The organism is Arthrobacter senegalensis, from assembly GCF_059091765.1.
In genome coordinates this window covers 790,139-847,809 of the sequence record NZ_JBNHGZ010000002.1, presented here as the reverse complement: position 1 = coordinate 847,809, position 57,671 = coordinate 790,139, and the positions used below count along the sequence as shown (strand labels likewise).

Here is a 57,671-nt window from a genome sequence, read left to right as displayed (position 1 = left end):
GTCGAACGATCCGCCCAGCGTGGTGATCCAGCGCGGAATGACTTCGCCGGAGACGACCCACGGTTTCTGCCGGATGGTGCCGAAGGCGACGATGGCGACTTCGCCCGGGTTGATGATCGGGGTGCCGATGTCGATTCCCAGCGCCCCGATGTTGGTGATGGAGAGGGTGCCGTTCTGCATGTCGGCGGGCTTGGTCTTGCCAGCGCGGGCCGTGGTGGCCAGGTCGTTGAGGGCTACCGCGAGCTCTTTGAGCGAGAGGTCCTGGGCGTCCTTGATGTTCGGAACCAGCAGGCCGCGCGGGGTGGCGGCGGCAATGCCCAGGTTCATGAAGTGCTTGACGTGGATCTCGTCGCCTGACTCCGTCTCCACCCAGCTGGCGTTGACGTTCGGGTTGCGCGCGGCGGCCCAGATGACGGCCTTGGCCAGGATGAGCAGCGGCGAGACCCTGACGCCTTCGAAGTCGCGGGACTTCTTCAGCCGCTGGACGAACTCCATGGTCCGCGAGGCATCCACATCCACGAAGATGCTCACGTGCGGGGCGCTGAAGGCCGACTCAACCATGGCCTTGGCGGTCGCCTTGCGCACGCCCTTGACCGGGACCCGCTCGATCCGGTTGTCCAGCCCCTTGCGCGGGGCCCAGAACGTCGGGGCAGCTGCCTGCTCGGCCTCGCGCTGGGCCTGGTAGCTGAGCAGATCCTGCTTGGTGACCTCGCCGCCCTTGCCCGTGGGGGTGATGTCCGCCAGGTTGATGCCCAAATCCTTGGCGGCCTTGCGCACCGGCGGCTTGGCGAGCACCCGGGTCAGCAGCCTGGTGACGGCGGCCTGGACGGCTTCGCCCCGGGCGTGCCCGGCACCGGCGGCGGGAGCCGCCCCGGGAACGGCGGAGTCGTCGTCGGCGGGAACCGGCGGCACGTGCTGGGCCTGGCCGTGCGGCTCGGGCAGATGGATTTCCGCGGCGGGTGCGTCGCCGCCGCCGGAGCCGGCCGCGGAAGGGCGGGCCGCCGTCGTCGTTGTGGGACGGGAAGCCGGGGCACTGCCGCGGCGCGGGCGCCGCCTCACCGGATCGGCCTTGGGGCCGGAGCCGACCAACGGCCCGCCCTCGGCGGTGGCCTCGGGCACGGGCTGTTCCGGAACGGGGGCCGCGGGGCGCGCCGGAGCGGCGGGCTGCTCGGAGCCTGCGGGCTGCCGTGCGGCGCCTTCGGCGGCGACCGCGAAGATCGGGGTGCCGACCTCTACGGTCTGCCCCTCCGGCACCAGCAGTTCCGATACCACGCCCGCGTAGGGGCTGGGGAGCTCGACCAGCGACTTGGCCGTCTCGATCTCCACGATGACGTCGTTGACCGCCACGGTGTCCCCCGGCTTGACCTTCCAGGACACGATTTCGGCCTCGACCAGTCCCTCGCCGACATCCGGGAGGTTGAAAATCTGCGTGTTCGACATGGAAACTCCGATATCAGTAGGCGAGCGAACGGTCGAGGGCCTCGAGCAGGCGGTCGATGTCCGGCAGGTACTGTTCCTCCACCTTCGCCACCGGGTAAGGCATATGGAAGCCGCCGACGCGCAGCACCGGCGCCTCCAGGCTCAGGAAGGCGCGTTCGCCGACGCGCGCGGCGATCTCCCCGCCGATGCCGCCGAAGGTCGGGGCTTCGTGGGTGACGATCAGCCGCCCGGTCTTCTCCGCGGATGCGGTGATGGTGTCGAAATCGATCGGGGAGATGGAGCGCAGGTCGATGACCTCAACGCTGTTGCCGTCCTCTTCCGCCGCCTTCGCCGCGGCCAAGGCGACCGGTACCAGCGGCCCGTAGGCGACGATCGTCGCGTCGGTGCCTTCGCGGACGATCTGGGCGCTGAAGGCGTCGCGGCCGGCAGACCCGGTGTCCACCTCGCCCTTGAGCCAGTAGCGGCGCTTGGGCTCGAAGATGATGACCGGATCCTGGCTGGCCACCGCCTGCTGGGTCATCCAGTAGGCATCGTGCGCGTTCGAGGGGGTGATGATGCGCAGGCCGGGCGTGTGCGCGAAGAGGGCCTCCGGGGACTCCGAGTGGTGCTCGATGGATCCGATGCCGCCGCCGTAGGGGATGCGGACGACGACGGGGGCCGACAGGAGCCCGGAGCTGCGGCTCCGGATCTTGGCCAGCTGGGTGGTGATCTGGTTGAATGCCGGGAAGACGAAGCCGTCGAACTGGATCTCGCAGATGGGCCGGTAGCCGCGGAAGCACAGCCCGATGGCGGTCCCGAGGATGCCGGACTCGGCCAGCGGCGTGTCGACCACCCGGTCGGCGCCGAACTCGGCCAGCAGCCCTTCGGTGACCCGGTAGACCCCGCCGAGCTTGCCGATGTCCTCGCCCATGATCAGCGTCTTCGGATCATTGGCGAGGGCCTCGCGCAGCCCGCTGGTGATGGCCTTCGCGATCGTCATGGTGGTCATCGGCGCGCCTCCCCGGCAGCGTTGTCGTCGGTGTCGGAATCGGCGAAGCCGGCCTGGTACTGCCGGTGCCATTCCAGCTCCTCGCGGACCAACGGGTGCGGATCGGCGTAGACGTTGGCGAAGTGGTCCTCGAAGTCCGGGGCCTCCATGGCCAGGACGTCGGCGCGGGTGGTTGCCGCGAGCTTGTCGGCTTCGGCCGAAACCTCGTCGAAGAACCCGTCGCCGGCCGTGTTGGTGCTGCGCAGGTACCGTTTCAACCGCAGCAGCGGATCGCGTTCCCGCCAGCCCTCTTCCTCGGCAGCCTCACGGTATTTGGTCGGGTCGTCGGCGGTGGTGTGGGCACTCATCCGGTAGGTGAACGCCTCGATGAGCACGGGCCCGTTGCCCGAGCGGGCGTGTTCCACGGCCCACCGGGTGACCGCGTGAACGGCGACGACGTCGTTGCCGTCCACCCGGATGCCCGGGAACCCGTAGCCGGTGGCACGCATGGACAGCGGAACGCGGGACTGGACCGCCGTCGGCACGGAGATGGCCCAATGGTTGTTCTGGCAGAAGAACACCACCGGGGACTGGTTGGAGGCGGCGAACACCATCGACTCGTGGACGTCCCCTTCCGAGCTGGCGCCGTCACCGAAGTAGGCGACGGCCACTCCGTCGTCGCCGTCGCGCTGAATGCCCATGGCGTAGCCGACCGCATGCAGCGACTGGGCGGCAAGCACCAACGTGTAAAGGTGGAAGTTCGTCTCCCGCGGGTCCCAGCCGCCCTGGCTGATACCACGGAAAAGCTTGAGCATGTTGGAGAGGTCCAGGCCGCGGGTGAGGGCGACGCCGTGCTCGCGGTACGTGGGAAACACATAGTCCTGCGGCTCCAGCGCGCGGCCGGAGCCGATCTGCGCCGCTTCCTGCCCGAGCAGGGGAGGCCAGAGCAGCAGTTGGCCCTGCCGCTGCAGGGCGGTGGCTTCCTGGTCGAAGCGGCGGACCAATGCCATGTCGCGGTACATCCCGCGCAGCGCCTCGCCGTCGAGGTGGGCTGCGTAGGGGCTGTACTTCGCATCGTCGCGGACGGTCCCGTCGGGGGCCATCAGCTGCACCAGCGCGGGCGCGTCCGAGGGGTCGCTGGACACCAGCGACTGTTCCAACTCTTCGATGTCGAATTCCGAGGCGGGCAGGTGCTCAGCGCCCATACGAACTCCTCGCCGATCCGCTGCCTAAGCGGCAGAGATCTTCGCTGTTCATATATGCCGGGCCGGGAATACATTCCAGGCCCGGCATATATCTGTCGTTTATCTCGTCCTAGCCTAATGGCAGGTGCCGTGCGGGCCGGTCACATTACCGTCAGGAAACGCCCGGACCGTTTGTATAGTTCTCACAGAGCGCCAGGAAGCGGCTGTTGGCTTCCACTTCACCGATACTGACCCGCACGCCCTCCCCGGCGAAGGCCCGCACGGACAGCGCCTGCCGGCCGGCCAGCTCTGCGAACTCCTGCGCCCGGTCGCCCAGCGGCAGCCAGACGAAGTTGCCCTGCGTCTCCGGGATCTTCCAGCCGAGCAGGTTCAGTCCGGCGACCACGCGGTCCCGTTCGTCGACGAGGCTTTGTACCCTTTCTACAACTTCGTCGTAGTGGCGCAGCGAGGTGATGGCCGCATGCTCGGCCAGGCTCGACACCGCGAAGGGGGTGGCCGCCACGCGCAGGTGCCGGGTGATCTCCGGCTGCGAAATCGAATAGCCCACCCGCAGGCCGGCCAGCCCGTGGGCCTTCGAGAACGTCCGGAGCACCACTACGTTGGGGTACTTCTGGTACATGGCCACGCCGTCCACCACCTCGGGATCGCGGACGAATTCCGTGTAGGCCTCGTCGATGACCACGATGATGTCGTCGCGCACGCTGCGGACGAACCCTTCCACTTCCGCCGCCGTCAGCGCCGGGCCTGTGGGGTTGTTCGGCGTGCACAGCAGGATGACCTTGGTCCGGTCGGTCACGGCGTCCAGCATCGCGTCCAGGTCATGCGAGCCGTCGGACCGGTTCGGAACCTGCACGCTGCGGGCACCGGAGAGGCCGACCATGATCGGGTAAGCCTCGAAGGACCGCCACGCGTAGATCACCTCGTCTTCGGTGCCGTCCTCGTGCTGTCCGGCAAACGTCTGCAGGATCTGCACCAGGGCGCCCAGGCTTCCGGCGCCGGTGACCACGTCGTCGGCCGGGACATCCAGGAACCGGCCGAGTTCGGTCCGCAGCGCGGTGCACAACGGATCGGGGTAGCGCATGATGCCCGCCGTCTGCGCGTTCATGGCTTCCAGCACGGCGGGCAACGGGGGCAGCGGGTTTTCGTTGGAGGACAATTTGTAGGACTGCAGTCCCTGGATTGCGGCCGGCGGTTTGCCGGCCGCATATTTGGGCAGCCTGTCGAGCACCGGCCGGGGGTGGATTCGGCCCGACGCACCTGCTGCCGGAACCGCAGCTTCCTTGATGGGGTTCTCAGGAGGAGTCATGCCTTAAAGGATACGTGCGCCGATGACCGGGTTTTCCGCGCTCCGGCGGCCCGGATGTGGCAGCATACACGCATGGGAAAGTTCATTGTGCGGGTCGTCGTCAACGCGCTGGCGCTGTGGGTGGCGAGCTGGATCCTGCCCGGCCTGGCCATCGAGGCATCGGCAGCGGCCGACGTCGCCGGCAACGAGTCCCTGGGCACGGTGCTGGCCTACCTTTTCATCGGCCTGATCTTCGGCCTGGTCAACGCCATTGTCCGGCCCATCATTTCCTTCCTCTCGCTTCCCGTCACCATCCTGACGCTGGGCCTTTTCACCATCGTGATCAATGCGCTGATGCTGGTGCTGACGGCCTGGCTGTCCAGTTTCACGCCGGTCGAGTTTGTCGTCGACTCCTTCTTCTGGACGGCCATCCTCGGCTCGCTGATCATCAGCCTGGTCTCGCTGGTAGTGGGCACCCTGACCCGCACCCGCTGATTCCGGGGCGGCTACCCGGGCCCGCCCCGGCCTGCCGGCGGCGGTCGCTTTCGGACGGGCGGGAGGCCGGCGCGGGACGGCTTTGATCCGTCGGGCTGCGTCCGGCGCAGGGTGAACAGATGCTGCTTGGCCGTGCCGCCGGCGAGCGCAGCGCCCAGGAATGCTGTCGCGTCGCGCACCGAGGGGTCCGGGCTCGCGTCGATGTTCCGGGCCGCCCGCACGTAGTTCCCGAGGTCATGCCCAAGTCCCAGCCCGGCGCCCTCGCCGGCAGGGGTGGCCGCGGGATCGGTCAGGGTCACGGTGACCTGTTCGCGCCGGTCCGGATTCGGCCTGGCGTCGGTGCCCGGCACCCAGTCCTGGGCGTGCTCCAGGTGAACGCTCCGGACGCCCGGGCCGGGGTTGATGCCGGCCACCGGCGAGCCGGCCGTGAGGACGAAGCCCACGTTGTGGCCGGCCAGGAAGGCCGGATCGGCGGCAAGGTTCATGGCGTGGATGCCGCCCTGGCTGTATCCGACCAGCATCACCAAGTCCTCCGCGCCGGCGCCGGCTTCCCCGAGGGCCTGCGACACGGCGGCCGAGACGAACGTGCTGCCGCCGGAGACCGCTTCGGCGATCCCGGTCTCGTCGAACGGGTTGCCGGTTGCCTCGGCCGAGCCCGCGGCCTGCGTGCCCGGCAAAGCGACGACCCACCGCTTTTGGCCCCCGGGGGCGGACACTTCGAGCACCTCTACGGTGCCGTCACCGGCGCGGTCCGCGCTGGCCGTCCGGTGGAGCAGCCCGGCCAGGGAAGCCGGCGCGGGATCGATCTTTTCGGCCGCCGCGGCCACGCGTTCAACCTCGATGTTTCCGGCCCGGAGCAGCCCCGCCTGCCGTGCCGCGGCCACCAGCAGCGGGGCCACGTGTTCGGTGGCCGGCTTGTTCCACGGGCCACCCTGCCGGCCATCCCGCAGCAGCATCCCCGCCGCCGGGCCGCCCAGCGCTCCTGCGACCGCCGCCGGGAACCGGCCGAGCAGCCGTTCGCCGCCCGCCCGGGTCGGCCGCCCCTCGTTGGCGGCCATGCCGAGCGGAACCGTCGCCCACCAGGTGGCCGAGTCGAACGCCTGCAGCGCTGCGGAGACGGCCTGCTCGGTCGCCAGGTAGGTTCCGTGTGCCAACCGCACCCTGCCGGCCAGGGCACCGGCGCCCTCCGCAAGGGCCGCCAACGATCCCGCAGCGGTTGAGACGGCCGCTTCGGCCGCCCACCGCTCCGGCAGCAGTGTCCAGCGCGGATCGGCCAGCAGCATGTGCACCGACAGGAGCTGGCGCCACAGGTCGCCGATGGTAGCGGCAGCCGACTCCAATCGGATTGCTGCGGACGTCAGCTCCTCCCACTCAAACGCGACGCCGCCAATGCCGCCGCCAACCCGGTAGCCGGCGTACCGGCGGTGCCCGGTACCGCCTTCCCACCACCGGGCTCCTTCGGGCAGCCAGTCGGCGTCAGCCACCGGGCGTCACCAGCACAGGGCGTCCGGGTCCCGGACCTCACGGCCGGGGGCCGCACATAGCGGCGGCCGCCGCTTTTGCCGCGCCGGCAGCCGCTTCAGCCGCACTGACCGCGGCCGCCGCGAGCCTCAGCAGTTCTGCCGCCTCCGCCATCCCGGCGCGGTACTCGTACAGCCGCTCCCTGAAGGCCCTGCCGGCCGGCGAGATCCAGGCTTCAGCTGCGCCGGCCAGATCCGCCCGCACGGCCAGCAGTTCCTGCTCGCAGGACAACAGGCGGGCCGGGGCCGGCCCCCATCCCGGGTCCGCCGGGCCGCCCGGCCCGGCCTCCGCCGTCGCCGTTTGCCAAAACATCACCCTGGCCTCCTTCGCGCCTCGACTTCCTCCGAGGCTAGGGCCGGCGTCGCCCGCGGTGCTGGCGCAGGCCGGCCATGTGCATGAGCGAGCGCGCGGCGCCGCTGTGCAGGCGAAGTCACGCGGAAAGCGGCGGCATGGGACATGGAAGAATAGGGGTCATGGCTGAAACTTCCCGTGTCCCCTTGGCAGAAGTCACCCCCGCGATCGCACTCGGTCCCTTGGACGGGCGGTATCACCGGGCGGTTGCGCCGCTCGTTGATTACCTCTCCGAAGCCGCGCTGAACCGCGACCGCGTGCATGTGGAGGTGGAGTGGCTGATCCATCTGGCCGGCCAGTCCGTCCTGCCCGGGGCGGGTCCGCTGACCGGGGAGCAGCAGTCGGCGCTGCGCAAGATCGTCACCGACTTCGACGGCAATGCCGTGCGCGAACTGGCCGAGATCGAAGCCGTCACGGTCCACGACGTGAAGGCCGTGGAGTACTTCATTGGCCGCCGGCTCGGCCAGCTGGGCATCGAGCACCTCACCGCCATGGTGCACTTCGGCTGCACGTCGGAGGACATCAACAACCTTTCCTACGCGGTGGGCGTCAAGGGGGCGGTGGAACAGGTCTGGCTGCCGGCCGCCCGCGCCCTGATCGAGCAGTTCGCGGCCATGGCGCGCGAGCACCGCGACGTGCCGATGCTCTCGCGCACCCACGGACAGCCCGCCACCCCCACCACGCTCGGCAAGGAGCTGGCGGTCATCGCCCATCGACTCACCCGCCAGCTGGACCGGATCGCCCGCACCGAGTACCTGGGCAAGATCAACGGGGCCACCGGCACGTATGCGGCGCATTACGCTTCGGTTCCTTCGGCGGACTGGCAGGCCGTTTCGCAGACCTTCGTCGAGGGCCTGGGCCTGACCTGGAACCCGCTGACCACCCAGATCGAGTCGCACGACTGGCAGGCCGAGCTCTACTCCGACATCGCCCGCTTCAACCGGATCCTGCACAACGCCTGCACGGACATCTGGAGCTACATCTCCATCGGCTATTTCGCGCAGATCCCCGTCGAAGGAGCCACCGGCTCGTCCACGATGCCGCACAAGGTCAACCCGATCCGCTTCGAAAATGCCGAAGCGAACCTGGAGATCTCCAACGGCCTGCTGGACACCCTCGCGGCCACGCTGGTCACCTCCCGCTGGCAGCGCGACCTGACCGACTCGTCCTCGCAGCGGAACATCGGCGTCGCCTTCGGGCACTCCCTGCTGGCCATCTCCAACGTTGCCAAGGGCTTGGACCGGCTCAGCGTGCCGGCCGAGGTGCTGGCAGCTGACCTGGACCAGAACTGGGAGGTACTCGGCGAGGCCATCCAAATGGTCATGCGCGCCGAGGCCATCGCGGGGGTCGAAGGCATGGAGAATCCGTACGAGCGGTTGAAGGAGCTCACCCGCGGGCACCGCGTGGACGCCGAGCGCATGAAGGAGTTCGTCTCCGGCCTCGGCCTGTCCCCGGACGCCGAGAACCGCCTGCTCGCGCTCACCCCGGCCAATTACCACGGCATCGCCGGCAAGCTGGTGGACCACCTGCGCTGAGCCCTCCCCTGGTTCTGCCGACGAGGGCGGCGGCCACCTTCCGCGGGGAAGGCGACCGCCGCCGTCGTCGTCGGCAGGACCATGGCTGATGGTCCGGATCAGTGACCCCACTCACCAAATTCGTCGTTTGGCCATGGGTGGGTCTAGAGTCATTACTACGCCGCGGGGTGGAGCAGTTCGGTAGCTCGCCGGGCTCATAACCCGGAGGTCGTAGGTTCAAATCCTACCCCCGCAACGAATGAAGGCCCTCTGACCAGGAATTGTTCCGGTCGGAGGGCCTTTCTTATTGGTTGGATACCATTCGCCTCCGTTCTAGACTCCGGTCTAGGTTCGAGTGCCCCGGCAAGGCTTTGATGTCCGTGCTGCAGGCCGCAGGGCTCCCGGGACTCTGGAGCCCGGGCGCTTGCGGCGTTGTTCGCATTGGAGGTGCTGGCTATGGCAGCTGCCCGTCCGAGCAGCGCCGGTTGCACGGTCGAACTAGACAATTCGAGTCCCAACGTCAGCGCAAAACGAAGGCTCCTATGCCTACAGAAAGACAGGGGTTAACCTGGGCTTGCCTCTTGGTTAGCGATCGTCTTAGTGACGCGGCGGCAACTTTCCCCAAAATTACATGGACACTTGGCTCCGACCGGCGTCTATCCTGTGACTTTTCGAGCAGAGTCCGCCACCCCGCGCAGCACACGCCAAGGGCTCGCGTTTCATTCAGGGCAATGGCGACACTAAGCCGCCTTCGGCACCTCGCTACGTTAGTTAAACTGGAAAGTACGGTACGAAGACCTCACGCTGAAACGGCGTCCTTCCTTCCGGTGGTGAAGAAACCCAGAGATTGTGTCAATGTCCTCGGGGCGCATCCCAAGCTGCCGACACTTCGCTCGCACTTGCTCGACTGTGATTGCAGCCCAGCGGTCTGGACAATTCATCATGTCGGCCTTGAGTTTGTCCTCCTCGTTCCACTTCAACCCGGATGGGTAACCTGCCGTCATGCTAGCGAGGTGCTCTAGTATCGCGTCGACTCCGTTCGGCAACGGCTCAAGCTTCTCCTCGCGTCTGTGAGCCGCGACAATTCGGCCTGGGAAGAGTTGGACCGGTGCGGTATCTTCAATCCACTCGGCGGTCTCATTTTTGTTCCACTCAATGACAGCGATCGCATCAGCTTCGCTGTTCCAGATGTGGTTCAGACGCTTACGGTCAGGCCATGCGTAGAGCACGCGCTGGCCGTCAAATGCCCTGCCAACAAACTCTCGCCACGCATGGTGAGTAACCCCCGGCCGTGCAATCAGTCGCTTCAGACTTTCGCCCTCAAAATCACGCTGCGGGGTCACGACCACGATGGGACCGCCGGGCTGCTTGAGCAGCCAGTCCACCGCCCGAACATTTTGCGATTCGCGCGAATCGCCATCGCCGAGTCGTGACACTGCGATGTGGACTGATGACATGCGATGACTCCTCTAGTTGATTTGGTGGCATCAGGCTAACTGTGACTTCAGACATTTTCGATGAAAGACAATCCGTCGCGACAGCATCTGAGCTCGTCATGAAGCACTGCTCAGTGAGCGCTTCGACGCGACGACAAGTACAACCAGAAAGCCCCTGAATTTCGGGATTTGGTGACTCTTGACGGGTGTCGACCTGGTGACCTTTCGAGTAAGAGTAGGGCTCTTCCAGAGGTTTCTGCGGGGTACCAGCAGCTTCGATCGTTCCTAGTCAGAGCCGTTTCTGCTGCTTTCCTCTTTCGTCCGTCGCCATCGAATCTGCGGAATAGATGCGGGGTTCGGCGACAGTCTCAATCGCTCAGGGGCATAGATCGTTTGCCAAGCATCCTCAAGGAGCTGATTGTTCGGATCGCAACCGCTGTTTGCCGGGGCAGCTGCCGGGCGAGGCGGCTGCGCCCTGAGGGAGACAGGTGCACCGCATCGGCGATCGCATCCGGGTTCGTTCCGGTACACAGGGCCTCGCCGATGGCGTCATTCAGGGCCGTCTGGGCCCGGTCCATGTCGCCCCGGCTGCGCCATTGCGCATCGGAGGCAGGAGGACCGAGGAAGTCTCGCGGAATCGGTCCAGCAGTTATCTGTGCACCTGAGTCGGGGACGCCGGTGGCAGCAGCGTCGGGTCCGCATTGCGGAGAGGGCTACTACACCAGCGACGTCCTGTCTACGCACGTTGGGTAAGCAGGCTCCGAGCAGGGGGGGCTGGCTAGGAGAGCCGAACGGTCAGCCCCTCGCAGTTGCGGTGCCGGTCAGAAAAGACCCACAGCGGCTCTCCGACGACCGCGATCTTCCCGGCCCGCTCGGCGAGAACGTCGAGTACTGCGCGCATCTCGATACGTGCGACAGCCTGTCCGCAGCAGCTGTGCATGCCCGCGCCGATCGCATCGCCATGGCGCCCATGACACGCAGCCGAGCCCTGGCCGACGGCCGTCCCGGCCCCTCGCCCCAGCTGTACTATGGGGTCCAGCGTCGGCCAGCGCCAGGAACCGTCCGATGCCCGTGCCGGCGGCCATTGACGATGCCCGGCAGCAGGATCTCCCACATGTTCCTGATCCTTTCCATCACATCGGCCCGGTCCGTCATCACCGCAGATACCAACCGGACGCCGGAAAAGCATGACTTGCACCACTAATAAACTGGCAGACATAGAAACGTCCGTTCGGACGGGCCTCGCAAACGGAGGGTCGTCAGGTTGTCCTGTAGCTACGCCAAACATCGTGACAACCGCTGGAGGATGGAGCTTTCGCGGTCCACCAGTAAGCCTTGCTCATGTCCGACTGCCCGGCCAGGCTCGGCCTGATTGCGAGCTTCCACAGGTTGGCCCTACGGGTGCGCAGTCTCTTTCATTCCTTACAGCGGATCTGGCGCATCCTCGCCTGCCTGAACCTTCGTTGTCTCGCCCTATGGGCTCCTCTGAATACTTCCCAAAAATGACCATTGAGCTCAACGCTGTACAAATGTACAGTTGACTTTGGGGCGCTTACCATCGCCGCAATCGTTCGTACAACGAGGTGTGAAAAGGAGAATCAGATGAGCTCGACCTTCATTCAGCAAAAGATTCAATACGATCCGTTTGACTACGAAATGCAGAAGGACCCGTACCCTATCTACCGTGAGCTGCGTGAGAACGCACCAGTTTATTACGTGGAGAAGCACGACATGTGGGCTCTATCACGGTACTCCGATGTTCAGGGCGTTATCCGCGATTGGCGGGCCTTCTCAAACCGCGAAGGCGTTGATATCGATAAGACGGATTCACTTCTTTCCCCGGGTCACATGGACGAGAAGGATGGAGCTGAACACGACAAGTACCGGCGGCTCGTGCAACGCTGGTTTGGGCCGAAGCAGCTTCGGGCAAACATTGTCGAACCGCTTCGCGCGGAGACCGCGTCGCTGGTGGCCGAGTTGAAAGAGCATGGGGGCGGGAATCTCGTTGAAGAGATCTCGTGGCAGCTTCCCGCGTTTGTCGTGACGAGAATGTTCGACGCACCCGACGCCAATCGCCAAGAGCTGGTGAGAATCATGAAACCAGTTTTCGCGCGACTTCCCAATGACCCGGTCCCGCCCCAGGCGGCTTTCGAGTCCGGCGAGTACATCATGGACTGGTGTCGCAATCTAATTCAACAGCGGCGAAAGGAGGATCTAACCGGGCGAGGGGACATTCTGACCATGCTGATGCTCTCTGAACTCGACGGCAAACCGCTCGATGACCAGCAGATTCTCGGCATCATCAGCCATCTCATAGTGGCATCAAGTGGTACGACGCAAGACTTGATCAGCAATGCCGTATGGCTATTGGCCTTGCACCCCGGCGAACGCGCGAAGCTGATCGATGCCCCTGACCGCATACCGGCGGCGATAGAGGAGTGCTTGCGGTACGAGGCCGTCATTCAGAACGTCACGCGCGTCGCGAATAAAGATGTCGAATTCTATGGTGTCACCATTCCCGAAGGTGCGACGGTTGTGAACTTGCTGGGTTCTGCGAATCGGGACGAACGAAAGTGGGACAATCCAGACCGATTCGACGTGCTCCGCAACCCCGAGGGGACGCTGCCGGACCCGGCGGGCCAGTACGGCGGGCATCTATCCTTTGCAGACGGGCTGCACCTGTGCCTTGGGCGGCCGATTGCGCGGATGGAGGCACACTTCGTCGTCGAAGAGATGCTGCAGCAGATGCCAAACTATGAGCTGTCTGCGCCCCCTGTCCGTGCTGTTTCACACGTTGCAAGGGGCTTTGAAAGCGTTCTCATCGAGCCAGGGCAGTGACATTATGAGCGCATCTGATGTTGACGTACTTACAGCGACGGGTTACTCGCTCCATGGAAAAGTGATCGCTATCACCGGGGCTGTCAGTGGAATGGGGCAGACACACGTCGACGCATGTCTGAAGCTGGGCGCACGAGTGGTCATGATCGATAGGGTCGAACCAGATGGAGAGCAAGGGCCGTCGACCCGCTTTGTGCAGGGGGATGTCAGTTCAGAATCTGACTGGCAAAACGCCATGCACGTGGTGGAGCGGGAATTCGGCCGACTCGACGGGCTGGTTAACAATGCCGGTATCCTCATGGCGAAAAGTATGGAATCCACCACGAGCGGCGACTACGACCAAGTCGTCGCAGTAAACCAAAAAGGCGTGTTCCTCGGGATGCGCGCAGCCTTGCCGTTGCTGCGCGCAGCAGGCTCGAGTTCGATCGTGAATATATCCTCCATCGGAGGGTCTGTGGGTATCGCGGAGTGCTTCGCTTACTCGGCGAGCAAGTTCGCGGTTCGAGGAATGACGAAGGCGGCTGCGGTCGAACTGGCACCTGAAGGGATTAGGGTGAACTCAGTGCATCCGGGAGATACTTACACTCCGATGATCGAAGGGCTCGACTCGAGTTCCTCGGTTCCGGACCCCTCAAAGTATCCGCTCGGTCGATATGCACAGCCATATGAGATCTCGCGCACAGTCGCCTTTCTCTTATGTGATGCAGCGAGTTTCATTACCGGTGCCGAATTCGCAGTTGATGGTGGGTACACAGCCGTCTGACGCCTGGGTGCTGTCGATGCAACCGAGTTGCATCGACAGCACCCGCTTTTCTGCTGAAGTAGTGTTCTTATATGGTGACCAAGCCTCCGCCGAAGGGGATCAACGAACGCTCAAGCCGGCGCGACCAAATCATACTGGCCGCGCTGGACATCATCCGTGACCGCGGAGTGGATGGTCTGACGCACCGCGCCGTCGCCGAGCAGGCCGGGGTCTCACTCGGACTGACAACGTATTACTTCTCAAGTCTCGAAGATATCCTTGAGGGAGCTTTCGACCTTGCGATGCAGCGTGATATGGAAGCGCTCTCGGCCTGGGTAAAGGGGCTTGCATCCGGGGCAGATCTCGCTGCTGAATTGACGGACATGGTCTTGAAGCAGGTCGAGCGTAACGCGGACAGCGTTTACGTTAATTTTGTCCTTGTACTAGCCGCCATGCATCGCCCGAACTTGCAGGTGAAGGCCCATGCTTGGGCTAACTGGCTTACCGAGCTAATGAATCGACACTTGTCGGAGCATGCCGCTTCTGCAGTGGCCACTGTCTACGATGGCACGCTGCTGCGCCTTTCAATGACGAAGGACTTCACTCGCCGAGATGAGGTTCAATCGGCCTTTCAGAGAGCGTGCGGTGACGAACACCGTTGGCTCCGGCAGCGTCGTGATGCGATAGGAGGATAACGTCGTTGTTTTATGATGCCTGATCTTCAGGATCGCGCTCAGACACGGAAGGCGGGCTTTAAGATCCATTCATTTACCATCGCAACACCAGCCTGGGCTCACGGAAGAGTGGTCTCGTAGCAACGCGCCTGCCAAGCAGTGCCGACTTGCTCGACACCTTTGAGCCAGTGGAGCTTTCGCCGAACTGCGCGACGAACGCGACTAAGTCGATCAGTGCACGCTACCGGCGGCGGGAACTGCCCTAACCCTAACGAGGCCGGTGCACCTAGTGCCTACCTGATCACCGGTTCTCCGAGAAGAATCATAGTAGATACGGACATTGTCAAGGATGTCGGACATCTGGGATCTGGACCGCTGGATGCGGGCCCACGGAACCCGGCGGCGGCCCATGTGCTTGCCGAGTTCTGGCATAGCGCGTTCTTGCGCTCCCAGCCCTACTTTGCTGAACCGCCAAAAAAATCTCGTCGTTCATCCACGTTGGGAGATGCCTTCCCTTGGCGAGAAGTGGTCCTGGTACGTCCTGACCTCGTGGGCCTGAGTCTCCGCATCGTACTTCTTGGCCGTTGAGAGACGGAGAGCCCTAAGCGCCCTATTGAGGCACGGCCGCAGGGGGCGCCGTCGTCGTGCTGCTGATCAAAGTGGCTGTGATCAACACCGGACCAATAATCCGCGTCGGCGGCGGGCCCGAACTTGGAGCGACAGGCGGCAAGTCAAGATGGCGTCCACTTCACACACTTTTGGTCCCTAGGGGCAAAGTGTAACCATTGACACGCTATTTACTTAATGCTCAATTAGTAGATATCTAGCGACGAAATAGGACGCAGTTGGTTGGGAGGACTGGTTATGCCGCATGAACGAGTGAGTCAGGCGCGGCGGCGGGGCGAGAAGGTCGAGTTCAACGTTGAGGGCTGTGTCGTCCGTGGGACGTTCTATACACCTGCACATGAGGACCGCCCCTCGCCGGTGATCGTTTTGGCGCACGGCTGGGGTATGGTGGCGGGCGGGGATCTGGAGGACTATGCAGGTGCCTTTGTCACCCGTGGCTTAGCTGCCCTGACTTTCGATTTCCGCAATCTCGGAGCTAGCGACGGCGAGCCGCGACAGGAGATTGATCCGCACCGGCAGGTTGAGGACTTTAGGGCGGCCATTAGTTATGTCCGGTCCAGGCCGGATGTGGACCGGGAAAGAATCGGCGTGTGGGGGAGCAGCTACAGCGGAGGGCACGCCCTTGTCGTTGCGGCCGTGGACCGCCGGGTGCGCTGCGTCGTGGCGCAGGTACCCACGATTAGTGGCTGGCGTGCGGCGCGGCAGAAACTGTCGAGCAAGGACATGCTAAGCCAGCAGCGCTGGTTTGATCTAGATCGCGAAGCCCGGTTCGCCGGCACGGAACCTGGGGTCGTCGCGATGGTCAGCCCGGATCCGGATGCGGCCGTCGCTTACCCGGGCCTTGAGTCCTATCAGTACATGTCGGGGCAGGGGCGAGTTTGCCCGAACTGGCGCAATTCGGTAACCGTCCGCTCATTGGAACTCGCCCGAGGCTACGAACCCGGGGCGTTCGTCGAGCGCATCTCACCCACCCCGCTTCTAATGATCATTGCTGATTCGGATACGGTGACCCCAACAGATCTCCAGCAGACGGCCTATCAGCGAGCCCATCATCCGAAACAATTGCTGATGGTCCAAGGGGATCACTACTCCGTGTACTCAGGCCATTTTGATACAACCAGTACTGTCGCAGCGGACTGGTTTGCCCGGCACCTGCTAAGTGGCGGGTTCGATTCGTGGAGCGATGGTTTACCGGTCTCACGTCCGCCCGTGGGCTTACCATGACGACTGCGTCTGGACGCGGTTCAAGCAGGCGTTGCCGATTGCATTCTGCCTGAGGAGCGCTCGGCGGTCAGATAAAAGAGATGCATTCGCATTTTCCACAAGGCCTTCATGGTCATTCGGTGAGACCCACCGGCGCCCGGCACGCCAAGCGGCATTTCTCCGGGGCCTAGTGAGAGCCCCGTTAGCGGAAGCATCCCTTCTTTGGGGTTAAACGCCTGAAGAGCATGCTCACGAGGAAAACGGAAGCTTGCTGATCACTTGACCGTTATCCTTAATAAATGTTAAATCAATAGAAGGGAGGGTATAGCTGGACCTCTCAGGCACGATAACTTCAACTTCAAACGAATTGACTAGGAGAGTCATGACCAACATCGATTGGGATCGTGTATCCAAGGGCGTAGCACGTGAGAACAACAAGATGATCTGGCGGCCATACGGTATCCCCACGGTCATGGATTTGGAACACTCCTGTTATCATGACGCGCCGATCTCTGAGCCCTGGGCCGAGATTCCGGAGCAGATTATTGTCTCGGTGGCAATTACAGGGGCGTTCTTCCGCAAGGATCAGAACCCCAATCAGGCCATTACGCCGGAGGAGATCCTCGCATCGGCACGGGAAGTCGCCCTCGCTGGAGCCAGCGCAATCCACATCCATGTGCGAGATGAGGACGGCTACAACGTCCTGTCCCCAGAACGGTTTAATGCAGTTATTCAGCCCCTGCATGAGGAGTTTCCCGACGTGCCCGTGGACGCCTGCCTAGTCCCAGCACTAGATGGAGAGTGGGAGAAGATGAACGAGGTCCTCGATTCCGGCCTACTTGACGCAGCACCAATCAACAGCACCGCGACATATATCGGCGATTCCCTCTTCGTAAAGCCCACACCGGTCCTGCTGGAGAAGACCCGCAAGATCCTTGAGGCTGGGTCCGTCCCCGAGATCGCTGTCTACACCGACGCCGACGTCTCCAACGCTGACCGCTACCTATTCAAGTCAGGCTTGCTCAAGGCGGGAGCAACATGGTTGGTGTTGCCCGCGCTGCCCGGCTGCAGTCCAATGGAAAACCCGCGGCAGATGGTCGCCAGCCTGACCCGGACAGTCGAAGCAATTCGGGACGTCGACCCTGACGCGGTGATCATGGTGTGCGCCGCCGGACGCGCCTCAACCTACCTGGCGACCCTTGCCGCAGTCATGGGCTTGCACATCCGCGTAGGCATGGAGGACACCTACTTCAAGTGGCCTCATCGCGAGGACAAGCTGAGCAGCAACCTTGAGGCATTCCAATTGGCTAAGCAACTCGCCGAAGTCGTGGGCCGCCGCATCGCCACCCCTACGGAGACACGTGCCATTATGGGCCTGGCCACTCGGACTGAGACCGTAGCCAGTCTCTAATCGGGGCCAAAATTGACAGCCCTGCTGCCCAGTCGGCCCGCTGCAAACATGGCGGACCAACTGGCGGCAGGGCTGTCTTCGTATCCAGCGAGATTGAGAAGCAGGGATGGTGGAGCTTAGAAGGCGACAAGGCGTGCTGACAGCATGTCCTCGCCTGCGCATATGCGTTTAGGTCGACACCCGTTCCTTCACCGCAAGAACCACGCGCCAACGCTGTCACCAGCACCGGCTTCGCCGTTTCTAGCAGCAGGATTCGCGTTGACACAACAGCATCGCGACGCGGAACCTGCGCTTGGCCGGGCTCAAAGGGCCCCCTAGATCCTCAGAACCGTTGGAGTTAATTAATTAAGATCGGTGGGACACGATCGTTCTGGAGATCGCCGGATCTACAGACGAACTGTGGATGAAACCTCCCTTACAGAAACGGACATCTAGCCTAGTGGAAGGGGCAGGTCACTGCATAGTGCGAGGCTCACCTTCGAATACAGCTTCGGCAGGGAGGCCCCACTTTACAAGAATCTCCTCCATAGAGCCGTCGCTAAGGAGAGATTTGACATGCTCGTCAAATGCCTTGCGCAATTCGGGAAAGTCCTTATTGAACGGAAGGGATGACTGGCCTGCCTCGAGCGTTGCCTTCACGCGTTCGTCAGGGCCCACAGGGGTGACAATGAAGGCCTCAAACCGGGGCGCACCCGTCGCAATTTCTACGACCGCGTCGAGTCGGCCGGCCTCAAGATCCTGAAGCAGAAGCTGCGACTCTGGATATAGCGCAAGATCGCTGCCGAACACCGCCTGAAGATCTTCGGTGAACATGTAGCCCTCAACGACTCCGACCCGCTTGCCGACGAGGTCATCGAAGTTGTCGTAAGGTTCCTCCGCCGCAATAATTACCTGGTCCAAGTACATTGGATATCCCATAGAGACGACTTTTTCGCGCTCCGCTGTGCGGTACCAACCACCGAGCACTGTGTCCAGTCTTCCTTGCTCAACGCTGGTCACACCTGCGGAAGACGCGATCGGCTGGGCATCCACAGTCAGACATTCTAAGGCTGCGAACCCTCGGATGACGTCGGCGTCCACGCCTTCGTACCCCTCCTCCCCACTCGGTGTCGTGAGTGGGGGCGCATCGGGGACTCCGATTGTCAGCACGCCGGGGGTTAGTGTGGTGATCCCCTCATGCTTCGGAGCACAATTGCTGGCGACTTTTGTATCCGCGGCGGAATTGCTAGAACACCCTGCGGCACTCAAGGCAAAAGCAAGGGCAAATCCGGCGAGAAGCGCATTTTGGGTTAGTTTCATGATTTCTCCTTTGAATCACTGGCGGAAAGAAGGGAAAGAAAAAACCTTAAGAGAAGCCCGAGTTTTGGGACCGGCGTTGCGTTTCCTGCCCATCCTCTGCACGATGACACTGAGCGGAAAAGTGATAAGTAAATAAAGCACTCCTGTCAAAGTAAGCGCCGGCATGAATTCAAATGTTCGCGCACCAATCGCGTAAGCACGTGAGAGCAATTCAGGCAGGGCTATAGAGTAAGCAAGAGCCGTAGTTTGAAAAATTTGTGTCGACAGCCCAAGCAGTGAAGGTGTCGAAATCCGGATCGCCTGCGGTAAGACGATGTCAAAAAAGCTGTGGCGCTTTGAAAGACCGAGAGCTTCAGCTGCTTCAACCTCTCCTTGCGGAACGGCTTGGATCCCTGCGCGGAAAAGTTCGCTGGAGTATGCCGCCGCCGTAATGGATAACGCCATAACTGCCGCAATCATGCTTGAGAAAGTGAGTCCAACATCGGGGAGGCCGTAATAGACGAAGTACAACAGTATTAGTGCGGGAGTACCACGACCCACTTCGATGATGACGATTGAACTGATGCGGACGTACGACAACTTGCCGGCGCTAAGGAACCCAAGCAGTCCTCCCAATGGCAGGCCTATCGCGAGGCTGATGATGGCGACTTGAAGACTGAGCCACAGCCCTCCAAACATCTCGGGCAGCCAGGAAATCCAAGTATAAACATTCATCGTGCAACGACCTTCCACCGGAACGCACGCTCGAGTCCTCGTGAGGCGAGTGCAAGTGGAACGCTTAGGACGAGATATAGTGCTGCAGCCACTACGAACGGCACCATAGAATCAGAGCTCGGTTGTCGCGCTACGGAGCTTGCAATGAACACGATGTCGATCACGCCGATCACCGAGACAATCGATGAATCTTTGAGCAGACCGATCGAATACGTTGCGATGCCGGGGAGAGCAACCCGAAAGGTTTGGGGCGCAACGACAGTGCGGAACGAGTCTTTTTTTGAAAGCGCGAGAGCAAGTGCCGCCTCGAACTGACCCTTGTGTACCGCAAGGAAGCCTCCACGGTACACCTCGGCGAGGTAGGCAGTCGAGATAAGGGAAAATCCAATGATCGCCGTTTCCACTGCGCTGAATCGGAACTGCCCTACTTTGACGCCATAAAAGATTATAAAGATCCACACAAGCGGCGGTATGCCTCGCACAACATCGATCAAAATCGCGGCGCACCGACTTGCCATGGTCGAAGATGAAATACGCGCAAGCATCAACGGCATGGCAAGGACTGCGCCGATTATCAGCGATGCAAAGGTTATCAGCAGCGTATTCAGCATGGCAGCGGGAAGCGCGATGAAGAACTGCGTCACCGGTGTGTCACCGCTTGCAAGAAACGTTGGGTTCGGGGGTGCATAGGCCTATCGAGAACGTCATCAGGTCGACCCGATTCGATGATCCCTGCATCCGCCATTACAACAAGCCGGTCTCCTACTTTCCTGGCGAACTCGATTTCATGTGTGACGATAATCATAGTCATTCCGGAACGAGCAAGCTCCTGTATGACCGACAAAACTTCAAGCCCGACTTCCGGATCCAGCGCGGAGGTCGGCTCGTCGAATAACATCAACTTTGGATCCATGGCCAAGGCACGGGCGATTGCGACCCGCTGCTGTTGTCCGCCTGAGAGCCGACTCGGATATTCATCGCACTTTCCAGATAGTTCCACCCGTTCCAGGAGTTCCCGCGATCTTTCTGAGGCCTGCTCGACAGATCGATCCAAGACGCGACGTTGCGCTAGATTGATGTTTTCGAGAACCGTGAGATGTGGAAAAAGGTTGAATGATTGAAAAACCATCCCGACATCTTTTCTGAGCGCCTGAAGCTGCGCCGAGGTTGGTGTCATGACCGCGTCTATAACGTGGCCCACTACTTGCACCCTGCCGCTGTCTGGTTTCTCAAGAAAGTTTGTGCACCGTAAGAACGTGCTTTTGCCTGCCCCACTCGGACCAATAATGGAAACAACTTCGCCAGGCTTTACGTGCAGTGATACATCGTCAAGAACGACGTGCTCTCCGTACTTCTTGGTAATGCCGTCAAGTTTTACGGCGGGGGGTTCGGTGATTCCCGGGTTTGGCGCTTCAGCCATGCTTCCTGCCCACGCCGTACTCATCGAGATACTCGTTCAAGCTTGATTCGAAGGCATCAATTACCTCGTCAATGTCTGTAGCGGTGTGCGCGGCGTTGAGGAAGAAGAGCCCCTTGCGGTGCGTGTAGACACCCCGGGGGATCATGCCCTCCATGACTGCGGTCACCGCGTGTCGGTCGGAACTGTAGACGCCGGGCATCGATCGCGGGTTGGTGATGTTACCCCATAGCACCTGGACCAGGGAGCCGATTTGGTTGCAGGTGAGCGGAAGGCCCTTGGTGGCTGCGACGCCTTCCATGCCGTCCTTCAGGCGGCCCCCGAGGGAGTCGAGCCGCGGGTAGAGGTCCGCCGCATTCCGCTCGAGGTGTCGCAATACCGCGGTCCCGGCTGCCACTGACAGCGAGTTCCCGCTGTAGGTCCCGGCTACCGGCACCCGTCCGTCGACAATTGACTGCATGACGTGCTCGGTGCCGGCCACCATCGCGATGGGGAATCCGTTGCCGAGCGCTTTGGCGTAGACACCAAGGTCCGGCGAGACCCCGATCTGTTCGGCAGCACCGCCGCGGGCCACTCTGAAGCCGCTTACTACCTCGTCGTAGATCAGCAGCGAACCGTACTGGTGGACCACGTCCTTGAGGGAGGCCAGAAAGCCCACTGTTGGGGCGAACGTTCCGAAGTTCGTCACATAGGGTTCGGCGATGACGGCCGCGACCTGGTCACCGATCTTTTCCATGAGTTCGCGGAAATGCTCTATGTCATCCCAGGTGGCGATCACGATGTTTTCCGGGGCGGGGCCGCTCGGAAGAAAGGGAGTAACCGGTATCTCACCGGGCCCAAACTCCCCGGATGCGGGCGTGGGCGGCTCCATGCCTGCCGTGTTGACGAAGACCGGGTCCATCCAGCCGTGATAGTGACCCTGGAACTTGACGATGATATTCCTCCCGGTCACACCGCGGGCGATCTTGACCGCGAGCTGCACTGCCTCTGTGCCGGTTGACATCATGGTGATCTTGTCCGCCCAGCCGAGTGCACGCAAGGCCGCTTCCGCGAACTCGCTCTCCCCCGTCATAGGTGATCCGGTAAGCACTGCTTGGTCCATCATCTCCGACACTGCACCATTGATTTCGCGATGCCCGTGGCCAAGAAGAATAGGACCGTGCGCAGACACTGCATCTATGTATCGCTGTTCGTCGACATCCCAATAGTGGGCACCTTGTGCGCGGGAGAAAACAACCTGGTTCTCGCGCATTCGAAAGTACGACACCAGGCCGCGGGGAATTGATTCACCGGCTCTTCCAAGCACGTCGCGTGATCCCTGAAGTGAATAGGTAGTTTTCTGGCTCATGATGGTTACTCACCGTTCCTGTCAGCGCCTAGCAATTCCAACTGCCAGTCCGCAGTGTTTCGGATTCGGACGTGTTCCGGGGTGAGGTCGGTGAGCTTCGTGCAGCCCAGCAGCCTCATAATAGTTTTCAGCTCATTGCCCAATAAGTCGACGGCCTTGGTGACCCCGCGTTGCCCGCCCGCCATGAGACCGTAAAGATAGGCTCTGCCCAACCCGACAGCCTGTGCGCCCAGCGCGATAGCCGCGATGATATCGGTGCTGGACATGATGCCGCCGTCTATAATGATCTGGACATCCGCCGGGAGGCGCTCCCTAACCCGGGGCAAGAGCTCTAGCGGCAGGGGGGCGCGGTCCAGCTGCCTGCCGCCGTGCGTGGAAAGCATGATCGCGTCAGCCCCCGCCTCGGCACACGTGACGGCGTCCTCCACCGATTGAACGCCCTTGACAATCAGCTTTCCCTTCCAGACGCTGCGAAGCCATACGATATCGGCAACCGTGACACGCGGATCAAAGGTGCGGGCCATGACTGCTTCGGGAAGCTCAGACGCTGCGTCAACCATGGCAAACCTGAGTGGTTCCGTCGTGAGGACGTTTAGGCACCAGCGAGGGCGTTTCGCCATCGGCAGTACTGTGCGCGCCGTCAGCTTCGGTGGCATCAACAGACCGTTGCGAACATCCCGCAACCGCTTGCCGGCCACCGGAGCATCGATGGTGACGAGGAGGGTCGTGTATCCGGCCGTCGCCGCGCGGCGAAGCAGGTCCTCGCTCCAGGATCGATCTGACATGAGGTACAGCTGAAACCATTTGGTGCTGTCGGGAGCGCCCATGGCGACTCGCTCTATCGATGTGGTCCCCATCGTCGACAACGAGTAGGGAATTCCGGCGTCGGCGGCCGCGCGGGCTACTGCGATCTCGCCCTCGTGGTGCATGGCACGGGTGAAGCCTGTCGGCGCGAAGAAGAAGGGAAGGTTGAATCGTTCGCCGACCAGCTCAACCGATGTGTCAATGGTGCTCACGTCCCGAAGGGCTCTGGGAGACAGTTCAACTTGGGCGAACAGGTCTCGACTTCGGGTGAGGCTGGATTCCGACCCTGCTGCACCATCTACGAAGTCGAAGACTGGCTTCGGTACATTCCGCTGAGCAAGGCGACGGAGATCGTGTAGATCAGCGCATTGGTCAAGTTTGACCTTTGTCCGGTCGAGACTCGGCAAGCCGAATCCGAGGAAAGGCGTGATATCCCTCCAGCGGGGAAGTCTTCGTGGTGAGGCCTGGCTCTGGGGCACTTTAGTCATGACAGGGCTTTCCGTAGTGCAGGTACGTTTACTGCCTCGGTGCGTATGACAAATCTGTTGCGCAAGGTTCCAATTCCCTCTACAGATGAGACGAGTTCGTCGCCAGCCCCAAGGTACAGCTGTGGCGTTCGTCCTATGCCGACTCCGGATGGAGTTCCAGTGAACACGAGGTCACCTGGAAAGAGCGGCGTCGTAGCTGAGAGCGCTTCGAGTAGACGTCCTACGGAGAAAATCATTTGAGAAGTTCGGCTGGTCTGCATAATCGTGCCATTGACCGAGCAAGTAATGGCTAAGTCGTCTGGATTCTCGAACTCATCTGGTGACACCAATACGGGGCCGATTGGTCCAAAGCCCGGGAATGACTTGCCTAGGCTGAACTGGGGGGGCGTCATGGAAAACTGGAGCCGACGTTCAGAGATATCTTGGCCGACCGTAACTCCTGCGACATGTTTCCATCCATCCTTCGCAGAAATGCGCCACGCCAATTTTCCTACGGCTACGACTAATTCAACCTCCCAATCGGTGTTCCCTTCAGGCAGTGCAACTTCGTCATAAGGCCCTGCGATACAGCTGGAAAACTTTGTAAAGATAGGTGGAATAGCGCTCGGTGCTTCGAATCCGGATTCATCCGCGTGCTCCTGATAGTTGAGTCCCACGGCGAAAACCTGTGAGGGCCTGGGTACTGGTGGCCCGAGCTCACGGTAGTCAAAAGGACTCGCAGTTGTGAGAGTTGCCGTTTCCACCCAGTTCCTGAAATCTGCCCAACGCTGGAAAATGCGCTGTGGGTCGGAGTCAAAATATCCGTCACTCGCAGTCTCGACGTCCACCGCCCCACCCGGTGTGACAATAACTAGTCGTCCACGTAGGTTCCCGATCTTCACGTTCACTCCTCTGTCTCGTCGATGGCGCTGGGAATCACCTAACTTCGACTTTGGGGCAGAGCTGGGAACTTGTCAATACAAGTGTGCACACTTTTTTGCCATCTCATACGCATTCTCGCGACGTTTGGCGGTCCAACTGCTAAGGTGAATACAGTTCTTATTGGAGGCGACATGATACCCAGAACGACACCGACAGTTTTTAACATCCAAGCGGTTCTAAGAGAACGGATCGTAACGGGTAAGTACACCCCGGATCAGCCACTGTCACAACTGATGGTCTCTGAGGAACTCGGTGTGAGTCGGACACCAGTGCGTGAAGCATTTCGCTTGCTGGAACAAGAGGGGCTCGTCGTCGCAGAGCACAACAAGCGCTTCAAGGTGGCTAGCTTCAGCCCATCAGATCTTGAGGACCTCTACATGCTCCGCATTGCAGTCGAGTCTGCGGCGCTACGTGTCAGTGTGCCGCAAATAGGAGAATCTGACATCGACCAGCTCAGTGCATTGCTCGCATCAATGAACGCCGCGATCGCGGCCGAATCGTACGATTCCTGGCGGGAGCCACACGAGAAATTCCATGCAATCCTTTTGACACACGCGGGGGCACGCACTCGGGACTGCGCCCGCGACCTCGCGACGCATGCCGAGCGCTACCGCTATACAGTGACGTTGCCTGCGAGTCCGATGTCCTGGATGCAGAGCCAGCAGGATCACTATGATCTATTTGATAGTGCAGTGAATCGCGATGGTGCCAGCGCATCGCGCCAGATCGCCTGGCATTACGGTCGAGTCGCGCTTTCGAACCTGTCCCTCTCGGCGCCATTGCACGATCCGCGAAAGCTTCGCGTAACAATTGACGCTCTCGGTTCCTCTGCTCCCCCACCAAATGCATAGGAAGCATGCAGTCGCTCGTTAGAAGGCGTCCCTTGACGTTGCGAACTCTTAGGCCCGAGTTTCCGCGTGATTTTTGGACCTTTCCTCCGAACGCGTTGCGGCCTACAACGCGGAGCCGTTCCAGAAGCGGTTCGGGTCCAAGGCAACCGTGTTCGCCGCCGAGGAACAGCCGCTGCTGACAGCCCTGCCGTCGGCGGCCTACGAGATCAGCACCTCGGCACACCGTCGCAGGGTGGGCATGAACGGGCACGTGATCTGGGACAGCAACTACTACTCGGTTCCCATCCCCCACATTGGTACCAAGGTTGACCTGCGGTTCACCGACTGGGTACTGCAGGCGTACCGGGGCACAGCGGCTGATCAGCGTCCCTGCTGCTGCACGAGGGCGACGAACGAGTACCGCAGCAACGACGCCGATCTGTCCGCCGAGGACATAGGACAGGCGCGGACGGACGTCGGTGAGCGTGCCGCTGCGGAAAGCGTCCAGATAGTAGGGCGCCACTGGATGCCGTTGTTTATTGTCTGCCCGAACAGTTCCATGTTCTTGGTATAGACGCTGATGACCGATTGGTCCGAGTGCTAACCACCTTAGAGCCCCTTGTCCGCAACCTGCGGGCTGAAGACGCTGTCCCTGAGAAGTTTGGCCGCACTGGTCGGACTCGACGAATTCAACGGCCATTAAATTTTGCCCATGGGCGGCCGCGGGTCCTGCCCCCTGGCGGCCGTGAAAAGTGCCCGGCGGTGGCCAGCTGGTTTGCCCGCGGGACGGGTTGCTGGATGGCTGGCCACCGGACCGGTGGTTAGTTCAGTGGCATGACTCCCTTTCCGGCCAGTGCCTGGGTGAGTGGGGCGGAGTCGCCGGTGGTCTCTGGCAGACGTGGGCGTGATGCAGCAACCGGTCCACGGTCCCGGTGGCCAGGGTCGTGGGCATGAGCTCGTCGAAGCCGGCGGGGTGAAGATTCGACGAGACGGCCACGCTTCTTTTTTCGTACGCGGCGTCCACGACCCGGTAGAGGCCCTCGGCGGCATCGGTGGCCACGACCAGCAGGCCGATGTCATCGATGACGACGAGGTCGGCGCGCAGGACCTTGGCCACCGCGTGCGTGACAGTGTCGTCGGCGCGGTGCGCGGATCAGGGTTCCGAGATCTTCAAGGGTGAGCCAGGCCACGCGCATGCCTTCCTCAACGGCTTGCTGGTCGAGGCTTCGAGGAAGTACGTTTTCCCGGTCCAGGACGGGCCGCAGACGACGAGGTTTTCCTTGCGGTGGATCCATTCCAGAGTCCGCAGGGCCTGCTGGGTCGGGGCGGGGATGGACGAGGCGGTTTCGAATGCAGATCGCGCTCGGGGTAGGCGCGGTCGAGTTGACGCAGGAAGGCGAGAAACTCCTGCCGGCGATGCTTCGGCCTTCACTGCCCCTGGGACGCGCCCGGTAGCGATCGCCAGCGCAGCGAACAGCGTCGTGGTCTCGTGGTTGTCAAACTATTGTGAGTCGTTTCAGCTGGAACAGAGTGTTTGGGCGTGGGCACTGGGTGGAGCCGATGGCCCGCCGACTGCTGCCGAGACAATTCAGGTCAACGAGTGGCCGGAACCTTCCGATGTACCGGCCGACGAAGCGTTTTTCTACTGGATGCCGGCCCGCCTGATGGAGCAAAGGCCGAAGCTGCCGACGATTATGCAGACCCTCAGGTACTCGTCGAAGAGCCCACCGGCGACACCCTTAAGGTCTGCAAGAGCGATCATCCTGCCGGGGCGCCGTGCCGGAATTCCCCGGGGACTACTTGCGCGACAGGAGACCGGCCGAATTCCTGTGCCGGCTCTCCGGCAGCCGGAGGGCTGAGGCCGCTACGAACGCGCATGTCATGAAAGTGACGACAAGAAGCATGGCTCCCCGTAAGCCGAAATGCTCCCCGAGAAAACCGAGCACCGGCGGTCCAACGAGAAAGGCAATGTACCCGATCGTCGCGGCGAGCGAAACGCGCGCGGCAGCATTAGGCCCGGACTCCCCGGCCGCCGATATGGCGACGGGGAAGGCCACCGAAACCCCGAGGCCCCAGAGGCAGACGGCAACGGCAACGACCGCCGCCTGGTCGACGAAGATCACCAAGACCAGCCCGAGCACCCCGACCAATGTGCTCGCGCGCACCACTGTGACTCGGCCGAATCTCCCGATCCCCCAGGCAGCCCCAAATCTTCCGATCGCCATGGCAGCCGCGAATCCCGCGAAGGCCAATGATCCCGAGGTGGCGGTATACCCGTGTCCGTCGACCAGGATGAGCGGGAGCCAGTCGTTTGCCGCCCCTTCAGCAAAGGCTCCGCCCAGTATCACGACACCGATTAAGAGCAGTACGCGATCGCGGAGCAGACTCGCGCTCCCACGGGGCCCGCGTACCTCTCGCTCCGCGAAAGTAGTACCCTTCTCAGGGCCTACCGTGCGGATCGCCCATATGAGTGCGCTACCTGTGGCGACGGTGAGCGCGGCGCAGTGGACGAGCACCGAGATCTGCAGGTGGTTGAAGAAGACCCCGAGCAAGGCACCGGCAGTGGTCGCGATGCTGAACGCTCCATGGATCGCGGGGAGCGTCGATTTACCCAACGCCTGTTCCACGGCAGCGCCCTCGACATTGAGCGCCACCTCACCGCCGCCCATGCCGAGGCCGAAGAGCATGAGCCCGATCGCGACCATGACACCAGAGCCGATTGTCGCCCCAGCGCCGATGACCATCATGCTTACCACCACGAGCAGCATCCCACCGGCGATGATGGGCCGCGTTCCCAATCGGTGGACAAGCCGTCCCGGCCCGAGAATACCGATCATCGCGCCCGCCGAGAGCCCGAACAGGATGAGCCCCATTTGCTCGGTACTCGCCCCGACCATGTCTCGGATGTCCGGGGTCCTCGTCACCCAGGACGCGAGGTTGAGCCCGATGATCGCGAAGAACACGAACATCCCGAGCCTACGCACTTTGGGTTCTCTCGGCGCCGAGGCCGCCTTGCGCACCGTCCGCGCCGCTATCAGATGGGGTTTCGGGCGGCCGTTAGCCAGCCGCCGTCGATCACCATGGCGGTGCCGTGGATGAAGTCCGCATCGTCACCGGCGAGATAGACGGCGAGCTTTGCGATCTCTTCCGGTTCGCACCATCGGCCGGCCGGGGTACGCAGAATCTCTTCCTCATTTTCCGGAAGGGTGTCCGACCCCCCTTCGGGCATGGTGAGGCCGGTCTTCGTGGCCCCCGGACAGATCGCATTGACTCGGATTCCTTTTCGCCCGTAGTCAAACGTCAGCTGCCGGGTAAGCCCAAGGACCCCGTGCTTGGCGGCTGTGTACGCCGTGCCGCCACCGGCCGCGCTGAAGGAGGACAGGCTCGCGGTATTGATGATGGCCCCGCCGCCCTGTTCGAGCATGGTCGGGATCACCTCGCGCGCCATGAGGAACGGGCCCGTGAGATTCACTGCGATGTTGCGGTTCCACTCGTCGATCGAAATCTCATGCGCCGGCTTGAAACTATCGATGATGCCCGCGTTATTGCAGAGCACGTCGATCCGTCCGGACCACCCGAGCACCTCCGCGACCGCTTGCGCCACCGAGCCGGGGTCGCTGATATCCACCTTGACGGCTAACGCGCCGTCGATTCCCTCAACGGCGGATTGCGCACTTTCGAGGTTGATATCAGCGGCGGCGACTTTCGCCCCCTTGGCGGCGAACTCCGTGACCATGGCTCGGCCCATCCCGGATCCGCCGCCGGTCACGAGGACTACCTTGTTTTCGAATGACATTTTCGTTCCTTAATCATGCTCAGGTGAGCTAGAGCCAGTCCCGGTGGTGAGAACCACGCGACCTGTGACCGAACGGTCCTGGAGTTGCTGCAGGGCTTCGCCGTAGCCGCCGAAATCTCCGCCATCGACGATAATCGGCCTGACATGCCCCGCCTCGTACATCTCCAGCAGGTGATCCCACGCGGGCCGGCTCTCGCCAGTCTCGAAGAGCATGCGGGCAGAATCCACTCCCCGTACATCCGTGTTGTTCAACAGCAGGCGGTTCACCTTCACGGTCGGGACTTCGCCCGACGCGAAGCCGACGATCATGAGCCGGCCGAGGGGAGCCAGGACACGCAGCAGGTTGGTAACGTCTCCGCCGACCATATCGACCGCCACGTCGACGCGCGCGTTTCCTGTGATCTGCTTGACTTTTGTCGGGAGATCCTCCGGCACAACCACGTGATCCGCTCCCGCTTGTTCAGCCACGGCGCGGCGTTTTTCGCTCGACACCAGCGCGATGACGTTACATCCGATCCCTTTGGCGACCTGGATCGTCGCGAGCCCCACTCCTCCCGAAGCACCGGTGACGAGCACCCAGTCGCCTGACTTTGCCTGCCCCCGGAGGATCAATGCGTAGTACGCCGTGAGGTAGTTCATGGGAAGCGCGGCGGCGGCCTCGAGCGTGACGGAGTCGGGGACGGGATAGAGCACCCCTGCGGGTACGGATATCACCTCGGCGGCCGCACCGTAAAGGAGGCAGCCGGCCACTCGCTGCCCGGGCACGAAACCGGAGTCCTCATCTGCTTCGAGCACCACACCCGCGAGGTCGGAGCCCGGGCTGAACGGCAGGTCGGGCTTCACCTGGTATTCGCCTCGGGACAGGAGCAGGTCGGGAAAAGCCGGGGCGACCGCCTGCACTGCGACAAGGACTTCCCCGTGCCCTCGAGGCGGCGTGGCCACCTTGCTTACCTCGAAGGCCTCGGGTCCGTCCAGCCGGGAAAGGGTTACGGCTCGCATGGTCTCGGGACTCAAAGCCCAATCATCTTTCTGTATTCGTCATGGGTGGCGATGGGCCTGCCGGTCACTGCCGAGATCATTTTGCCCAGCTCGAGCGCCTCGAGGTTGCTCCCGATCCGGTCTTCGCGGTGCGGCCACTTGTAGTAGGTGTCTTCCATGCCCACGCGAATGTGCAGCCCCATGAGCGCTGCGAGGGTTACCAGCCAAGTGGAAGCCCGGCCGGCGGCCGTCACCATGATGAAGGCCTCTGGATCGACGTCGCGGATGGCCGAGACCATGCGGGTGAGGCCCTCGATCATCTGGCGAGGATTGTCCATGGGGCTGCAGCCCGGGAGCGCGGGAACGATCAACCAGACCGCAGGGGACTTGATGAGGCCGCTCTTGAACAGGAAGCGGTCCGCGTTGGAGATGTCGGCGTCGGTGTAGACGGCGATCTCCGGCACGGCGCCCGACTCATTGATGAGCCGCACCTTCTCGATCATGAGCGGGGCCTGCTTCACGAAGAGCGAATCACCGATGTATGTAGCGGTCGTGTTGATCGGTGCGCCGTCGAGGATCCGGGAATCGAGGACCTTCTTCATCTTGTCCCACTCGCCGGAGAGCGCGGGGACCAAACATCCGTCAACCACCAGCGAGGGGAATTCATCCTTGAGTGGTTCGATGACTTCCGAGAAGCGCTCCGGTGACAGGGTGTTATAGCCGTCGTCGTCGCGGACGTGAATGTGGATCGAGCTCGCGCCTGCGGAAGCGGCCTCACGTGCAGATTGGAGAATTTCTTGCGGGGTGATGGGCTGATGGGGGTTCTGGTCGTGCCGGAAGAACGCGCCGGTGATCGCTACCGTCACCGCAAGCTTCTCGGGAACATCCCAGGGCTCGGAAATCGGTGCATCGTGGAAGGCGGAGTGCTCCAGGTCGAGCACGGTCGGGATGCCGTACGGACGCCAAAGCATCTTCTCGCGCTCCCGCGCAAAGCCGTCTTGAACTCGGTTCCAGTCGATGTTAGACATGTTTGTTCTCCAATTGTGCTTGTGTTCTCTGTTTGGGGTCCGTCGACGCGGCGTGGGCGCCGCAACGGACGGTTATGCGGTCAGTTCTTCGGCTGCAAGAAGATCCCGGATCCTGGCACGCTCGGTCACGTCCCCGTCGCGAGTGCGGTATGCGGTCATACCGCCGCCGCCGGCGGAGACATCCCGCAACCGGGTGAAAAAGTCGGCCGGCCTCAAGACTTCAGGGGAGACAACGCCAGGACCGGGGACGTTGCCATCGAGGGACATCAGCGCCCCAGCAGCTGCCGGGGTACCGGTCGCGTCGTCCTGGCTCATCTTGCCGCCCGACATAAACGTGATGCCGTCGGCGCCGACGCGCACGTCAACAATGAGTCCCGACCCAACTGACTCCCGACCCGCGTACTGGTCCAGGATGGACTTGAAGCTGTTTGAAATTACGCGGCTCCGATTGTCGTCCTCGGGCAGCCTCGACAGTACCCATCCCAGATGGGTGAATTCGTTGGGAATCAGGCCGCCGCGGTTGACTACCTTTTTCACCCGCGTGAACTGAGGCAGGGTCAGCACCTCGGGGTGGCTCAGCGTCAACACCAGCTGCTCCCCGATCGGGTCGGGGAAGGCCACCCTGCGGGGTTGGAGGACCTCCCAGTCCGGCGACTCGCCCAACTCGGGGATCGCCGTCCTGAAGGAATGCACGAAGTGGGGGACGACAGCACCCACCATGTCGTTCGCATCGACGCACCAGGCTATCTCGACCTCTGCGTCACCCGAGGGAAGTGCATCGAGCGCGAGACGGACGAGCACGTTCGTGGTCCCCGGAGCGGATCCCATTCCTACGAGGGCAGTAACGCCGGCAGCCGTTGCTGCCTCCGAACGCTCGAGCAGGAGTTCGGTCGCATCGGCGTCGTCGCAGATGTCCACGTAATCGGTGCCGGCTGCGATGGCGGCGTCGAGAATGATCGGTCCCAGCGTGTAGTACGGGCCGGTGCAGTTCACCACCAGGTCCACGGAGGCCAGCACCTCCCGAAGCCGGGTGGGGTCGGCGACCAGATCGAACTCGATCAGTTCGACCTCCTGGGCTCCTGCCCGAATGCTTTCGGGCGAGTGGAACTGCCGGTCGCATGCCAGGATGCGCAGCTCCTCGGGTGCACGACCGAGTCCACGAAGTACCCCTGAGGCCTGGGCACCGCCGGCGCCAAGCACGGCAATGGTTTTCTTCGACACGTCTTCACGTTCCTTTGCATTCTTCGAGCGGTCCGCCCGTTTCAGTTATCGAGCCGCACCACCGGGGCGCGGCAGAAATTGTCTAGACCCGGCTCGGCTCCCGAAGGCGCGCGGTGGCCTCCTGGTCAACGACCGGCCCATCGGGCGACTGCACGATCACGACGCCGTAAACCTCGGCTGCGCGTTCCGGTGTCTCCCAGAGTTCGAGCACGTCCTTCAGCACGAGCTCCGGATCCCGTTCGAGCGGCGAACCGTAGCCGCCCCCGGAAGCATCAACGCCGATGACAGCCTGCCCGCGCTCCAGCAGGAAGGCGGCGGTGTTGGGAAGCTTTTCGCGCTTTCCGTTCGGGTGCTCCAACCAGGTTTCCGCCACCAAGCCGTCCTGGCCGCCGAGTACCCCCTTCGGAGGCTCTACCTGCCCATCGCACGGGTAGATCACGGTGATCGGGTCGTCCTTCGGCGTGTACGCGTATTCGAAGGCGGGGCCGCCCCGGTACTTGCCTGCCCCGGCCGTGTCAGGACGGAACTTCAGGTACTTGAAGACAATGGGCATCTTGATCTCGTCGATCTCGATTGAGTCTCGATACATCAACCCCCCGGTACACGGGACCTGCCAATTGACCCAACCGTCCGCGCGCGAGCTTCCCGGACCCCCGTTGGCGGTGACGACCAGCTGATTGACGAATGCCTCACTGGTCCGGTTGTCCGTTCCGGACAGTACCGCGAATCCCGCGCCGACACCAACGGCTCCTTCAGCGACCCCATAGGGTGCTCCGAGCTGCGCAAATGCTGCTCCCACGCAGTTGATGAGGCGGTCGGCGACATTGGTGGTTGCCACCGAACAGCTGTGCGGGAACTTCGGCTTGCCGACGGCGGATCCCTCATTCATATCGATGTGGATGCGCCGAAAGGTTCCGGAGTTCTTCGGGATTCTCTGCGGAATCGCGTTGAAAATGCCACCGAACACCGCACCCCGCGTCGTGGCCTCGGTCAGGTTGAGGCCGCAGTCGACATTCGGGCCGTTCTCCGTCAGGTCGACGTAGATCATGCCTTCGTCCGGCTTGATCTTGATCCTGACGTTGAAATCGAGGCCGTCGGGCAGGTAGGGCTCAAAGGCGTCGTGGCGGCCGGTGTTGTATAGCTCCGCCTCGGGGAGATCCTCGATCGCCGCTTTGGTCAGGGTTTCAGAGTAGTTGAGCCAGTCCTTAATGAACTGTTTTACAGCGGCGGCGCCGTGCTTGGCGACGAATTCCTTCAGTCGCCGCTCGGCGACCCGGGCTGCTCCGAGCTCCGCGAGGAAGTCGCCGTACCACTGGGACGGGACCCGGATACGCGCCTGGCACATCCGGATGACATCCTCGATGTTCTCGTAGTCCGACTGCACCTTTACTACGGGGAAGATCAGGGCGCCTTCCTCGTACACATCCTTGGCGGAGGCATGGTAAGTCGTCGGAATGGAATTCCCAGTATCTGCCTGATGTGCCTTCGCCACGGCGGTGAACATGTGCTCGCCGTCGATAAACACCGGCACGAGAATCGTGTGGTCAGCGGCGTGGGAGTTGCCTACGTAGGGGTTGTTGTCGAGGAAGGCGTCGCCCTCCCGCAGTTGAGGGTGGGCTTCGACCATTGCCGCCCCCTGCAGTTGGGCCCCGAAGATGTGCACAGGGATGCCCTCGGCGGCAGCCAACAAGTCGTTGTCGTGCGAAAGAATGGCGCAGGAGAAATCCCGGGCACCATTGATGACCGCGGAGCGGGCCGATCGCAGAAGCGTGTTGGTCATTTCGCGGACAATGCCGTCGATGCCATTTGCCAGCACCGCGGTACGGATCGAATCAAACTTCTGCTCGGTCATGCCGAGACCTCCTTGATCTGCAGCAAATAGTTTCCGGTGCCGGAAACCCGGGCGGCCATGCCCGGATAGACCACCAATGTTGTCGTGGGTTCCTCGATGATCGCCGGCCCCGTGATCTCTGCACCGGGAACCAGGTGCTGGGGCTTGTAGATCGGTGTCGAGACGCGCCCGATCTCCCCGAAGTAACATTCGCGGCGCAGCGGCGTCGAAGCGGCCTGACTCTCGACAGGTTCCACGGTTGGCGTCCGCTTGGGGACCTCGATCGTGACCCGCGCGATCCAGTTCAGGAACTCGATGTCCGAACCGGTGTCCCGAACAGCGAAGATGCGATCATGCAGGTCATGGAAATCTTCGATCAGCTGCTCGAAATCTTCGTTCGACCTAATGCGATCGCACTGCAGTGGAAGGTCGATGGTCCAGATTTGGCTCTGGTAACGGGCCTCCACGCCGTACTCGATGCTGAATTTCGGGTACCGGTCCGTGAAGCGCTGCGAAAACTTCCGGAGCCGCTCGTCCAGGTCCTCCAGCACCTGATTCACCTGTCCGGCATCGAACCGGCTGGCTGAAGTGATGAGCGCAGCGGACTCTTCCTTGACGATGTCGGCGAAGTGCATGCCCGATGCGGAAAGCGCCGACGCCATTTTTGGCAGGACCGCGCGCTCCGACCCGAGCTCCTCGGCGATGAGCATGATGTTGATTCCTGCCGCTCCGCCGCCGGCGACCAGGGTGCTTTCTTTCGGGTCGAGGCCCTGCGAGACGGTGATTTCGTGCACCGCCTTCACCATCTCCTGGCTCGCCAAGGTGATGATCCCCCAGGCGGCCTCTTCTACGCCTACGCCCAGCTTGTCCGCGAGCCTGCCTACGGCGGCGCGTGCTGCCGCTGCGTCGAGCTGCATGCGCCCGCCGAGGAAGTAGTCGGGGTCGAAGTAACCGAGCACGCATGCCGCATCCGAGACCGTGGGCTCGGTGCCGCCCAACCCGTAGCATACTGGTCCGGGTTCGGACCCGGCCGACTGGGGACCCACGCGCAGCAGGCCGCCGGCGTCGATATGCGCGATCGAGCCGCCCCCGGCGCCCAGGGAACGAATATCCACCGAGGAGATCCCGAGAAGGTCGCCTTCCCACTGGGGTCCGAGCCAGGTGTCCCGCGTCTTCACCACACCGCCGTCTCGGGAAATGCCGACGTCGAAGGTCGTCCCGCCGGTGTCGGCGACGATCATGTCCGAGCCGAGCCCCTCGAGCTTCGAGTACAGGATTCCGGCGAGCGGTGCCATGGAGGGGCCGCTGCGGGCCGCATGGATGGGGCTCTTGATGATCTCGTCGATGCTCATGACTCCGCCGAGACTCGTCGACACTAGAATCTCGCCGTGGTAGCCGAAATTGCGCAGATCCTTCTCGAGTTCCTTGAAGTGACGCTGCATCAGCGGTTTGAGCGACGCATCGATGGCGGCTGCCGAGGTGCGCCGGTATTCACGGATGATCGGCGCGATCTCGTGCGATAAGGTGACCGGAAGTTCCGGGGCCACTTCCGCGATCAGCTCCGCGACCCGCCGCTCGTGGGAAGGGTTCACCACCGACCACAGCAAGGACACCGCGATCGCTTCCGCATCCTGGTCAAGGATCCGTTGGATGACACCACGCAAGTGTTGCTCGTCGAGTTCCTGAAGAACACGGCCCTCTGAATCAATCCTTTCCCGGACGCCGAATGTCTGTCGCCGCGGAATGTAGGGATCGGGGTAGGACTTCGAATAGTCGTACCCGTCCTGCTTGCCGCCCTCCTTCAGCACGAGGGTTTCTTCGAAACCAGCGGTGGTGAGCAGGAACGTCTTGGCGACATTCCGCGTCACGATCGCGTTGGTGGCCCGCGTGGTTCCGTAGATGAACAGGTCGGCCTCGGCGACGAGCTGCTCCGAGGTGAGCCCCAGCTGCTCAGAGGCGAAATCCAGTGCCTGGGAGAGTCCCTTGAAGACCCGGTCGTGAGTGGTCAGGGCCTTGCCGATGACCGGCTCGGGACCTCCTTCTACAACGACGTCGATGAAGGTTCCGCCGGTATCGGCGGAGATCTGATAGCTCATTGGCTACTCCCTTGTAATCCAACACTTGGTGTGGCGCAGGCGCCGTTCGAACTCATTCTTTAACGTTAAGTAAGGGGCTGTCAAGGGTTATTTAACGTCTTTTCAATTTAGCTGACTGCTTTCAGGTCTAGCGGCCGCGCCATTGGGGGGAGCGCCCCTCAGCGAACGCCCGCGGGCCCTCCTGCGCGTCCTCCGATTGAAGGGCACGCCGCACGGATTTCACGTCGGCTTGCAAGGCAGCAAACGCCGCCCGCTCGCTCATGCCCCGAGTCACCGACACGGTTTCGATCACGGCCGCCACCGCGAGTGGTGCAGCCCGGCAGATCTCCCGGGCAAGCGCGATGGCTTCCTCGAGCACGCGTTCGGCAGGGACGAGTCGATTGACCAGGCCCCATTGCAAGGCTTCTTCTGCGCCGAAACGCCGGCCCGTGAGCAGCAGTTCCAGGGCGACCGCCCGCGGGACCGAAGCGGGAAGCCGGGTCAGCCCGCCCGCGTCCGGGAGGATGCCGAGGCCGACCTCAGGAAAAGCGAAGACAGCGGATTCTGATGCGACCGCCATGTGACTGGCCAGCATCAGCTCGACACCGCCCCCGTAGGCGGAACCATTGACCGCGGCGATGACCGGCTTCGTAAGGTCGAAGTTCTCCGTCAGCCCCGCGAACCCCCCGGCCCCCTGGTCGGCGTCATGGTCCTCGCCGTCGGCCGCCGCCTTCAGATCCCAGCCGGCACTGAAGAAACGCTTCCCTGCTCCGGTGACGATTCCCACCCGCAGGTCCTCGCGCGCCTCCAGCTCCGAGAAGGCCTCGTAGAGCGCCGCGCTGGTGGCCGCGCTGATCGCGTTCGCTTTGGGCCGGTCGATGGTGACCACGAGGATCTGGTCGACAACCTCGGTTAGCACGCCTGTCTTCATCAGTAAATCCTTTCTGGCTGGAACTCTTCCCGCGTCATCCCGCGTTTAGCTCTTGACCTCTACGCGCTTCATCCTTAGATTACTTAATAGTAATTAAGTGTCCAGGGCCAACCCTTGGACCGCAACACTCAATGAGGAGAGAATTTACGTGCATCCCTCAGGATTCAGCAGCCGGCCGCTCCCGTTCGCCACCCTCTGCGACGCGCTTGCTCACTGGGCGCGTGAGGCCCCCGAGCGGATCGCGCTCACCCAAGGCGACCATCAACTCACATGGGCCGATCTTTCGCTGCGGGTAGGGCAATGCAGGACGTGGCTACGGGAACGAGGCGTCAAATCGGGCGATCGGGTCGTTATCGTCGGCCACAACTCCGTTCCGTGGGTGATCCATTACCTCGCGGTGATCGGGCTGGGTGCTGTCGTTGCTCCCGCTAATAACCGTCTCAATCCGGCTCAGTTCGCCGATCAGGCGAAACTGCTGGAAGCTGCCCTCGTACTCCACGACGACGACCACTCAGAGATTGTCAGCCGGGTGGCAGGTGTGCCTGTTCAGGACCTGTTCCACGAACTTCCGTCACAGGCTGACACCGAAGAGATCGCCCTTCAGCCGGACGCGCCCGCCCTCATCAGTTTCACTTCGGGCACGACCGGGCGCCCGAAGGGAGCCACCCTCTCTCAGCGGGCGCTGGCCGAGGCGTCGTGGGCCTTCGTCCGCGTCATGCACACCACCCAGGAGGACTCCACGCTGGTGGTCGTCCCCATGTTCCACAACACTGGATTCATCGACCAACTCGGGCACATGCTGCTCGTCGGGGGCCGAACCGATCTGTTGAAGAAGTTTCGGACCGCACTCGCCGTCCAGGCGTTGATTGGCCGCCCGGTGACCTACCTCGCGGCCGTGCCCAGCATCCACCGACTCATTATGCTGGCGGATGGTGCCGACCAAGCCCTGTCGCACCTGAGGATTCTGCTCTACGGCGGATCGCCCATGCCGCACACGTGGATCGAAGAGTATTTGTCGCGCTGGCCGCAGATCCAGCTTTACCACGGGTACGGACTGTCGGAGTACGGCTCGGCGATCTCCTTCCTGCCACCGCAGCTTGCGCGCGATTTCGGTGAATCGATTGGCATGCCTGTCCCCTTCACCTCGATTCGAATTGTCGGGGACGACGGAAACGACGTCCCGCCGGGCGAGGTCGGCGAACTCTGGGCGAAGGGACCGACCGTCATGCTCGGTTACTGGCAGCAGCCCCAGCTCACAACCTCAAAAATAGTTGACGGCTGGCTGCGCACCGGCGACCTCGCCAGAGCCGAAGGAGACCTCTACTACTTCGAAGGCAGGGTCGACGACGTCATCAACCGAGGCGGCGAGAAGGTCCTGCCGGCCCACATCGAGGGGCTCCTCGCGACCATCCCCGAAGTGGCTCTCGGATGCGTCTTTGCCGTAGCGGACTCAATTCTTCAGAATCGTGTATTCGCCGCAATCGAGGAACGTCCAGGTCTTGTTTTCGACGAGCAATCCGCGCTTGAACAACTTCGGGAACAGCTGCCCGATTACGCGGTGCCCGAACGTGTCTTCGCGCAGACCCCCTTGCCTCGCACCGCGAGCGGGAAAGTCGACCGGCGCGCCGTCGCCGCGCTCTTCGCGAGCACGGCAAACCAGCGTGATCGAGAGTCCACGCACGTGGGACAACACGGACGGGCATGACCCGGAACATCATGACAACGTGTATGCATTACGGGGGACAGTCGTCACCGCCACCAACCCAAGATAGGCATAGGAATTGAGCACGAGCACCGAGTTGAATGGCGTTCTGACCAAGAGGCCCGCCAAAGGCAGAGGGAACGTCGGCCGCGAGCGTGTCATGGAAGTGGCGACACAGATGTTCCTCCGATACGGCTATTCGGGGACCAGCATGAAAGCATTGGCCGTTGAGCTCGGTGTATCGGCTCCGGCCATCTACTGGTACTTCTCGTCGAAGGAAGACCTGTATGTGGAGGTTATTGAAACTTCGATGCGGGATTTCACCACATTTGTTCAGTCTGCGGCGACTGCCGACGACCCGTCCACCCGCCTGGAGCAGCTGGTCCGGGCTCATGTCACCTGGCAGCTGGTTCAGTCCGACGCCGCCCGTACCTTCAACCTCAGCAGAGCTCAGGCCGACGAAGTTCCCCTTGACAGACTCGAGGTCGTCCGCGATCTGCAAATCAAGTACCGCGATCAAATCCGTCAAATTCTGCAGGATGGGCGGGACTGTGGCCAGTTCCACTTCGACAACGTGAATGTCACCGCATTCGGCGTCATCACGCTATGCGAATACGTGTACTCGTGGTTCAACCCCAACGGAAAGCTGAGTAGCACCGAGGTCGCCGAGCTGCTCGTCGCTTTGGTCCGCAATATGGTCGGCACAACTCGATAGCGAAACTCATTACATCCACTGCGGTCGATACCTCATTTCAGTTCGACCGTCCAATGTATTCACAGGAGGTCTCATGAACACGGAAAACATGCACAAGCTTCTCGAGGAGTACCACGAGGCTTGGGGGCGGGGAGATCAAGAAGCCGGCATGGACTTTTACTCCGACGACGTCATCGTTCACATGGGTGGCGGAGGTCCGCTTTCCGGCGTCTACCGAGGCAAAAAGGACTTTGTCGAAAATTGGATCGGACGCGTAAATTCTTATGTCGACCGGTGGCAGGTTGGTGGCGAAGCCGAAGATGAGAAGGACAATGTCCTCCTCATTGGTGAGGATGGAGTTCTGATGCTCGTGCACGAAGTCTGGGGCAAGGGGGACAAGGAAGTCGTGACGAAGCGCCTCGGCTTCTATAAATGGGAAGGCCGGAAAATCGTCGAATGCTTTTTCGCCGATATGAACCAGCCTGAAGTCGAAGCATTCTTCGGCGACTTGAGCTGAACGTTCATGCCGTGAAGGAGTGGCAGTATCCTCCGCGAGCAGCACACGGCGTGGAGGTCAATTCCTGTCATCCTGTGCTACTCCGCACGCAGCACAGTGATTGCACCATCGTATGAACCTCGTGGAGATCAATATCGTCCAAACCTTGAGTTAGCTATACAGCAGGAAGAACTCGAGTCCTGAGAGGGATTCCACGGATTCATTGCCGGCTCGTTACTCGTTCCGCGGCGTCCCTGAACTGAACGGCTCGTAGTCCTTCGAGCTAGTGACTGTATAACCAATATTGTGTTCCGGTGGCGCCTGCTTCCCGTAGTGGCGCGACCAAATCCGGTTCGACATACTCCGCGTCCTTTTTTGTGCAGCGCGCTAGATTATCCGGATGCTTGGGCTTTCTGCGCGACGCCTAAACGAACGAAAACAACAACTACCGGATCGCCCTGGAGGCGGTGCAAGGAATGCGGGGGGTGTCCCTATGTTGTTCGTCAAGGGGTCAGGCTGCCTTGAGCTGGGGTGTTTCGTAGAGCGTCATGTCGCGGAGCATGGCGAAGAGGACATCGCAGCGGCGCCTGGCGAGAGCAATCAGGGCTTGGTTGTGTCGTCTCCCCTCGGCGCGTTTCCGGTCGTAGTAGGCGCGTGAAACCGGTCCTTGAGCGCCGCGAACGCGGAGAGGAACAAGGCACGTTTGAGGACTTTGTTTCCCTTCTTCGACGGATGGTCGCCGCGGATCGAAGTACCCGATCTCCAAGTCACCGGCGCGAATCCGGAGTAGGAGGCCAGATGTCCTGCGGAGGCGAATTCCTTGCCGACGATCTCGGTGATTATCCGTGCTTCCGTCCTGACGCCGACCGCCGGCACGGAGGTCAGGACGAGGTGAAGAGGGTGGGCCTTTACGAGTTCTTCAACCCGGGCCAGCACCTGGGCACGGGAACTTCGCAAGTGCACGAGTTGGGCAGCGAGCTGCGGCAATACGATGCCTGCGGCACCGGTGCCGGATACCACAACCGTCTGCTCACTCAATGCCGTGAACACCTCGGCCGCCCAGCGCTTGCCGGCCCGCGGAGCAAACTTGCCCAGCAGTGCGGTCACGCGGGCCTGACCGGCCTTTCGCAGGGCATCCGGGGTCGGGTATTTGATCAGCAGTTCGGCCATCGCCGGATGGTCCAGATGCGGTCCGATCACCCTCTCCAACGCCGGGTGGATTTGGGTGAGCAGGCCACGGATCCGGTTCGAAGCAGCCGTGGCCTGTTGCGCCAGGTCATCGTCGAAGCCGCAGAGCATCGACAGTTCCTCAGCCTGCTCATCGGCTAAGGCGATGGCGCGCAGGGTGTGGGGCATGGTCCGGGCAGCCTCGGCGATGATCGCCGCGTCCCGCGCATCGGTTTTCGCCTCACCCGGGTGCAGGTCCGCGATGCGGCGCATCGCCAGACCGGGCAGATAGCCGACCATGACGCCTTCGGCCTGGGCCACGGCGACCGGCAGGGCACCGATCGTGGCTGGCTGATCGACCACCAACAGCAAAGTCCCGTGCCGGGCGAGGGAAGCGATGATTTCACGCAGTTTCACCTCGTCCTGGGGCAGCGCCTTGTCCAGCAGTTTCTTGCCGTCGCGGTCCAGCGCCACCGCGTGATGGTTGCTCTTGCCCACGTCAACACCAATAAAGACATCAACAAGATGGTGTTCTTTGATCACGCCGCCTCCAGAGATCAAATCCAGTACGAGTGCTGGCATGTCCTGCGGCGGCAGAGTTCGGCATCCACGTTACGGCCGACCTGCCATGGTCTAAGCTTCGGCTGGTCTTGTCCCCATCAGTGATCCTCTGGCGCCTATCGGACCCCGGTGACAACACCCCCCGGATCATGAACGACTGGGGGCAGACATCATGCCGGGGCCGACAGGCCAGCAACCCTGATTCTTACTATTCAGGGCTTACGAAGAAGGTAACGGGGGCAGCACGCCGTGCGCAGAGCTCGCCCGAACCCGCCAGCACGATATCGAAGCATTCTTGCACTGGCTGTTGGGCAAGAACTCCCAAACCCAGGTTGGCGGAACGACGGCCGGCCGTTGCACGTGCAAGTGGGGTTTCTGGCGACGCTGCCTGTGGATGACCGCCTTCACCACGCCCCTGCCCCTGCCCCTGCGATCTTGCCACCAGCGACGGCCTCGTGCTCAGACATCGTATTTGGCCATGCTCCGCATGGTGCGGACCCTTGGATGGGCGTTAAGCTCATGGTGAGGCATAAACGATCGCCGAACGTGGCCCAGTGGACAGGGGCCGCCAAGCTGTAGGCCGCTAACTATTAAGGATTCTAGGATGGTTTTGACTGGAACCGCCGGCAAGACCGGCGCTGGGAGCAAACGCTCAGCGGGTAGCGGTGATGCAATCAGCCGGGAAAGGGTCATGAAGGTAGCCCTGCAGATGTTCCTGAAAAATGGGTATGCCGGGACCAGCCTGAAGGCTCTGGGCCAGGAGCTGGGAGTCTCTGCACCGGCCATCTACTGGTACTTCCCCTCAAAGGATGACCTTTACGCGTCCGTCTTCGACGCTGCCATGAAGGCCTTTTTGGATCACGTTCGAGCGTCGATAACCGAGGAAGAGCCCGTCCTCAAATTGGGTCAAATAGTGCGTGCCCACGTTTCCTGGCAGCTCCAGCAGTTGGGCTCTTCCCGCGCCTTCGACCTGACGATGACATATAAGGGCGAGTCTTACGGACTCCCCCGCGATCGCCTGGCACCCGTCTTCAAGATGCAGCGCGAGTATGTGCGCGAGGTCAGGGAAGTCCTACAGGCCGGCAAAGACCGAGGTGTCATGCGGGTGGACGACGTTACAACAACCGCATTCGCCATCATCACGTTATGCGATTATGTATTCACCTGGTTCGATCCCGAGGGCGAAATGTCCGTGGCTGCGGTCGCCAACCGGTACGAAGGCCTCGTCAGGAATATGGTGGGGGCATCCCGCTCCCCGTTCTCCCGGGAAGCGGGTTCAGGGCCGACCGCGGTGGAGCAGCAGCCTCCTGTCCAATCGTCCGCGGTCTGACCCGCGCTCTCAGTCGAGGCACGAGGTCATCCTAAGTCAGTTGCAAAACCGGCATCGGACTGCATGCCGGACATCGAGGTCAGGACCGGGTGAAGAGGGTGGGTCTCCACGAGGGCTTCGCCCTTGGCGGAGACTTCATTGCGCTGGGTGCGCAGGGCCAGCAGCTGTGCGACCAGTCAACGTACGACGATAGCGGCGGCTCCGGTGCCGGCGACTACCACAGGGCGTCGGATAGCCGCCGGCACGCGGCCCGCTGTTGAATCTGGCCTTTTGGTTTGCGGGTCGGCTCGAGATGGGCATCGATGGTTTCCAGCAGTGAATCAAGCGTCCGTGCGCGGCCGTAAGCGGCCGTCCACGATAGGCACCTCTCATCGCTGGCGGCCAGCAGGCGGGATGTGGACCACCGGCTTTCGCACCCTCTGCAGTTCGGACATTCACTCGAGGTCACCGAAAGATGGGTAGCACCAAGTGGGTTTGGGTTGCCACTCCTCATTGGAGGGTGTTTCGATTATCGCCTGCACGCAGCATTCATGGCCGCTTACTTATCACCCGACAGGCGGGCAGCGGACGCCACCATTGCGTTATTCCCAGATACCGCCGCGGTGCCTCAGGAACCACGAGCTAAGCTCGCCCCTACATAACCAGTTGTAAGTCCGCTTGTGCTTGTCTTCGCCAACGACTGACCGGGAATTCCCAAACGCCCTCGCACGGAGCCATTTAGCACGTATTCAAGTAGGTCTTCTATGTGACTGAAATTCGGATCTCAGCAGCCTTCTTATCAGGCTCTACCGAGCGATCCGGCGTAGTGTGGATTGTTATTGAATGACTGGTGCGGGTTTACATATGACGAGGTGCGTATCGGTGAGCACCGGAGTTTGTTCTCGGCGCCTCACCGATGCCGAGTGCCGAAGCCCCGCTTTAGTAGCAGTTTCACCATCCATCTGCGCTAATAGAAACACCTCGCTGGGGATGAGACGTACCAGTGTCTATAACGCTGAAATCACGAGGTCGGTCGAACCGTGACGTTGGCTTCCGCCGATGAATACGAATGACTCGACACACCTAGGCCGACGGCTCTCCTCCCGGCTCCCGGGTGGCGTAATTCTGAGCATCTGCAGAAGTCATTTGTTACACGGGTTAAGCGCCACCGAGCGGAGTCGGGGACTCCGGCAGCGTTTCGTAGATGTAGAGGTTCGAGATCACCCCACCGTCTACTACTAGATCGATTCCCGAGATCGCCGAAGCGTCATCAGAAGCAAGAAATGCAACCGCAGCGGCAATCTCCTCGGGCTCAACGAGCCTGCGCAGCGGCACACGTGTGAAGTCGTTGAGGACGTGATCGAGAACTGTCGGTGTCGCTGTCTTATGAAACATATCAGTGTTAACAAAACCGGGCGCGACGGTATTCACCCGCACTCCGAGAGGCCCCAACTCCATCGTCATGGCCCGGGCGAGGCCTGAGACCGCAGCTTTGCTGGAGACATAGGTGGGATAGGGGCCGTCGGCACCGAAAGCATCGATCGAGGAAATGTGGATTATGGATCCGCTCCTGGCCTTCGCCATGTGTTGAGCGACAGCATGGGACATAATCATGGTGCCTGTGACGTTGGTTTCGAGAATCGCCCGAAAGGCTTTGGGACTGGATTCGAGGAAGGGCGGCTCGTCGAAGATCGCCGCATTGTTCACCAGGATGTCGACTGTTCCCCGCTCTTCGACAAGCGAGTCGACGAACGGATAAACGTCCTCCTCCGCGGAGATGCTCAGATCTGCCGGTGTCGCCTGACCTCCTCCATCTTCGATCTCTCGTGCGGTCTCCTTCAGCGCGGAGAGTGTCCTTCCGACGAGGGAGACATGCGCACCCTCGGCAGCCAGTCGAATGGCGATCGACCGCCCGATTCCTTGCCCGGCACCGGTCACGATGGCATTACGTCCTTGCAAGCGTGAGCCAACATTGGTCTGCAACGTATCTCCTTCTATTGGGGTCGATTGCTCTACTGGGGTCGATGGGTCAAATAGTTCCGCAATGGTGAAGGGCTAGGGGGCACTCGTCCGCCGACGAACGAGAACCTCGAACGAAACGGCAGCGATGAGCACCGCACCCTTGATGAGGTCCTGTGCCGGCGAAGGCAGTGCGAGGGAGGAGAAAAGGTTGTTCATAGTGGCCAGGATCCCGACGCCGATGGCAGTTCGCCACATGGCTCCGGTTCCGCCGTAAAGGGAAGTGCCGCCAAGCACCACGGCCGTGATGGCGTCGAGGGCCACGTTGGGCGCCTGGCTTGAGTCGCCCACCGAGAGTTTCGACGCGAGGATGACCGCTGCAAACGCTGCGAGAAAACCGGTGACGACGTAAGTCGTGATGGTGATCCGATCGACCGGAAGGCCCGTGAGCCGAGCAGCTTCGCGATTACCGCCGGTGGCATAGAGTTGCCGCCCGTAGGCTGACTTGGCTAGTACGAAGCCCCCGATCAGGAACAGCGCAATCACGATCACGAAGGCTATCGACACCGGCCCGATCCGCCCGGCTCCGAGCAAGTTGAATTGAGTGCCACCTGGAACGATGATGGGACGCATCCCGGACACGAGGGCCGCCGCGCCCAGGAAAATTGATGCACTCGCAAGCGTCGCGATGAGCGCATTCACCTTGAGCTTGGTGATGACCAGTCCATTGAACAGTCCTGCCAGCAGGCCGATCGCCATAGCGATGAGCATCGCAGCAATGACGGGCAGCCCAGCCATATACAGCATGGCATAAGTTACGGAACCCATGCCGAACGTTCCCGCCACCGACAGGTCAAATCCTCCGCCAATAATGACCAGAGTCATTCCGACCGCGATGATGGCCATGCTGGCGTTCTGGGTGATCGTGTTTTGCAGGTTCGCGAAGCTCAGAAAGGAGGGGTACGAAATCTGGGCCGCGATCACCAGGACGATGAGGAGGATCACCATGCCGTACTTTAGCGCGAGCTGCGACAGCTTCTTCCCTGTCCCTGTGGTTCTTATGGCTGTGGTGGTCATATTTCCTAATCAATTCCAAAGGCTAGCCGCAGGATGTCATCCTGCGTGACGTGTGTGGTTGCGGTGAGTTCTCCCGCGATGCGGCCGTGGTTGAGCACGTAGATGCGGTCGCTGACCGCGGCCACCTCCTCGAGGTCGCTGGAGACGAAGATGATGCCCATTCCGGCGTCGGCCATCTCCCGGAGCATCTGCATGATTTGGCCCTTGGCGCCGATGTCTACACCCCGGGTCGCTTCGTCTGCGAGAAGAAGCCGGGGAGCACGCAAACCCCATCTGGCGAAGAGGACCTTCTGCTGGTTGCCTCCGGACAGTTGGCCGGCCGGTAGCGGGAGGAGCCGCGGGGGGATACCGAATCGTTCGGCGAGGGGTCCCAGCAGGTGAGCCACGGTCGGGTTATGGACCCAGCCGAGACGGGAGACCCGCTGCAGATCGCCGATGATGATGTTGTCGGCAGATGTACTCTCCAGGGCGAGGCCGTCGGTCTTCCGTTCCTCCGGTATATAGCCGATGCCGAGCTTCCACGCCTCGCGCGGGGATATTGGTGGACTCATCCGTCGCCCGGCCAGAGTGATCGTCCCCTTCGGTGCAGGCTGGGCGCCGGCAAGCGCGCGCAGCAGCGTCGACCGGCCCGAGCCCACGAGCCCCCCAATGCCGACGATCTCTCCGGGGTCGACGCGGATATTGACGTCGGCTAGTTTGCCGACTCTGAGATCGGTCACGGTCAGGAGAGGCACAACGGACTCATGTTTTCGCGATGAGCGCTTTGTCTCGGCCCTTTCCAACTGCGCCGCCTCTTCACCGAGCATGGCTTGAACGAGGGACGATTCAGTCCATCGGTCGACGGGGGACTTATCTATCAGATGCCCGTTACGGAATACGGTCACCGTGTCGGCGAGCGCGAGGACCTCGTCGAGATAGTGGCTCACAAATATGACTGTGACGCCGTTGTCGCGGAGGTCGCGGATGGTCTTAAAGAGCGCAGAGCGTTCGTCAGGTGCGAGCACCGCGGTGGGCTCGTCGAGGAGGAGGATGCGGCTTTCCAGGGCTAGGCCGCGCATAATCTCGAGCATCTGCTGGTTAGCGAGCGAGAGGCCGCCCACTCGCGCCCCGGGGTCGATCTTGACCCCGAGTTGGTCGCAGAGCTCGAAAAAGCGCGGGCGCCGACGCTCCCATGTGACGTAACTCAGCGGGTTGCCGAGTTGTCCGATGAAAACATTCTCAATCGCGGTCATTTCGGGGAAGAGGGAGAGTTCCTGATACACGGTGGCAATACGCGCAGCAGAGGCCGAACGCGTATCCAATCCCCGTGGGGATTCTTCACCCAGGACAGTGATGTTCCCTTCGCTCGGGGCGATGCGGCCTGAGAGAAGTCCAAGACAGGTCGATTTCCCGGCACCGTTCTGCCCTACGAGTGCGTGGATCTTCCCGGGTTCGAAACGGACAGTGAGCCCGCGCAGCGCGTAAAAGGCTCCGTAAGTCTTGCTGACATCTGTGAGTTCCACCGCGAACTCCTGCGCGGGCTCAATATCCAGGTTCATGTTGATCAGTACTCGAACGCGAAGTCGTTGACGTTGTCCTGGTTGACGATCACGTTCGTCTGTACATTGGTGTCTTCCCCTCCCGGGCCGCATTCGCTGAGCACGAGCTGCGGTACGGACTCGCCGCTGAACGCCGAGTTCAGGATGTCGACACTGCATGCGCCTGCCGAATACGGAAAGTAAGGCACGCTGGCGGCAACCCGACCGTCGACGATCGGCTGCTTGACGGTCTGATCCCCCCCGAGGTCATAGACCACCACGTCATCGCGGTTTGCTTCAGCGATGGCAGACAGGACCCCGATGGTAATGGTGGAGAAGTGCGAGAGAACGACCTGGGTTTCAGGGTGTGTTACCAGCGCGTTCTGGGTCTCCCTCAGCGCGGAGTCCCCCGAATAGTCAGCGTAATAGACGTCGAGCAGCTCGAAATTGGGATTCTTTGCTGCGGCGTTGCGGACCGCCTCTTCGGCCGCAATGACCACGTCCTGGGCACTCGGACCGGCGATGTACACAACCTTCGTCGGCTCAGTGATCTGCGAGCTGACGAAGTCTGCCCACAACTGGTAGTACTCCACGGTGCCGCCGCCCATGACGGTGCTGACCGAACCCGGCGCCACCAGATCCATACCCTTCGCGAGAGTCTTTCCGCACAGGGGTGTGATGACCGGGACCACCGCGATGTTAGCGGCAGGAGCGTCTTCCGTGAGCGCCTTGCAGACCGTCGCGCCCTCCGCGGCGTACACCACGAAGGCGTTGAACTGGCCCCCTTCGATCGCGTTCTCGATTTGGGACAGCTGGGTATTGGCGTCCCATCCGGCTTCGAACTGCGTGACCTTCGCGCCCAGTTCGCTGGCCATATCCTCGACGCCCAGGGCCATCGCCTGAGTGTAGGTCGTGTCCATAGCGGCATTGAAGAAGGCGATGTTCAGTTCGCCGGCTCCCTCAATCTCGAGCAGGGACTCGCCGAGGTCGAGGGTGAGTGCGTCCCCGGAGAGTTCAGCGGAGGTCTCCCCCAGGTTGGATGCCTGCCAGTTCAGGGACGATCGGACGTCGCCTTGCGTATCCTCCTGCGCGGAGCTGCCAGATTCCGATTCCACGGTTCCGCACGCCGTGGCGGCGAGAACCATTGATACGGCGATGGCTACGCCGGCGGCGGCCCTGCTCGGGGCGCCCTGTGACTTCGTAAAATTTTGCACAGAATTCCTTGGATTCAGAGTTCGGTCGATTGCAATGGGGTTGCGTCCGTTGACTCACGGTCGTATCCGCCGATTCGGTCGTACTGATCCGGCCGACGGGACCTCAGGGCGGGAGCCACGATGAGGCCGATCACGAGTGGAAGCGCGAGGAAGAGCAGGAGCCAGTCATACTCACCAGGGGCACCGCCAACAACGAGATCGTAGTTGGTGAGTGCAAAAATCAGCAGTGCGAACATAAAGGCCGCTGAAAGCAGTGGTGCGATGAAGGTCTTCCAAAGGTTCTCACCGTCGAGTTTCGGGTTCCTGCGGAACCAGACCACGACTGCCACACTCACGAGCGCCATCAGGATGATCACACCCGTGCTGCCGACGCCGGCCAGCTGGGCGTAGGTGAGGTCGGGGTCGCTGCCCGCCACGATGAAGATGAGTAGAACTATCGCCGAGATGGCCGAGCACGCCACCGAGGCCCGGGCTGGTGACTTGAAGCGCGGATGGACGGCACCGATGAAACGCGGCAGGCCTCCATCGGTGCCGAGGTTGAAGGTGTAGCGGGCTGAGACGTTGTGGATGGAGAGCAGCGAGGCGATCACTGCGGTAATCAGCAGCAGGTTGAAAACGTCTGCAAACACGACTCCGACGAACTCCGTGGTGGCCATGGTGGCCATGCCCGCGAGGTTCTCGTTCGCGACCACCTGCGCGTTGGCGCCGAACGCGGTGGCCAGCATCCATACGGAGAAGATGTAGAGGCCGCCGATCAGGAGCACAGCAATGTAGGTCGCCCGGGGAATCGTCGTGTCCGGGTTCTTGACTTCGTCCCGGTAGAGGACAGTCGCCTCGAAGCCGATGAATACCAGGATGGCGAAGAGGAAGCCCACCCAGGCTTCGGGTCCGGTGTATTCGAGGACATTGAACGAGCCGCCGCTGATTCCCTCCGCGCCGCCCTGGAACAGGACCGCGAAATCGAAAATCAGAACGAGGGCCACCTCGACGATCATCACCCACACGAGGACGCGGACCGAGACGTCAATGTTGAAGTAGCCCAGCAGGCCGATAAGTGCAACGCAGACGAGGGTACCGACCCACCAGGGAATCTCGGGCCCGCCGAAACGCACGACGAGACCCTGGATCACCAGTCCGACGAAGCAGTAAACCCCGATGAGTATCGACAGATACGACAGGGTGGCGATATAGGCGCTGCCGAGGCCGAGCGGGCGTCCCAGCCCCGTGGTGATGTACGCGTAGAACGCGCCAGGCCGCCGCATGCGTCGTGTCAGCGCCATGTAGCCGACGGTAAAAATCAACAGTGCGATCGTGATGAAGACAAACGCGAGCGGCGCGGTCTCGCCAATCACCCCGACGGTCAGCGCGAAATAGCCCGCCATCGTGGTGAGCGGAGAGGAGAAAGCTAGTACGGCGAGCACCAGCTTGAACGTGTTCATATGCCCTGAAAGACGCTCAGGGGCTTTAGGGCTACCACCTGGGAACTGCCCGGCGGCTTCGGTTTCAACCATGTCTTTTACCTTTCGCGTTCATCATTGAATGCACGATAAGTGCTTACTTAACAGCAATTCAGTTCCTGTGTCAAGCATCACATTCTTGTCAATGGTTGACGGCGAGTTCTCACGAGTCCACAGGGAGCAGGGCGTGAGCGCGTCAGCTGAGACGGGATCCAGGTGTTGACTTCGTCACATTCATTAATGTTCAATAAGGACAGTGCTGGCGACGAACACAAGGAGCAGTAATGCCGAAGATCACCTACCACCACCCCAACGGCGAAGCCGAGACAGTGGAGGTAACAGCAGGCACCTCCGTGATGCGCACGGCGCTCATTAATAGTGTTGATGGCATTGTCGGTGAGTGCGGCGGCCAGCTCATGTGCGCCACCTGCCACGTATACGTCCATGACACGAACGGCCTGCCGGCGGTTTCCGAGGACGAAGACGAGATGCTCGACGCGACCACTGAAGACCGCCTCGACAATTCTCGCCTGAGCTGTCAGCTGATCGGAGGCCGCGATTTCGAAGAACTCGCGGTCGACGTTCCCAAAACACAGAACTGAGGGGAGCCGGAGATGACTGCCGTAATCATCGGAGCGGGTCACGCGGGAGTACAGGCTGCAGAATCGCTACGGAATGAGGGATACGGAAAGCGTATTGTCCTCCTCGACCGAGCGGCCCATCTCCCGTATCAGCGGCCACCGCTGTCCAAGGACTACATGAAGCCCGACGGGGATCCGCATCCGATGCCACTCCGCGGCGCTGCTTTCTACGGTGAACACGACATCGACCTGGAATTAGGTGCCGAGGTCACAGAAATCGATGCTGCAGCAAAGACCGTCCGCTTGCGGGCCGGCAGGGACATCCCGTACGGCGAGCTGATTATTGCTACAGGAGCTGAGGCCCGAAGGGCGACGTGTGAAGGCAGCGACCTCGCAGGTATCCATTACCTCCGCACGCTCGAGGACGCCGAAGCCCTCCGGGCCCAGCTGACTCTCGGCCAGGGCCGCGTCGTCGTCGTCGGGGCCGGATTTATCGGACTTGAGTTTGCTGCCGTTGCCGCGCAGCGAGGGCTCGAGGTGACAGTAATCGACTTCGCATCCCGTCCCATGCAGCGGGTGCTGACACCGTCCATGTCCGATTACTTCGCTCAGGTGCACCGGGAGCTCGGAGTCCACCTGCACTTCGAGGAAGGGCTTGCCCGCTTTGCCGGCACAAACGGACGGGTCACCGGTGTGGAAGGCACCACGGGCGCAAGTTATCCCTGTGAATTCGCTGTTGTCGGTTTGGGGGTGGCCACAGATGATGCACTTTTCGCATCGGCTGGAGCCGCCTGCACGGCAGGCCTGCTCGTGGACGAATGCCTGCGCACCAACCTGCCGGACGTGTACGCCATCGGAGACGTCGCGGTCTTCCCGTCACGGCGTCTCGGCGGCAGCCTTCGCCTCGAATCAGTGCAAAATGCCACTGACATGGGGAAGACAGTCGCGAAGAACATCGTCGGATCCCCGGAGAGCTACGATGTCTCGCCGTGGTTCTGGTCGAATCAGGGTCCCGCAAGACTTCAAATTGCGGGCCTTGCCGACCCGGCTGATGCCGTTGTCGAACGCGGTGCCCGGGCCAGCGGCAAATTCAGCCAGTTCATCTTCCGGGACGGCAACCTCGTGGCCGTGGAGTCAGTTAACTCCCCCGCGCATCACGTTGCCGCACGAAAGCTTCTCGGGTCCGAATCCGTCGTCACGCTGGAGGAGCTCCGACAGCATGACTTCGACCTCAAGGGCTATATGAAGGGGCTTGTCGCCACATGACCGGCAAGGATTCGGCAGCCGCTGGCCGGGGTCGATAGCCCCACCACCGGTCCACCACCGCGAGTGCCGTGGCGCACCACGGTTTCAGAGAGTAAATGGAGAGATTAATGAGTGCTATGACTAGTACGACACAAACCGCTCCGTCGGGGGCAGAATTGCTGCCATGGCGCGATGCTGAATTCGCCAAAGAACCGTGGCCCTGGTTCGCGCGGGTGCGCGAGGAATACCCGTCGCTGATGCTCGAAGACGGCACCTTGATCGTTAGCCGCTATGACGATGTCACCGAACATCTGGCGAGTCCCACGCTCGTGGCGGTGTCGCCGGAGGGTATCGGGGACAGCCCGTGGATCGCAAACACGAATTCTGTCTTTATGACGGAAGGCGAGCAGCACAGAAGAATTCTCCGATCCTTCCGGAAGTGGCTCACGCCGAAAGGCGTCACCGGCATGGGGGTCGTGGCGGCGGAGACCGCGCGGGCTGCCCTGGACCGCATAGGGCCGGAAGGCATTATCAATGCTCATCGCGAGCTCGGCGTGCAGCCGGCGCAGGACGCGATGGCGGACATGCTCGGGATCCCGCGCGAGGATGGGATGCCGTACATTCTCGCAACTAACCAGACGATGGACTCCCTCGGCTGGGAGCCGACGGAGGACGAGAAAACCCGCGCCCGCGAGGGCTTCGGGTTCATGATGTTCCGTGTTGATCGGATCATCAAGGAAAAGCGCACGAACCCCGGTAACGGCCTGCTCGACGAGATGATCCGGATTAATGACGAGGGGGGTCTGAGCGACCGCGAGTTGAAGGAATCGATTCAGATTCTGTGGGGTTCTGCGGCGCACAATCCGGGGCACGCCACAGCCTCGGCCCTGGCTGATCTTGCGGCCTATCCTGAGGCCTGGGCCGAGTACCGCCGCAATCCGGATGCCCGCACCGCCATCATTAACGAGGCATTCCGGCGGGCACTACCCGAGGTGCTGGTGGATCGTTATGCGACGGAGCCCTATGAGATCCGTGGCGTAACGGTGCAGCCGAACCAGCGCGTCCGGTTTCTTCTGGGTGCCGCGGTGCGGGATCCCAGGGTTTTCCGCGATCCGGACGGTTTCGATTGGACCCGCCCGCCGGCAGCGAGCATGGCGATTACGTTCGGCACCGGAGTGCATGCCTGCTGCGGGCAGTCGGTGGCGCGTATTGAAATGCGCGCGGTGCTCGACGTTCTGGCCGAACGCTGCGAAAAGATCGAGGTCATCGGCGAGCCGGAGTGGGTCTTTTCAGACCGGCATCGCAACTGCGAGGAACTGTTCGTCAAGCTGTCGTAACCGCTGTTTGGGACCGCTCTCTGCCGGAGGTGATCCAGAAGCCACTGGCAGCTGAGTTTGCTAAGTCAGCGGATTATCACGAGCTGCTGCCAGACCACTTACGAACCTAGGAATCTGCTGAACAAAGATCGATCTAAAGGGCTGGTTCCCGCGAATATCTGCTCGAATCAGCCCTTCGGCTTTCCAGGGACATGGGAGCGGGTATGTGATTGAGACTTCCGCCAACGCTTCGTCGACGAAGGTCCTCATGCAGCGTTTGTGCCGGCAGGATGAGGTTCGCGTGGATACAAGGTTAGACACAGTCATAACGCTGACCGCACACCTTGTCGTGGCTTTCGGTGGTGGCAAATAAAAGCTGATGGACAAGCGTATGGCAGGTGAGCCGCCTCCTAGACGGGAGAAGAGCGCAGACGGATTCTTACGCGGTGAGTGCTGCTCTCCGTTTGGAACTAATCCACGAGAATTTCCCAGTACCATAAGCGGAAGGACAGGCATGAAAAGCGTCCTCGGCGTTATCGTGCCGTTGCTGCGAACTCTGCCGGACGGCAGCAGACGCTTCCTAATCAGCTACGGAGTCGCGTCTTCCACCCTTGCCTTAATTGATGTGGCGGCCTTGGGGCTAGTCGCAGCGATCCTGCCGGCGCTTGGCGGTCAATCCGGTGTGGACTTGCCGGTTATTGGCAGCGTTGCAGAAATGGGATCGGCATTACGGCTGTTGACCTTGGCTTGCTTGCTGATCGTACTCAAGGGTGTGCTGGCCGTGCTGTTGTTATGCTTTGCGACCCGGCGCTTCGCCAAGCATGAGGTAGCTATCGGCAACCGCTTACTCGCCGCATACCTCGCTTCGCCATGGGAAAAGCGTCTCGGAAGGAGCTCTGCCGAAATCGCCCGATCAGTGGACGTCGGAGTCGGCTTCACAGTTTCGGGTGTTCTAATGCCCGCGATGAGCCTGTTTGCTGAGCTGGGCACTCTGGCAGCAGTAGTCTGCGTACTTTTTGTTGCGCAGCCGGTGATAGCAATCGTGGCGATCCTTTACCTGGGACTAGTGGCGTTGCTTCTGGCTAAGGTCATCTCGCCACACGCTGCCGCGTTGGGTCGGCGTAACCGCGAATGGTCCATCCGAACTGTCAAGACGCTTCACGAGGCCCTTGGTGCGTTGAAGGAGATCACGCTGGCAGGGCGGGGGCCGGAGGTTCAGGCTCAGTTGCACGCTACCCGTACAGAGTCAGCGATTGCCCGGGCCGGTGCTATTCAAATCTCGCAGATTCCGCGTTACGTATTGGAGGCCGCACTTGTTCTCGGAATCGCACTACTCGGCGGTGTCGGTTATCTGACCGCAGGGCAGGCTGGTTCAGTCAGTGCCATCGGTCTTTTTGCCGCGGCCGGTCTCCGCCTGATTCCTTCGCTAACACGCATGCAAGCCGTCCAGTCGTCAATCAACACCAACGCTTCATTCGCGCGCCAGGTCGTCGACGACATACGTGAAGGTGAAGCGGAAATTTCCCGACAGTGCGCTGAGCGACCCCAACATGATTTGCCTGACGAGGCTGCAGACATTGAACTCAGAGACGTCGCATTTAGATACCCAATCGCACCGGCACCGGCGATTATCGACGTAAACATCCGCATTCCTGCTGGTAGTCATGTGGCCTTTGTCGGCACCTCCGGTGCGGGAAAGTCCACCCTGGTCGACCTGCTCTTGGGCCTCCTCGAGCCCAGCCACGGACGAATCTTGGTGGGCGGCGAGCCGATGGAGTTGGTGCTTGACTCTTGGCGGCGACGCATCGGTTACGTCCCGCAGGAAGTTTTCCTCTTGAATGCCTCCATTGCACAGAACGTGGCCTTGGCTTGGGACCACACCCGGGTGGACATGGAACGGGTGACTACCGCGTTGCACAGGGCGCAGCTCTTAGACACATTGGTGAGCCGCGACGGCGGCCTGGACGCTTTGGTGGGCGAGCGCGGCATGGCGCTTTCCGGCGGTCAGAGGCAGAGGCTCGGTATTGCGCGGGCGCTGTATGCCGATCCGCGCGTTTTGGTCATGGACGAAGGCACCTCCGCGCTGGACACTGCGACTGAAGCAACAGTTACGAAGGCAATTCGGCAACTCCAGAGTGAGGTCACCGTCATTACCGTTGCCCACCGCTTGGCTACGATTCGGGATGCAGACATCGTCTTTTTTATGCAAGGCGGAACGGTTATAGCGTCAGGAACTTTTGACGAGGTAGCGGCAGCCGTACCGGCTTTCGCTGAGCAAACCGCCCTAGCGGGGCTGCGTAAGTTGCCACCGTAGGCGCATTGCGAAGGGACAGCCCCCGACATCCCCCAAGCAGACGGCGCCCCGGTGCCCGAGGCGACTCAACTGATTCATAGTGCCCCTACCCGCTCTACCTCGATCCGAGCAGGATCGATCACCGTGATCTGCCCGGCCGTGAGCACAGTAGGCGCTGGAAGCAGCGCCTACTGTCATCGTGACCATGCCCCTCCGCGCGCTTCGCCTCCGGCGCAAGCTGCTTCATCGCCCCTCTCCTAAGTTCCCCTCCTGTGGTCGTAGAAGCGCGATCTGATCGGTGGGAAGCAGACGCAAGGAGGCACCCTGTCCGACAGCACTTCGCTCGTTGGCCAGTGCGCCGCTTACGAGCGAGAAGAGCTGCGACCCTCCCCCTCGACCCCAAACCGGAGCACGCCACCGTTCCCGGGTGTAACCGCCGGGGGAACAGACCGCACGAAACGAGCCCCAGCCGCGGTTTCAGTTGACAGGCTCTGTAGCCGAACCCATTAGCGGTTGCTTGGCGTATCGAGGACGCACGTCTGGCGTGCGACGCTGAACTCGCTGCTCCCCGATCAGGTGCCTGAAGTGGTTCGGGCGGCCTTTTTGGACACGATACGGCGGTGAACCGGGCCGCCTACACCGACCTCGCGGACACGTCCAGCATGGTCAAGGGCAGCCCGGAGGCTACGGGAGGTCTGAGTTACGCGACGCGCAGGCCATGGTCGACGATGGTTTGGTCGCCAAGGTGCCGCGCCCGACGTCGCTCTGGGGCTGCACGTACTGGCCAAGGAGGCCGTACGATAGGCACCACCGCGGGACCTGTCCTGTCCGCGGGTGGTGATTCCCCAAAGATACAGTGCAGGGCCGCGGCGCTCGATGCCGCACCTCTCGGTGGCCCCGGTAGTACTGGCGGCCTCGATCGTGCTGCGGTTGTAAAGGAGGACGCGGCCGATCCGCAGGGACACCGTCCTTGGAAACTGCCTCGACGATGCCTGTAACCTCCTCAGCGGGCCGAACCGCCGGAAAGCGGCATCGTTGATCTGATGCTTGTCCTGATGGTGGCAACGGCACTCCGAGTGCCGAAAACCACCTGGAAGTTCTTCGGGCTTTTCGCCACCGATGGATGAGCTGGTCGCGTTCTGCAAGAAGCGCGGGCTGCTTCCGTCCGCCAACCTAACCGCATCCACTGGCCCCGCCGCTGAACATCTGCACTCGAGCCGGCCTGACCATCCTGGACTGGGCCGTGGAACTGGCGGACCCCCACGTTCAGGGCTGAGGGGCGCCGCGGATGTGCGCAGACACAGCCGAGTGGAGCCCCAGCGCCGGACAAACCCGACGCACCCCCAGGAGCCGCCACGAGGATGCGCGCCTACCCGCCCTGGTTAGCCTTTCGCTCGCGTTCCTCGTAGACCTCGTCGCCGGGACCGGTGAACGCCTGGTTGCGCTCGATGGCGTCGATGGAGCCGGTGAACAGCTGGGCGTCGCCCGCGCCGGTCATCGCCGCGGCCGCTGGACGACGGCGGCCAGCGACGGAGGTCTCGCCGCTATTCACCGGTCCGACGGCTTCCCACCGCTGCCGGGGCAGCGCCTGCGGGTATTCGCGCTGCAGGAAGGTAACCATGGATTCCCGTACGAGGCAGCGAAGGTCGAACAGTGTGCCGCTGTCCACGGCACTGACCAGGATGCGCACGCG

46 protein-coding genes, 1 tRNA gene and 2 pseudogenes (2 of these 49 running past the window's edge) are annotated in these 57,671 nt (G+C 61.8%); 18 read left to right on the top strand and 31 right to left on the bottom strand.

What is annotated here, in order from left to right; genetic code table 11:
* The 4 genes from AC5RVG_RS09330 to AC5RVG_RS09315 all read right to left on the bottom strand — a co-directional run.
* Window positions 1-1,440, bottom strand: the 5' portion of a protein-coding gene (locus AC5RVG_RS09330) for a dihydrolipoamide acetyltransferase family protein (RefSeq protein ID WP_494013627.1). The gene continues 87 nt to the left of window position 1, outside the view; 1,440 of the gene's 1,527 nt are visible here — the first part of the coding sequence; its start codon is at window positions 1,438-1,440; its stop codon lies beyond the left edge, outside the window.
* Between the two features lie 13 nt (window positions 1,441-1,453).
* Window positions 1,454-2,428, bottom strand: a complete 975-nt coding sequence (locus AC5RVG_RS09325; protein WP_494013626.1) for an alpha-ketoacid dehydrogenase subunit beta — start codon at window positions 2,426-2,428, stop codon at window positions 1,454-1,456.
* Window positions 2,425-3,612, bottom strand: a complete 1,188-nt coding sequence (pdhA, locus tag AC5RVG_RS09320; protein WP_494013625.1) for a pyruvate dehydrogenase (acetyl-transferring) E1 component subunit alpha — start codon at window positions 3,610-3,612, stop codon at window positions 2,425-2,427. The genes AC5RVG_RS09325 and pdhA overlap by 4 nt, the downstream gene beginning before the upstream one ends.
* Before the next feature lie 151 nt (window positions 3,613-3,763).
* Window positions 3,764-4,918, bottom strand: coding sequence for a histidinol-phosphate transaminase (locus AC5RVG_RS09315; protein WP_494013624.1), 1,155 nt, complete (start codon window positions 4,916-4,918; stop codon window positions 3,764-3,766).
* Window positions 4,919-4,990: 72 nt separating this feature from the next.
* Here AC5RVG_RS09315 and AC5RVG_RS09310 point away from each other — a divergent pair, with 72 nt between their 5' ends.
* A complete protein-coding gene (locus AC5RVG_RS09310; RefSeq protein ID WP_494013623.1) occupies window positions 4,991-5,392 on the top strand; it encodes a phage holin family protein in 402 nt (133 codons plus the stop codon).
* An 11-nt stretch (window positions 5,393-5,403) separates the two neighbouring features.
* Here AC5RVG_RS09310 and AC5RVG_RS09305 read toward each other — a convergent pair whose 3' ends face one another.
* Both AC5RVG_RS09305 and AC5RVG_RS09300 read right to left on the bottom strand, forming a co-directional pair.
* On the bottom strand, window positions 5,404-6,876 hold the full coding sequence (locus tag AC5RVG_RS09305; protein ID WP_494013622.1) for a hypothetical protein: 1,473 nt from the start codon (window positions 6,874-6,876) through the stop codon (window positions 5,404-5,406).
* A 37-nt stretch (window positions 6,877-6,913) separates the two neighbouring features.
* Window positions 6,914-7,225 (bottom strand): hypothetical protein, encoded by a 312-nt coding sequence (locus AC5RVG_RS09300; protein ID WP_494013621.1) that lies wholly within the window; start codon window positions 7,223-7,225, stop codon window positions 6,914-6,916.
* Between the two features lie 161 nt (window positions 7,226-7,386).
* On the opposite strand from AC5RVG_RS09300, the gene purB reads away from it, so the two are divergent.
* Complete coding sequence (gene purB, locus AC5RVG_RS09295) at window positions 7,387-8,799, top strand: adenylosuccinate lyase (protein ID WP_494013620.1); 1,413 nt, start codon at window positions 7,387-7,389, stop codon at window positions 8,797-8,799.
* Window positions 8,800-8,960: 161 nt separating this feature from the next.
* Window positions 8,961-9,034: transfer RNA gene (locus tag AC5RVG_RS09290), tRNA-Met, on the top strand.
* Between the two features lie 511 nt (window positions 9,035-9,545).
* Here the strand turns inward: AC5RVG_RS09290 and AC5RVG_RS09285 are convergent.
* Together AC5RVG_RS09285 and AC5RVG_RS09280 are read right to left on the bottom strand one after the other, a co-directional pair.
* Window positions 9,546-10,235 carry a hypothetical protein gene (locus AC5RVG_RS09285; protein ID WP_494013619.1) on the bottom strand — a complete coding sequence of 230 codons (690 nt, stop codon included), beginning with the start codon at window positions 10,233-10,235 and terminating at the stop codon, window positions 9,546-9,548.
* A gap of 757 nt (window positions 10,236-10,992) precedes the next feature.
* Window positions 10,993-11,115, bottom strand: a complete 123-nt coding sequence (locus AC5RVG_RS09280; RefSeq protein WP_494013618.1) for a hypothetical protein — start codon at window positions 11,113-11,115, stop codon at window positions 10,993-10,995.
* A gap of 701 nt (window positions 11,116-11,816) precedes the next feature.
* Here AC5RVG_RS09280 and AC5RVG_RS09275 point away from each other — a divergent pair.
* The 5 genes from AC5RVG_RS09275 (at window position 11,817) to AC5RVG_RS09255 (ending at window position 17,709) form a co-directional block, all read left to right on the top strand.
* Complete coding sequence (locus tag AC5RVG_RS09275; RefSeq protein ID WP_494013617.1) at window positions 11,817-13,052, top strand: cytochrome P450; 1,236 nt, start codon at window positions 11,817-11,819, stop codon at window positions 13,050-13,052.
* Window positions 13,053-13,056: 4 nt separating this feature from the next.
* Entirely contained in the window at window positions 13,057-13,815 is a 759-nt protein-coding gene (locus AC5RVG_RS09270) for an SDR family oxidoreductase (RefSeq protein WP_494013616.1), read from the top strand.
* Window positions 13,816-13,886: 71 nt separating this feature from the next.
* Window positions 13,887-14,489, top strand: a complete 603-nt coding sequence (locus AC5RVG_RS09265; protein WP_494013615.1) for a TetR/AcrR family transcriptional regulator — start codon at window positions 13,887-13,889, stop codon at window positions 14,487-14,489.
* A gap of 843 nt (window positions 14,490-15,332) precedes the next feature.
* A complete protein-coding gene (locus tag AC5RVG_RS09260) occupies window positions 15,333-16,319 on the top strand; it encodes an alpha/beta hydrolase (RefSeq protein ID WP_494013614.1) in 987 nt (328 codons plus the stop codon).
* A 361-nt stretch (window positions 16,320-16,680) separates the two neighbouring features.
* Window positions 16,681-17,709, top strand: a complete 1,029-nt coding sequence (locus tag AC5RVG_RS09255) for a beta-keto acid cleavage family enzyme (RefSeq protein ID WP_494013613.1) — start codon at window positions 16,681-16,683, stop codon at window positions 17,707-17,709.
* A gap of 453 nt (window positions 17,710-18,162) precedes the next feature.
* Here the strand turns inward: AC5RVG_RS09255 and AC5RVG_RS09250 are convergent, their stop codons facing one another.
* Genes AC5RVG_RS09250 through AC5RVG_RS09220 form a run of 7 tightly spaced genes read right to left on the bottom strand, consistent with a single transcriptional unit; the run spans window position 18,163 to window position 24,435 of the window.
* On the bottom strand, window positions 18,163-19,008 hold the full coding sequence (locus AC5RVG_RS09250; protein ID WP_494013612.1) for a substrate-binding periplasmic protein: 846 nt from the start codon (window positions 19,006-19,008) through the stop codon (window positions 18,163-18,165).
* A 15-nt stretch (window positions 19,009-19,023) separates the two neighbouring features.
* Entirely contained in the window at window positions 19,024-19,722 is a 699-nt protein-coding gene (locus AC5RVG_RS09245; protein ID WP_494013611.1) for an amino acid ABC transporter permease, read from the bottom strand.
* Window positions 19,719-20,366 (bottom strand): amino acid ABC transporter permease, encoded by a 648-nt coding sequence (locus tag AC5RVG_RS09240; RefSeq protein ID WP_494013610.1) that lies wholly within the window; start codon window positions 20,364-20,366, stop codon window positions 19,719-19,721. Before AC5RVG_RS09240 ends, AC5RVG_RS09245 begins: the two co-directional genes overlap by 4 nt.
* Complete coding sequence (locus AC5RVG_RS09235; protein ID WP_494013609.1) at window positions 20,363-21,142, bottom strand: amino acid ABC transporter ATP-binding protein; 780 nt, start codon at window positions 21,140-21,142, stop codon at window positions 20,363-20,365. The genes AC5RVG_RS09240 and AC5RVG_RS09235 overlap by 4 nt, the downstream gene beginning before the upstream one ends.
* A complete protein-coding gene (locus AC5RVG_RS09230) occupies window positions 21,135-22,487 on the bottom strand; it encodes an aspartate aminotransferase family protein (protein ID WP_494013608.1) in 1,353 nt (450 codons plus the stop codon). The genes AC5RVG_RS09235 and AC5RVG_RS09230 overlap by 8 nt, the downstream gene beginning before the upstream one ends.
* Window positions 22,488-22,492: 5 nt before the next feature.
* Window positions 22,493-23,779, bottom strand: coding sequence for an alpha-hydroxy acid oxidase (locus tag AC5RVG_RS09225; protein WP_494013607.1), 1,287 nt, complete (start codon window positions 23,777-23,779; stop codon window positions 22,493-22,495).
* Window positions 23,776-24,435: a fumarylacetoacetate hydrolase family protein gene (locus tag AC5RVG_RS09220; RefSeq protein ID WP_494013606.1), complete on the bottom strand. Its 660-nt coding sequence runs from the start codon at window positions 24,433-24,435 to the stop codon at window positions 23,776-23,778. Before AC5RVG_RS09220 ends, AC5RVG_RS09225 begins: the two co-directional genes overlap by 4 nt.
* A 396-nt stretch (window positions 24,436-24,831) precedes the next feature.
* Between AC5RVG_RS09220 and AC5RVG_RS09215 the strand changes: the two genes are divergently transcribed.
* Window positions 24,832-25,551, top strand: coding sequence for a GntR family transcriptional regulator (locus AC5RVG_RS09215; RefSeq protein WP_494013779.1), 720 nt, complete (start codon window positions 24,832-24,834; stop codon window positions 25,549-25,551).
* 73 nt (window positions 25,552-25,624) lie between these two features.
* Entirely contained in the window at window positions 25,625-26,104 is a 480-nt protein-coding gene (locus tag AC5RVG_RS09210) for a Mu transposase domain-containing protein (protein WP_494013605.1), read from the top strand.
* A gap of 252 nt (window positions 26,105-26,356) precedes the next feature.
* Here AC5RVG_RS09210 and AC5RVG_RS09205 read toward each other — a convergent pair.
* The 9 genes and pseudogenes from AC5RVG_RS09205 to AC5RVG_RS09165 form a co-directional block, all read right to left on the bottom strand.
* A pseudogene (locus AC5RVG_RS09205) lies at window positions 26,357-26,962 on the bottom strand (ATP-binding protein).
* Window positions 26,963-27,326: 364 nt separating this feature from the next.
* The gene (locus AC5RVG_RS09200) at window positions 27,327-28,499 is read right to left on the bottom strand and encodes an MFS transporter (protein ID WP_494013604.1); all 1,173 of its coding nucleotides are present in this window, start codon (window positions 28,497-28,499) and stop codon (window positions 27,327-27,329) included.
* Window positions 28,500-28,564: 65 nt separating this feature from the next.
* Entirely contained in the window at window positions 28,565-29,326 is a 762-nt protein-coding gene (locus AC5RVG_RS09195; protein WP_494013603.1) for an SDR family NAD(P)-dependent oxidoreductase, read from the bottom strand.
* Window positions 29,327-29,335: 9 nt separating this feature from the next.
* A complete protein-coding gene (locus AC5RVG_RS09190) occupies window positions 29,336-30,340 on the bottom strand; it encodes an NADPH:quinone oxidoreductase family protein (protein ID WP_494013602.1) in 1,005 nt (334 codons plus the stop codon).
* Window positions 30,337-31,332, bottom strand: a complete 996-nt coding sequence (locus tag AC5RVG_RS09185) for a beta-keto acid cleavage family enzyme (RefSeq protein WP_494013601.1) — start codon at window positions 31,330-31,332, stop codon at window positions 30,337-30,339. The genes AC5RVG_RS09190 and AC5RVG_RS09185 overlap by 4 nt, the downstream gene beginning before the upstream one ends.
* A gap of 72 nt (window positions 31,333-31,404) precedes the next feature.
* Entirely contained in the window at window positions 31,405-32,553 is a 1,149-nt protein-coding gene (locus AC5RVG_RS09180) for a saccharopine dehydrogenase family protein (RefSeq protein ID WP_494013600.1), read from the bottom strand.
* Between the two features lie 82 nt (window positions 32,554-32,635).
* A complete protein-coding gene (locus AC5RVG_RS09175; RefSeq protein WP_494013599.1) occupies window positions 32,636-34,405 on the bottom strand; it encodes a hydantoinase B/oxoprolinase family protein in 1,770 nt (589 codons plus the stop codon).
* A complete protein-coding gene (locus tag AC5RVG_RS09170; RefSeq protein WP_494013598.1) occupies window positions 34,402-36,480 on the bottom strand; it encodes a hydantoinase/oxoprolinase family protein in 2,079 nt (692 codons plus the stop codon). Before AC5RVG_RS09170 ends, AC5RVG_RS09175 begins: the two co-directional genes overlap by 4 nt.
* Window positions 36,481-36,607: 127 nt before the next feature.
* Complete coding sequence (locus AC5RVG_RS09165; RefSeq protein ID WP_494013597.1) at window positions 36,608-37,390, bottom strand: enoyl-CoA hydratase-related protein; 783 nt, start codon at window positions 37,388-37,390, stop codon at window positions 36,608-36,610.
* A gap of 97 nt (window positions 37,391-37,487) precedes the next feature.
* On the opposite strand from AC5RVG_RS09165, the gene AC5RVG_RS09160 reads away from it, so the two are divergent.
* The 3 genes from AC5RVG_RS09160 (at window position 37,488) to AC5RVG_RS09150 (ending at window position 40,303) form a co-directional block, all read left to right on the top strand.
* Window positions 37,488-39,095, top strand: coding sequence for a class I adenylate-forming enzyme family protein (locus tag AC5RVG_RS09160; RefSeq protein ID WP_494013596.1), 1,608 nt, complete (start codon window positions 37,488-37,490; stop codon window positions 39,093-39,095).
* A gap of 76 nt (window positions 39,096-39,171) precedes the next feature.
* Window positions 39,172-39,807: a TetR/AcrR family transcriptional regulator gene (locus AC5RVG_RS09155; RefSeq protein WP_494013595.1), complete on the top strand. Its 636-nt coding sequence runs from the start codon at window positions 39,172-39,174 to the stop codon at window positions 39,805-39,807.
* A gap of 73 nt (window positions 39,808-39,880) precedes the next feature.
* Window positions 39,881-40,303: a nuclear transport factor 2 family protein gene (locus AC5RVG_RS09150; RefSeq protein ID WP_494013594.1), complete on the top strand. Its 423-nt coding sequence runs from the start codon at window positions 39,881-39,883 to the stop codon at window positions 40,301-40,303.
* Window positions 40,304-40,793: 490 nt separating this feature from the next.
* On the opposite strand, the pseudogene AC5RVG_RS09145 reads toward AC5RVG_RS09150, so the two are convergent.
* Window positions 40,794-42,031 (bottom strand): annotated as a pseudogene (locus AC5RVG_RS09145) (IS110 family RNA-guided transposase).
* A 583-nt stretch (window positions 42,032-42,614) separates the two neighbouring features.
* Here AC5RVG_RS09145 and AC5RVG_RS09140 point away from each other — a divergent pair.
* A complete protein-coding gene (locus AC5RVG_RS09140) occupies window positions 42,615-43,340 on the top strand; it encodes a TetR/AcrR family transcriptional regulator (protein ID WP_494013593.1) in 726 nt (241 codons plus the stop codon).
* Window positions 43,341-44,477: 1,137 nt separating this feature from the next.
* Here the strand turns inward: AC5RVG_RS09140 and AC5RVG_RS09135 are convergent.
* The 5 genes from AC5RVG_RS09135 to AC5RVG_RS09115 form a co-directional block, all read right to left on the bottom strand.
* The gene (locus AC5RVG_RS09135; RefSeq protein WP_494013592.1) at window positions 44,478-45,302 is read right to left on the bottom strand and encodes an SDR family NAD(P)-dependent oxidoreductase; all 825 of its coding nucleotides are present in this window, start codon (window positions 45,300-45,302) and stop codon (window positions 44,478-44,480) included.
* A gap of 72 nt (window positions 45,303-45,374) precedes the next feature.
* Window positions 45,375-46,355 (bottom strand): ABC transporter permease, encoded by a 981-nt coding sequence (locus tag AC5RVG_RS09130; protein ID WP_494013591.1) that lies wholly within the window; start codon window positions 46,353-46,355, stop codon window positions 45,375-45,377.
* A gap of 5 nt (window positions 46,356-46,360) precedes the next feature.
* On the bottom strand, window positions 46,361-47,893 hold the full coding sequence (locus tag AC5RVG_RS09125) for a sugar ABC transporter ATP-binding protein (RefSeq protein ID WP_494013590.1): 1,533 nt from the start codon (window positions 47,891-47,893) through the stop codon (window positions 46,361-46,363).
* A 5-nt stretch (window positions 47,894-47,898) separates the two neighbouring features.
* Complete coding sequence (locus AC5RVG_RS09120; RefSeq protein WP_494013589.1) at window positions 47,899-49,086, bottom strand: sugar ABC transporter substrate-binding protein; 1,188 nt, start codon at window positions 49,084-49,086, stop codon at window positions 47,899-47,901.
* Between the two features lie 14 nt (window positions 49,087-49,100).
* On the bottom strand, window positions 49,101-50,597 hold the full coding sequence (locus AC5RVG_RS09115) for an APC family permease (RefSeq protein WP_494013588.1): 1,497 nt from the start codon (window positions 50,595-50,597) through the stop codon (window positions 49,101-49,103).
* Between the two features lie 230 nt (window positions 50,598-50,827).
* Between AC5RVG_RS09115 and AC5RVG_RS09110 the strand changes: the two genes are divergently transcribed.
* From AC5RVG_RS09110 to AC5RVG_RS09095, 4 genes are all read left to right on the top strand, one after another.
* Complete coding sequence (locus tag AC5RVG_RS09110; RefSeq protein WP_494013587.1) at window positions 50,828-51,145, top strand: 2Fe-2S iron-sulfur cluster-binding protein; 318 nt, start codon at window positions 50,828-50,830, stop codon at window positions 51,143-51,145.
* 12 nt (window positions 51,146-51,157) lie between these two features.
* The gene (locus AC5RVG_RS09105) at window positions 51,158-52,390 is read left to right on the top strand and encodes an NAD(P)/FAD-dependent oxidoreductase (RefSeq protein WP_494013586.1); all 1,233 of its coding nucleotides are present in this window, start codon (window positions 51,158-51,160) and stop codon (window positions 52,388-52,390) included.
* Window positions 52,391-52,506: 116 nt separating this feature from the next.
* Window positions 52,507-53,706, top strand: coding sequence for a cytochrome P450 (locus tag AC5RVG_RS09100; protein WP_494013585.1), 1,200 nt, complete (start codon window positions 52,507-52,509; stop codon window positions 53,704-53,706).
* Window positions 53,707-54,199: 493 nt separating this feature from the next.
* Window positions 54,200-55,999, top strand: coding sequence for an ABC transporter ATP-binding protein (locus tag AC5RVG_RS09095; protein ID WP_494013584.1), 1,800 nt, complete (start codon window positions 54,200-54,202; stop codon window positions 55,997-55,999).
* A gap of 1,348 nt (window positions 56,000-57,347) precedes the next feature.
* On the opposite strand, the gene AC5RVG_RS09090 is transcribed toward AC5RVG_RS09095, so the two are convergent.
* Window positions 57,348-57,671: the final stretch of a mechanosensitive ion channel family protein gene (locus AC5RVG_RS09090; protein ID WP_494013583.1), read on the bottom strand. 891 nt of this gene lie beyond the right edge of the window; only the last 324 of its 1,215 coding nucleotides appear in the window; its start codon lies beyond the right edge, outside the window — the gene reads right to left on this strand; it ends in the stop codon at window positions 57,348-57,350.

Bases quoted from the DNA above. Each gene is read 5' to 3' on its own strand.
- AC5RVG_RS09275 (WP_494013617.1), top strand. From the start codon at position 11,817: ATGAGCTCGACCTTCATTCAGCAAAAGATTCAATACGATCCGTTTGAC.
- AC5RVG_RS09165 (WP_494013597.1), bottom strand. From the start codon at position 37,390: ATGAAGACAGGCGTGCTAACCGAGGTTGTCGACCAGATCCTCGTGGTC.
- AC5RVG_RS09105 (WP_494013586.1), top strand. From the start codon at position 51,158: ATGACTGCCGTAATCATCGGAGCGGGTCACGCGGGAGTACAGGCTGCA.
- AC5RVG_RS09140 (WP_494013593.1), top strand. From the start codon at position 42,615: ATGGTTTTGACTGGAACCGCCGGCAAGACCGGCGCTGGGAGCAAACGC.
- AC5RVG_RS09235 (WP_494013609.1), bottom strand. From the start codon at position 21,142: ATGGCTGAAGCGCCAAACCCGGGAATCACCGAACCCCCCGCCGTAAAA.
- AC5RVG_RS09260 (WP_494013614.1), top strand. From the start codon at position 15,333: ATGCCGCATGAACGAGTGAGTCAGGCGCGGCGGCGGGGCGAGAAGGTC.
- AC5RVG_RS09130 (WP_494013591.1), bottom strand. From the start codon at position 46,355: ATGACCACCACAGCCATAAGAACCACAGGGACAGGGAAGAAGCTGTCG.
- AC5RVG_RS09215 (WP_494013779.1), top strand. From the start codon at position 24,832: ATGATACCCAGAACGACACCGACAGTTTTTAACATCCAAGCGGTTCTA.
- AC5RVG_RS09100 (WP_494013585.1), top strand. From the start codon at position 52,507: ATGACTAGTACGACACAAACCGCTCCGTCGGGGGCAGAATTGCTGCCA.
- AC5RVG_RS09255 (WP_494013613.1), top strand. From the start codon at position 16,681: ATGACCAACATCGATTGGGATCGTGTATCCAAGGGCGTAGCACGTGAG.
- AC5RVG_RS09110 (WP_494013587.1), top strand. From the start codon at position 50,828: ATGCCGAAGATCACCTACCACCACCCCAACGGCGAAGCCGAGACAGTG.
- AC5RVG_RS09300 (WP_494013621.1), bottom strand. From the start codon at position 7,225: ATGTTTTGGCAAACGGCGACGGCGGAGGCCGGGCCGGGCGGCCCGGCG.
- AC5RVG_RS09265 (WP_494013615.1), top strand. From the start codon at position 13,887: ATGGTGACCAAGCCTCCGCCGAAGGGGATCAACGAACGCTCAAGCCGG.
- AC5RVG_RS09115 (WP_494013588.1), bottom strand. From the start codon at position 50,597: ATGGTTGAAACCGAAGCCGCCGGGCAGTTCCCAGGTGGTAGCCCTAAA.
- AC5RVG_RS09175 (WP_494013599.1), bottom strand. From the start codon at position 34,405: ATGACCGAGCAGAAGTTTGATTCGATCCGTACCGCGGTGCTGGCAAAT.
- AC5RVG_RS09285 (WP_494013619.1), bottom strand. From the start codon at position 10,235: ATGTCATCAGTCCACATCGCAGTGTCACGACTCGGCGATGGCGATTCG.
- AC5RVG_RS09250 (WP_494013612.1), bottom strand. From the start codon at position 19,008: ATGAAACTAACCCAAAATGCGCTTCTCGCCGGATTTGCCCTTGCTTTT.
- AC5RVG_RS09245 (WP_494013611.1), bottom strand. From the start codon at position 19,722: ATGAATGTTTATACTTGGATTTCCTGGCTGCCCGAGATGTTTGGAGGG.
- pdhA (WP_494013625.1), bottom strand. From the start codon at position 3,612: ATGGGCGCTGAGCACCTGCCCGCCTCGGAATTCGACATCGAAGAGTTG.
- AC5RVG_RS09095 (WP_494013584.1), top strand. From the start codon at position 54,200: ATGAAAAGCGTCCTCGGCGTTATCGTGCCGTTGCTGCGAACTCTGCCG.
- AC5RVG_RS09270 (WP_494013616.1), top strand. From the start codon at position 13,057: ATGAGCGCATCTGATGTTGACGTACTTACAGCGACGGGTTACTCGCTC.
- AC5RVG_RS09325 (WP_494013626.1), bottom strand. From the start codon at position 2,428: ATGACCACCATGACGATCGCGAAGGCCATCACCAGCGGGCTGCGCGAG.
- AC5RVG_RS09170 (WP_494013598.1), bottom strand. From the start codon at position 36,480: ATGAGCTATCAGATCTCCGCCGATACCGGCGGAACCTTCATCGACGTC.
- AC5RVG_RS09280 (WP_494013618.1), bottom strand. From the start codon at position 11,115: ATGCGCGCAGTACTCGACGTTCTCGCCGAGCGGGCCGGGAAGATCGCG.
- AC5RVG_RS09225 (WP_494013607.1), bottom strand. From the start codon at position 23,779: ATGACTAAAGTGCCCCAGAGCCAGGCCTCACCACGAAGACTTCCCCGC.
- AC5RVG_RS09200 (WP_494013604.1), bottom strand. From the start codon at position 28,499: ATGTTCGTGTTCTTCGCGATCATCGGGCTCAACCTCGCGTCCTGGGTG.
- AC5RVG_RS09315 (WP_494013624.1), bottom strand. From the start codon at position 4,918: ATGACTCCTCCTGAGAACCCCATCAAGGAAGCTGCGGTTCCGGCAGCA.
- AC5RVG_RS09125 (WP_494013590.1), bottom strand. From the start codon at position 47,893: ATGAACCTGGATATTGAGCCCGCGCAGGAGTTCGCGGTGGAACTCACA.
- AC5RVG_RS09185 (WP_494013601.1), bottom strand. From the start codon at position 31,332: ATGTCTAACATCGACTGGAACCGAGTTCAAGACGGCTTTGCGCGGGAG.
- AC5RVG_RS09195 (WP_494013603.1), bottom strand. From the start codon at position 29,326: ATGTCATTCGAAAACAAGGTAGTCCTCGTGACCGGCGGCGGATCCGGG.
- purB (WP_494013620.1), top strand. From the start codon at position 7,387: ATGGCTGAAACTTCCCGTGTCCCCTTGGCAGAAGTCACCCCCGCGATC.
- AC5RVG_RS09310 (WP_494013623.1), top strand. From the start codon at position 4,991: ATGGGAAAGTTCATTGTGCGGGTCGTCGTCAACGCGCTGGCGCTGTGG.
- AC5RVG_RS09150 (WP_494013594.1), top strand. From the start codon at position 39,881: ATGAACACGGAAAACATGCACAAGCTTCTCGAGGAGTACCACGAGGCT.
- AC5RVG_RS09230 (WP_494013608.1), bottom strand. From the start codon at position 22,487: ATGAGCCAGAAAACTACCTATTCACTTCAGGGATCACGCGACGTGCTT.